The sequence below is a fragment of the Streptomyces sp. NPDC033270 genome (genome assembly GCF_055576575.1).
Genome location: NZ_JBVIRA010000024.1, coordinates 1 through 56,879, shown reverse-complemented (window position 1 = coordinate 56,879; position 56,879 = coordinate 1). Strand labels below are relative to the sequence as shown.

Genomic DNA, 56,879 nt, shown 5'->3' with positions numbered 1-56,879 from the left:
CTGCTGGCCGAGGGCGAACCTTCCTGGGTTCTGCGCGAGCAGGGCGAGCGAGCGGCGATGATCGTGCTCGGCACTCGTTTCCTCTCGGCCCGGCAGGAACTCTTCACCTCCACGTCCGTGGCGCTTCCCGTGATGGCCCATGCGCGGTGCCCCGTGGTGGTGGTACGGGAATGGGAGCACGCCCTTGAGGAGAACCCGTTCCTCGTCGTCGGTGTCGACGGCAGCACGGCTTCGCAAGCCGCCGTGGACTTCGCGTTTGAAGAGGCCGCGCTGCGACGCGCCCGGCTGCGCGCCGTGTCGATGTGGCAGCGTCCGCTGCTCGGCGTTCTCGACGAAGACGCGGCGCTGGGGGAGTGCCGGTCGGTGCTCTACGAAGCGGTCGCGGGGCGACAGCAAAGCCATCCGGACGTCGACCTGCACCATGAGGTGGCGACAGGTCACCCTGTGGAAGTCCTGGTCCGGGAATCGCGGCACGCCCTCGCACTGGTGACGGGCACTCGGGGGCTGGGTGGCTTCGCCGGGATGCTTCTGGGCTCGGTGAGTCAGGGGGTTCTGCACCACGCACAGTGCCCGATCGTCACCGTCCCGCGCCCGGCTGGGCATCCCTGATCGCCGTGACGGCGGAACTCAGATTCGTGGCACGACCGCGACCGGGCACGAGGAATGATGCAGAACGGCGAATATGACGGGACCGAGAAGCATCGGTATGCGCTCCATTCGACGCCCGACCACCAGTAGACCCGCTTGCGAGCAGGCCCCCAGTAGTACCGGTGCGACTCTGCCCCGCTGCACATGCTCGATGACGTGGACGGCGGGGAACTTGGCCCGCCACGGCGCCAGGACGTCAGCGAGCTTCCTCTCTTCACCGGCCGCGGCCTCGTCGTCCTCCGGCGAAGGAATGGGGGCGGTGGGGACGACGTCCATGACCGGGGGTTCCCAAGCCCGTACGGCGCGCACGCTCGCATGATGGGCCTCAGCGGCCGCGAACGCGAATTCCAACACTGCCTCACCGTGGGTCCCGGCCTCCTGGGTGCCGACCACGATCTCGGGCTTCCCGTAGGCAGCGGCTTCGCCGTCGCGCACGGTGACGACCGGGCACTGTGCGTGGCCCAGAACCTGCAGGCTGATCGAGCCGAGCAGGAAGCCGGCGATGGCGCCGTGCCCGCGTGAACCGAGCACCAGTAGCGCGGCCTGCCCACTGCGGTCCACCAACACATCCACCGCGTGCTCGGCGACCTGTTCGGTCGTCACCGATATGCCCGGATGGAGTTCCAGCGCCGTGGCCTCGGCGGCGTCGAGCACCTCGGCTCCGTAACGCCTCTTGCTCGCGGCTTCCTGAGCGACGGGGATGTTCCGGGGCTGGGAGACCCAGGAATGCAGGAGGTGAAGCGAGAGGCCTCGGGCTGCTGCTTCCTCGGCGCCCCAGCGCACTGCTGGGACACTGCTCCCGGTCCCGTCCAGTCCTACGACAACAGAGCCGCCCATGACGCACCTCCGCGCAGTCAGGGCTGAGGGTGCAACCTTCGTCGTTACCAGCATCGGGGCAGCACTGGAGCGGTCCCATGGGCCGATCGGGCACACCAAGGGACATGTGGCTCGCCGGGATACCGGCGACGCGGCTGTACTCGTCTCGGGCAGGTGCGACAGGCCGGCCTGTTTCGGGGACCTTCGGCCCATCGTTTTCCCGCCCCGCATCAGGTGAGCCTGGAGGAGCAGGAACGTCCGCAGCGAGGAGGTGCCATGACGCGGCAAGCACGCAGACCGGCCGTCTCGTCGGCCGGAGACCTGAGCCGGCTCTCGCCGTCATGGAGCACCTCGTCCCGTGGGCAAGGCGCACCGCGTGGCACGCATGCCGGATGCAAGCCGAGGCCGTAGGCGGGCGGTCATGCCGGTTCGCATCCGTGCGCGCGCTCCCCGTGAGAAGGACACTGCACCGGGGGCGCCCACCACCGGACCGGCCGAGGTCCAGCAGCTGTCGTCCGCCGGTCTCTGGGAGGCGTTGAAGACCTCACCAGGAGGTCTCACCGTCGAGGAGGCGACACGGCGACGCGCACGATGGGGGCGGAACGAATTCCCGCATTCCCCCGCCGGGGCGCGTGGCGCCAGATCGCCGCCCAGTTCACCGACCTCTTCGCCTTGCTGCTGCTCCTTGCGTCCGCAACCACCTTCCTCATCTACCTGGTGGGTCGCCCCCAGGACACCGGCACCTTGCAACTCGCCGTCGCGATTCTGTGCGTCGTGGTGCTGAACGCCTCCATCGGTTTCGCCCAGGAGTACTCCGCCGAACGCACCTCTCAGTCCCTGCAGGCGATGGTCCCGCACAGATGCCGCGTACTACGGGCAGGGGAGCCAAGTGACGTCGCGGTTGTCGAGATGGTTCCCGGGGACGTGGTGCTCCTGGAATCCGGGGACGCGGTGCCTGCGGACTGCCGCCTGGTAGAGGCCCATGACCTCACCGTGAACAACGCGGCACTGACGGGCGAGAGTGCCCCCGTGATCCGTAGCGCGGAACCGGCTGTCGCGGGCCCGCCGCTCCGGGCCCGCAACTGTGTCTTCATGGGCACCGACGTCATTTCGGGAACTGCCCGGGCCGTGACGTTCGCTACCGGACCCGCCACCGAGTTCGGACGCATTTTCAAACTGGCCGCGGCTGCCCCACGGCAGAAGACCCCGCTCCAGCACCAGGTCGCCGCCATGGCTCGCCGCGTAGCCGGCACGGCCCTGGCGATCGGTGGGCTGCTGTTCGCCGTGCGCCTGCCTGCGGGGGAGAGCGTGGCAGGGTCCTTCGTCTTCGCACTCGGAGTGATGGTCGCCCTCGTACCGGAAGGGCTGCCGGCCACCCTGTCGGTGTCCCTGGCGATCGGGGTGCGACGCATGGCACGCTGTCATGCCCTGGTGAAGAAGTTGCTGGCAGTCGAGGCACTCGGGTCCACCACCGTGGTGTGCACGGACAAGACCGGCACCCTCACCCAGGCGGAAATGACCGTCGCGCGGATCTGGGCCGGTGGCAGGTTCCACCTCGTATCAGGGGTGGGGTATGCGCCCGTAGGAGAGGTCCAGGAGCCCGCAGGCGTCCAGCAGTTGCTGCTCAGCGCCGTGCGATGCAGCAACGCCCGGCTTCTCCGACCGCAGGGAGGCGAGCGCTGGCGGGTCCTGGGGGACACCACCGAAGGTGCCCTGCTGGTCGCTGCCGTCAAGGCGGGGGTGGATCTGGCGATGGACGAAGCCGAGGCACCCCGGACCGCGGAGTACCCATTCGACGCCACCCGGAAGCTGATGAGCACAGTGACAGTGAACGGGACCTCGTCAGGCGGCTACGAGGTCCACGTCAAAGGGGCCTCCCGAGCGGTCCTCGCGTGCTGTAGCGACATCGCGTGGCAGGGCCGCATCAGGCCGCTCGACGAGCCCTGCCGCAAGGTGGTCGACAGGGCGGATGACGAACTTGCTTCCCAAGGCCTGCGGGTCCTGGCAGTGGCGCGGCGCTCGGTGTCCGCGCCGCAGCCAGGACGTCAGGAGGCGGAGTCACGGCTGACCTTTCTGGGTTTGGCCGGCATGCTCGATCCGCCCAGGCCCGAGGTCAGTTCGGCGGTCTCCTCCTGTCGCCGGGCAGGCATCCGCATCATCATGCTCACAGGCGACCACCCACTGACCGCCGAAGCGGTCGCCCGCCGTGTCGGCATCGTGCGACACCCGCACCCGATCGTGGTGACCGGGACCGAACTGGACGGACTGGATGCCGCCGGCCTGGAGGCCCTGCTCGCCCGCTCCGGCGAGCTTCTGCTCTGCCGAGTGAGCCCCGAACACAAAATGCGGGTGGTCACCGCCTTGCAGCGGCGCGGCGAGGTGGTCGCGGTCACCGGTGACGGTGCGAACGACGCGCCCGCACTCAAACACGCGGACATCGGCGTGGCCATGGGCGCCTCCGGCACCGACGTGGCGCGGGAAGCCGCGGTGATGGTCCTGCTGGACGATTCATTCGCCTCCATCGCCACCGCCGTTCGCCTCGGCCGAGCGGTCTACCGGAACATCCGGAAGTTTCTCATCTACCTCTTCAGTCACAACATCGCCGAACTCGTCCCCATCCTCGCCGCCACGTTCGTGGGCTTCCCCCTCGTCCCCATCACGGCGGTGCAGATCCTCGCGATCGACCTGGGATCCGATGTGCTGCCCGCTTTGGCGCTCGGAGCCGAACCACCCGAACGCGACGTGATGGACCGCCCGCCAAGGCCACCGCGCGAACCGCTCTTCTCCCCCGCTGTGCTGGGCCGCATTCTGTTCCTCGGCGGCATCCAGGCCGCAGGAGTGTGCGCGGTGTTCTTCTGGCACATCAACGCCGCCGGCGTGCCGTACGCCGACTTCACGTCCGACGACCCCACCTACCGCAAAGCCATCACGCTGGTGCAGGCAGGGATCGTGGTGAGCCAGTTCTTCAACGCGCTCGCGGTGCGCACCGAACGCGAGGGCATTGCCCGAGCCGGACTGCTCAGCAACCCTTGGTTGCTGGCCGCAGGTGCCTTCGGCATCGCCATGATGGCGGTGATCAGCTATCTCCCGCCCTTGCAGGAGGTCTTCCACACCGCACCGTTGAACGCCGCCGACTGGGCGGTGCTGACCGCATTCGGCGCGCTTCTGCTGGCTGCCGACGAAGGGCGCAAGGCGTGGCTGCGCCGACGCACCGCCACAGCCCAAGGAGGACCGCCATGAAAGTGCTCATCGCCGGGTGCGGTCGGACAGGCGCCGCGCTCGCCGTACGGCTGTCGGCAGAGAAGCACGACGTACGGCTCATTGATCACGACTCGCGGGCACAGAGCCAGCTGCCTCCAGGCTTCCCCGGTCGCTTCCGTACCGGCAATGCCTTCAGCCGGCCGACCCTGGAAGCGTCGGGCATCGAGGAGGCCGACGCTTTTGTCGCCGTCACGTCCAGCGACAACACCAACATCGTCAGTGCACGGACCGCCAAGGAGACCTACCGCGTACCCTCGGTCATGGCTCGCATCTACGATCCCCGACGCGCCGACATCTACCGAGAACTCGGCATCCCGACCGTCGCCACCGTGCGGTGGACGGTCTCGCGGATCCACCAGATGCTGCTGCACCGCGAACTGTCGCCCGAATTCGCCTTCGGCAACGGGGAGACCCTCCTCGTGCGCTCCCCGCTTCCGCCGTATCTCAACGGACGGCGGCTGTCAGAATTCGACGTCGACGGCGAGATCCGCGTCGTCGAAGTGACCCGAGCGGGACGCTCGTTCCTTCCCGTGCACAGCACACCGGCCGAGCCCGACGACCTGGTCACCTTCGCCGTGGACGCGACCGCCCTGAGCCGGCTCCGTGGCTTCCTGAACAAGGAGTGGGGAACATGAGAGCGCTCATCGCCGGCGCGGGCCGCCTGGGCACGCAGATCGCGCAGGTCCTGGCCGCCGCCCACAACGACGTCACCCTCATCGACATCGACCCCGACCGGGTCGCCGAAATCAGCGGCAGCATTCCCGTGCCCATGAGGGTGGGAGACGCCTGCGCTCCCGACTTCCTGGAGGCCGCGGGCGTCCGCGGTGCCGATCTGATCATTGCCGCGACGGGGCGGGACGACGACAACCTCGTCATCAGCCTTCTGGCAAAGCGACAGTTCGCCGTGCCCCGGGTCGCGGCCAGGGTCAACGATGGAGAAAACGCCTGGATGTTCACTTCCCACTGGGGCGTGGACATCGCTGTCCCCGCCGCCACTCCTCTCATCTCCCTGATCGAGGAGGCCACCGGAGCGACCGACACCGTCGCGCTGCTGCGCCTGAGCAAGGCAGGCGTCGAGGTGATAGAGACCGTGATCACCTCGCGGTCGCGCACGGCGGGCGCCACGCTCTCGGGCATCGGACTGCCCAACGGGACCGTCATCGCAACCGTGATACGCGACGGTCGGCCGACCGCTCCCGATCCGGACATGCGATTGCGCCCGGGCGACGAGGTTCTGCTGGTGTCCCACCACGCGACGGAGCAGGACGTCCAAGCAGCCTTCCAGTGAGCGGCACGGGGGCGGCGGGATGGTCCGCGGCTGAAAATGGGGCCGGTCGGCCCCTAGCCGGAGCCCGATCGGTTCTCCTCTGCAGTGTCGGTGTGAGCTTTACTGAAGGTGACGAGGAGGACATGGAGACGCGGAGCAGCGGAGCGAAACCGTGCACCGCGCAATCAGGGCCCGCGAGAAGTGGGCAGTCCTCCTCGCCTCTGTGCGCCCGGAGGGCAGGCGCCGTGGACCGCCTCCTCATGCGCGAGGCACCGGTGCGTCGGAAGCTGGTGGGAGAGCACGAGCGCGCACGGCGGTGCCGGGAGCGCCGGCCGGATGTCGCATCGCGGAGGTAGCCATGAGCAGCCAACCGACGGAGAGCGGTCGCATCGTCGTCGGGGTCGATGGATCGGAATCCTCCAAAGAGGCCCTGCGCTGGGCAGTACGTCAGGCGGAGCTGACCCACTGCGGCGTCAACGCGGTGATCGCCTGGGAGTACCCGCCGCTGTACGGCTCGATCGGCTGGCTCGATGCGCCGCAGTCCATCGCGGGGGACATGAAGGTGTGGGCGGGCCAAGCACTCGACGACGCCATCAGGGAGGTCGTGAAGACGGGCGACGCTTCGCGGGTCAAGGCAACCGTGGCGTACGGAACGGCCGCTGCGGTGCTGCTGGACGCTGCGCGGGACGCCTCTCTTCTGGTCGTCGGCAGCCGCGGGCATGGTGGCTTCAGCGGGGCGCTGCTGGGATCGGTCAGCCAGCACTGCACCCAGCACGCTCCGTGTCCGGTCGTCGTTGTCCGGGGGCGGGACCGGTGAGAACCGGCGGGTGAGCAGGGAGTCCGACGGTTCCTCTTGCGCACCGTGGCGCTGCAGAACCGGTCCTTCCTTGTGTTCTCCGAAAATCGCGGTGGCTGTCCGGCCCGTTGCATCCCCTGTCCTGGGGCCTTTCGGCCCACCACATTGCTCCGAACAGCCCCTGCCCCGGTCATCGTCCGCGTGGGCAGGCTGGTGATGGCCGCCAAGGCAAGGCCGGCGGCCGCACGTCGCCGGCCGGGACCCGGGAGAGACAGCCATGACCACTACGCCATTGCTCCACGTGCTTCCTCCCGACGGACGCGAACGTCTGATGGGCTTCGCCAGCGAGGTGTCGTTCCCGGAGGGGACGCGGATCTTCGAAGAAGGCCAGCCCGCCGACAGGTTCTGGATCGTCCGCACGGGTTCGGTCTATCTCGACATTCAGGTGGCAGGCCGGCGGCCGGCGGTCGTCGAGTCGCTGGGGCACGGCGACCTGCTGGGATGGTCATGGTTGCTGCCCCCGTACGCCTGGCGGATGGGCGCGGAGGCATTCACCCCCGTGCGGGCATACGAATTCGATGCGACGGGGGTACGCGCGCTGTGCGAAGCGGACCCGGTCCTCGGCCTGGCCGTGACCCGCCGGGTCCTCGACGTGGTCGCCCGTCGGCTTCAGGCCACGCGGCTTCGTCTGCTCGACATGTGCGCCCCTGGGGCGAGCACCATGCCGGCCCCGCAGTGAAGAGGCCCGTGCCCCGCGATGACGGCGTGCCCCGACGACCGCTTCATGAGAGCCGAGCGGCCCCACCGCGCGGTTCCTTCCGGCCCTGCTGTCCGACGGCTCACCGTGCGACGTTGACGGAGAAGGCACTTCTGCAGTGATCTGAGAGGCGGTGGGGATGATGGTGGGCCCCCTGGTCGTCGGCGTGGACGGTTCGGACGGGAGTTTCCGCGCGCTCGACTGGGCGGCGGACGAGGCCGCGCTCCACGACCTGCCGCTGCGTCTGGTGTACGCCTCCCGCTGGGAGCGTTACGAGGGGACGGCGCTCGTGCTGAACCTCGAACGTCCTGCCGGACAGGTGCTCGCCGACAACATCGTCGGTGCCGCGGCTGAACGTGCCGCACTGCGGCACGCGGACCTCGACGTCGCCACGCAGGTTCTGGGCGACGACCCGGAGACCATGCTGCTGCGGGAGGGACAGAGCGCGTCCGCGGTGATCGTGGGGTCGCGTGGACGCGGAGCGTTCACCGGTCTGTTGCTGGGCTCGGTGGGTCTCGCTGTGGCAGCCCGAGCCCACTGCCCGGTGATCGTCGTGCGCGGTGACAAGGCGGGACTGGAAGGCACACACGAGCGCATACTGTTTGGCGTCGGTGACTCCGCCAAAGGCTCGGAAGCAGTGCGGTTCGCCTTCCGGGAGGCCGAGGCTCGTGGCTGCGCACTCGATGCCATACGTGCCTGGCGCTGCCCCGCGCACGAGACCGCCGACCATCCGCTGCTCGCTGGAGATCCGGAGCGATACCACGCGGAGCGCGCGTCGGCCGCACTGAGCGAGGGGATCGATGAGGAATCCGGCGAGCATCCGGCGGTGCGGGTACGCCGTGCCGCGGTCGAGGGGCCGGCGCACAAGGTGCTGGTGCACCGCTCCGCCGCCGCGGATCTGCTGGTGATCGGAGCGCAACGCCGGCAGGGCCATCTTGGGCTGCAGCTGGGGCGGGTGGCGCACGCCGCTCTGCATCATGCGGCGTGTCCTGTGGCGGTCGTGCCGCAGTCGGTGTGAAGGACCCGTCGGCGCGGCATCCGGGGGCGGAGCGGGCACCTTTGCCGTGGTGTCCCAGGCTCCTCCTCGCGGTGTCCTCGCCATGCCTTAGAGGGAGGACACCCATGCGAGTCCGTGACGTGATGCGGACACCGGCGGTGACGGTCTCATCCGCCGCCACGCTGGCAGAGACGGCGCAGCGGATGCGGGAGCGCACCGTGGGGTGCGTGGTCGTGGTGTCCGGCGAGACGGCCATCGGGGTCGTCACCGACCGGGACCTGACCGTGCGGGGGCTCGCTGTGGGGATGCGCACGACCGCACCCGTCGCCGATGTGATGACGGCCCCGGCCATCACCGTCCAGGCGGGCGACGACGTCGACGAGGCATACCACACCATGCGCCGGGCGGGCGTCCGCAGGCTCCCCGTGGTGGAGAGGGGCCGGGTCACGGGCCTGGTGGCGCTGGACGACCTGCTGATGGACGTGTCGCGGCGCATCGGCGAGCTGCTGGAGCCCCTCTCGTGGTGCGCGCTGGCCGAGCCGCCCGGGCCACCCGGGCGGCCTCCCCCAGCAGACGAAGTGTCCCGGCGCACCCCTGCGCCGGGACAATCAATCCCCACCATCACGACGAACCCTCACCGCACGGAATCCTCACCATGACGACGTCGCTTTCGATGACGCGTGGGTACCCATGACCCGGATCCAACGGCCGGTGATCCGAGTCGGATGAATCGCGATCCACTGGTGGCGGCCGTCTCCGACCCAGGGGGCGGTGTGCGCGTGCTCCTCCAATCGACGGGACTCGTAGGAGTTGGTGACCACGTGGGCGCGCCCCACCACCAGGACGCTCCACCCCTGACTGAAGGCGTCATCTATGTGATCGACCTCCAGAGCCACCTCTTGGCCGGCTGCCGCGGCCGGCCCGGCTTCCGGAGCGGTGCGGTAGGCGATCAACTCATCTGCGACGGTGTAGTTCACCGGAAAGATGGCCGGTGCATCTTCGAGGGTCACCGCTATTCGGCCGACACCATGAGAGGACAGCCGCTCGCGGCACTCCGCGGGGCTGAGAACCAGAACCTCGGGATGAGCCGCGGCCTTTCCGAATCCCGCCGGCAGGGCCATCGTTCCTCCCACCAGCTCGGACACCGTGGTATCCAGCGCACCGGCGAGCCGCAGCAGGAATCCGACGTCTGGTTCGGCAGCACTCTCCTCCACGTACTGGAGGTACCCCGGCGAGGCAGCGGCCCGGGTGGCGACCTCCTCACGGGTCAGTCCCAGCTCCTGCCTGCGGAACGTGACCCGCCGCCCCAGGTCACTGCCCGTCCAGGCGGTTTCCGAGCCGGAGCCGGTCTCGTGGTTCGTCATCGTGTCCACATCCCTTTGTGATCCCGGAGGGGGCGGGACCTCGTCCCGAGAGGACCGCTCCGGGCTCGCGACGGACGCATGCGTTCAAGGTCGCCCTCGCCGTGCACGAAGCGGACGAGGTGCCGTCATGCCCCAGCCTCCGGCCGCGCGCGGGGCTGGAACATGGGCCGGTCGGCCCCTACGTAAGGTGCACCGGCCCCATCTGCACGGACACCGAAGATGGGACGGTTGAAGACGACGTACCGTGCCCTCAGCGGCAGGAGGTATCGCCATGACCCTCTCGGCCCTGTCGTCCGCTGCTCCTGCCGCTCGGCTGCGACCGGCTCTGCTGACATTTCTCGGTGGCGTGGGCACGGTCACCGGCAGCAAGTTCCTGGTCGAGAGCGATCACGCCCGGGTCATGGTGGACTGCGGACTGTTCCAAGGAATCGCCGAACTGCGGCGTCGGAACTGGCGCCGGCTGCCGTGCGACGCGGACGCCGTCCACGCGGTGGTGCTGACCCATGCGCACCTCGACCATTGCGGTTATCTGCCGAGGCTGGTCCGCCATGGCTTCCGCGGGCCCGTCTTCGCAACGGCCAACACGGCGCGGCTCGCCGGGATCGTGCTGCGCGACAGCGCCCGTCTGCAGGAAGAGCAGGCCGCTCACGCCAACGAGCACGGCTGGTCCAAGCACCGTCCGGCCCGGCCCCTCTACACCAGCGACGACGCCGAACGCACGATGAGCCTCTTCGTCTCCGTGCCCTTCCACGAGCAGATCGACATTGCGTCCGGGACACGGCTCACCCTGCACCCGGCCGGACACATCCTCGGCGCCTCCTGGGCGCGCCTCACGCTGGAGGACGGCCATACGCTGGCCGTCAGCGGCGACCTCGGGCGCCCGGGGCACCCGCTGCTACGGCCGCCAGAGCCGTTCTCCGGCGCAGACGTCCTCCTGCTCGAGTCCACCTACGGCAACCGCCGTCATCAAGGGGAGGAAGGCCGCGAGATTTTTGCCGAGGTTCTGGCACGCACCCTCCGGCGGGGTGGATCGGTGGTCATCCCGGCGTTCGCGGTCGACCGTACCGAGGTGGTCCTCCACGAACTCGCCGAACTGCGTGCGAGCGGCAAACTGCCCGCCGCGGTACCGGTCTACGTGGACAGCCCGATGGCACTGGCCGCATTGGATGTCTATACGGAGGCGATCCGGCAGCAAGCCCCGGAGCTGCGGCCCGAAATCCGTTCCGCAGGCGGCGCGGCGCTGGCCCCCGAGCCCTTTCTCGCCGCCCGATCGGTGCAGGAATCGATCGACATCAATCACACCCACGGACCCGCTGTCATCGTCTCCGCATCCGGCATGGCCACGGGTGGCCGGGTCCTCCACCACCTGCGCAAACGTCTTCCCGACCCGCGGAACACCGTGGTGATCGTCGGGTTCGCCGCAGTGGGCACCCGGTCGCGGGACCTGGTCGACGGGGCACGCGCGCTGAAGATGTTCGGCGAGTACGTACCGGTGCGGGCCGAGGTCGCCGATGTGCCGCATTTCTCTGCGCACGCTGACCAAAAGCAGCTTCTGGAATGGCTGCGCGGTGCCTCACCGCCGCATGTCACCTACCTCGTGCACGGCGAGCCGGAAGGATCAGCCGCACTCCGGGACCGGATCGACCACGCCTTGGGATGGAACGCGGTGGTTCCCCGTTCAGGAGAGCACATACTCGTGCGTGGATGAGGCGATGAGTCGCGCCCCCTCCGCAACAAGCGGGAGTGCGCTGCGACGGCCGGTTTCAGTCGTGTGGAACGATGGCTACCGGACACGGGGCATGGTGGACGGCTGCTTGGACGACGTGGCCGATACGTGAAGGCAGTACGCGCCCCTTGTGTCGACGGCCGACGACCAGGAGCTCGGTGTTCGCGCTGCTGTGCAGCAGGGCGGACGCCGGACTCTCCATCACCACCTCCTCGTCCACACGAACGTCGGGGAACTTCTCCCGCCATGGACGCAACGCCGCAGCCAGCTCGTAGCGTGCGTCTTGTGCCGCCTGTTCCGCGGCACTGCGCTCCACACCGCCACCGCGGTTGTAGGCGTATGAGGGGAAGTGCCTTCCGTGTACAGCATGAAGCGGGATCGCCCGCCGTGCTGCGGTCTCGAAGGCGAACGCGAGCAACCCTTCGCAAGCGGCGTGCAGACCCACACCGACGGTCACCCTCCGGCTCGCGCCACCGCCAGGAACGTCCTGCCGGGCACGGACCAGAACCGTAGGGACAGCAATGCGGGTCACCAGCTCCAGGCCTACTTCCCCCAGAGTGAAGCGGGCAGCGGCACCCAGGCCCCGTGATCCGAGAACCAGCAGATCTGATTGCTCAGCGAACTCGACAAGGGCGTCCAAGGGGTCGTTGCGCACCAGGCTCACGTCCACGGGAAGACCCGGGTGGGACGACCGGACCGCCGCACGGGCCTCGTCGATGATTCGGTACGGCCAGTAGTTCTGCTCCGCCTCCTCTGCGGGGGCGCCGGTCGGTTCCAGAGCGAGCAGGATCCAGGCGTGCAGCAGTCGAAGCCGAGCCTGACGAAGCTCCGCCTCCCGCGCCGCCCACACGGCCGCGGACAGCGACTGCAGGGTGCCGTCCAGACCGACGGTGACGAGGTCCTTCATGACCGTGCTCGGCCCCCTTCGACAGGGCTGACAGGGCTGACAGTCCTGGCCGGCTTCAGGTCCTCGGCGACCGAGACGACGCCGTCGACGCTGGCGCACATCCGCACCAGAACCGGAATCAGCAGGGGATCCTCCACCGAACCGTGCAGTGCCACCTGCCCCTGCACGACCTCGGCGGTCACACCAGCGGCCCCGATACGCGCAGTGCGCCCGATGACCTCCCGCGCGATCTCCTCCTGGATTGCTTTGTCCTTGCGCAGAAAGACACGCAGCAGGTCGCTGCGGCTGACGATGCCCAGCAGGGCATCCGTCTCATCGACCACGGGGAGGCGCTTCACGTTCTGCACCTCCATCAGGCGCGCCGCCTCCACAACGGTCCACTCCGGATGCGCGCACACCGCAGGAGCCGACATGAGCTCGCCGGCGGTGCGACCCTCGGCCCGGGCCCGTTCCCATGCCTCAAGATGCGGCAACGGCATCCTGCCGGAGAGATCGGACTGGTCGGCCGCCTTCCGCAGCAGATCGGCCTCCGAGACGATTCCGGCCGGTCTGCCGAGGCTGTCGAGCACCGGTACGGCGCTCACCGCGTTGTCGGCGAGAATCTGCGCGATGTCCTTGAACGGCGTATCGAGTTGAACGCTCACGACCTTCTTGGTCATGAGCTCGCTTATCGTGCGGTGCTCCATCTCCGGCTCCTTTCAGCACGGCGGTCGGCGCGTTGCCCCACAGCTCAAGGGTGATCTGAGCGGCGGCTGTCCCGGCATGAGCCACTCGGCCCCTTCAGATGGCCGGCAGGCCCGAAAGGACCGGTTGGCCTGCGTCGGGGGACCTATGGCCCCTGATGCGGGAAGAAACCTCCCACCACGCTGAAGGCGTCCATCGATCGGCTTTCTGGCCCGGACGGGAGGCTCCTGGTGCTCATCCAGACCCTCGATGACACGTTGGTCAAAGGCCTGGTGGCCGATGCTGTCACCGCGCCGTCCATGCACAACGCCCAGCCTTGGCACTTCAGCTACGCCCGCCACAGCCGCACCTTCACGCTCTCCGCAGACCTCGAACGCGCCATGCCGCAGGCCGACCCCACGACCCGCGGTCTGCACCTGGGCTGCGGCGCCGCACTGCTGAACCTGCGCGTCGGCGCCGCGCATGCCGGGCATCGCACGTCGACGACCCTCCTGCCCGACCCGAGTGCCCCGGCGCTCCTGGCCACCATGCGGCTGGACGATCCCCACGAGCACGTGGACGAACCCCTCCCCAACCTCTATCCCGCGATCCGCGACCGGCACACCAGCAGGTTCCCGTTCTCGGAACGCCAGATACCGGAGAACGTCCGCGCCGCCCTGACCGCGGCCGCCGCCGGAGAAGGAGCACGGCTGACCTTTCTCACCACCCCGCACCGCGAGACCGTGCTCGATCTGATCGTGCATGCCGAGGGGTACAACCGCATGGACGCCGCCCGCGAGAGCGAACAGCGCCGATGGACCCACGACACATCTCCAGAGGAGCCCGCCGACGGCGTTCCTGACTACGCCTTCGGCCCCGTGAAACGTGGCGGCTCGGCCCCTACCCGGGATTTCGCCGGCCGGCGCCCGGTGCCGGGCCGCGCGTACGCGGACTTCGAGCGCTGCCCCCAGCTGGCGTCACTCAGCACCGCGAGTGATGGTCCGGCCGATTGGCTCCGCGCGGGCCAGGCCTTGGAGCGCCTCCTGCTCGTAGCCACACTCCAAGGACTCGTCAGCTCCTTTGCTGCTCAGGTCGTCGAATGGCCGGACCTGCGCTGGATCCTGCGCGAGCCGGTCTCCGGAACCGGCCATGTGCACATGATCCTGCGCCTGGGGTACGGCCCGCAGGGGCCGCGCACTCCGCGCCGGCCCGTGGACCAGGTACTGACGATCAAGCCGTGAAGGGACGTCAGCCGAGCGCGACGCCATGGCGGACCTGCGGAGAGGTGCACGATCGGCACACCCTGCAACGAACGGCTCGCCAGGTGTCCCGCGGCGTCATTGGCGTGTTCACTGCGGGGCGCGGACCACGGTGACGGGGCAGTGTGCGTGATGCAGGACGGCCTGACTGACGGAGCCCAGCAGAAGGCCGGCGAAGCCGCCGCGGCCACGCGCTCCCACCACCAGCAGTTGGGCGCTGCGGCTCGCTTCGATCAGGGCCGGACGAATGCGCGACCGTACCGAGCGCTGGTGCACGGTGACCTCCGGATACCTGGCCCGATGGCCCGACAATGCCTCGGCGAGAATCCGCTCCTCCTCGTCGCGGAGCCGGTCGATGTCCACCACCATGTTCAATGGATCGCCTGGCCCCTCGTAGGCACGGTCGGTCCAGGTGTTCCACACGTGCAGTGCGAGCAGCCCCGCCTCCCGCAGTGAAGCCTCGGCAAACGCGAAGGAGACGGCCTCCTCGCCCTCTGGAGAGCCGTCGACCGCCAAGAGGACCGGGCCTTCGGGCTCCGGCCGGCCCCGGACCACCATTGCGGGGCACCGGCTGTGAGCCGCGAGGTGCACGGCCGTCGACCCCACCAGTAGCCCGGCGAAACTACCGAGGCCACGGCTGCCGACCACGATCAGCTCCGCGCCGTGTGACTGGGCTTCCAGCACCGTGAGCGGATCGTCGATGACGATGGTGTGGGCAACCTCTACCTCCGGTTCCACGTGCTGCGCGTATTCCACCGCCTCGGCCACGATGTGTTCGGCCAAGTCGTGCAGCCCGGCTTCGGCCGGTCCCAGCCTCGATCGGCCGAGCGGCGTCTGCCGGGACGGCCAGGTGAACGCGTGCACCACTCGCAGCCCCACCCCGCGCAGCTGCGCCTCGTGCGCTGCTGTCTCCACTGCGGCGAAGCTCGATGCCGAGCTATCGAACCCCACCACTACCGGGCCACTCATCATCGACTCCCATCCCGCCGTGTACCGCGTGCGACCACCCGTCACACCAGGCGCCAACGGTGGTGGCGTGACTCCACCTGCCAGGTTCCCCCCAGCCGTACACCGCCGCCACATGGCCGGGGAACCGTTCCGGCCGTAGCCCGGACGGACCAGCGGGCAGAGCATGAGTCCACCACCGGATGTGTACTGACGCACAACGATGTCATCGGCCACCGAACGAGGGGAGCGGTCCGTGTCGCTTTCGGACGCCGCTGCTCACCCGGCCAAGCCTGACCGGATATTCGACCGGGAGTCCGAGTGGGCGCAGCTTGTGGAGTTCGCGTGCGATCCGCATCCAGGAGCCACACTCGGCTTGGTCTCGGGACAGCGCCGGCACGGCAAGACCTTCCTCCTGGAGGCCCTGATCCGGGCTACCGGTGGCTTTTACTTCGATGGTCAGGCAGCGGCTGAAGCCGAGTCGTTGCGCCGCCTCGCGGACCGCCTCGCCGAGTACACCGGAGCCGCGCATCCGCCGTGTTGGCACCGGTGGGAGGAGGCTGTGGAAGCGCTGCTCGCGCTGGGGGACCGGCAGCCAGTCCCCGTCGTCATCGACGACTTCCCCGACGTTGTCGGACACAGCCCAGCGCTCCCCTCTGTCCTTTACGGGGCCTACCGCCGTCTGCACCGGGCGCACCAGAACAGCCGGCCGCGGTTGATCCTCAGCGGAGGCAGTCCAGCCGTTATGGGGAGGCTCTTCTCCGGGCCCTCGCCTTTGCACGGCCTCGCCTCCTTGAAACTCGTGGTGCAGCCCTTCGACTTCCGGAAGGCGGCGAGTTTCTGGGGGATACAGGACCCCAGACTTGCCGTGCAGGTGCACGCGATTGTGGGGGGCACTCCCGCCTACCGGGGCGACCTCGTGTGTGACGACGTCCCGGCTGGTCCCGAGGACTTCGACGCCTGGGTGTGCAGAACTGTCCTCAACCCACGGGTACCCCTGTTCTGGGAGGCTCGTCACCTGCTGGAAGGCGAGCTGGACCATGCCGACCGGGCCCTGTTCCACTCCGTGCTGGTAGCGGTCGTCGGCCGCTGCTCCACCGCCGGCGGGATCGCCGAGCACCTCGGAGCCTCACTGAACGACGTGTCCCACGTCCTTGCGGTGATGCAGAGTCACGGGCTGCTGCACGGCGAGCCCGACGCGTTCCGGCAGGGGCTGACGCGATACCGCATCGCGGAGCCGCTCCTGGCCTTCGAGCATGCGGTTGCCTGGCCACACCGTGTCTCGTTCGAGCAGGAGGACGCTGCCGGCGTGTGGCGGCGGGTGCGCACCACGTTCGACTCCGCGGTGGCCGCACCGCATTTTGCCCAGCTGTGCCGCGAGTGGGCCGCGCAGTACGCTCCCTCGACAGCCTTCGGAGGAGAATCCCGCACCGCGGCACGCGGCACCGTCCCCGATCCTGCGCGGCACACCCGGCTCGATGCCGAGGTGGTGGTCAGGGGGGCGGTCGGTGGCTGGCCGGGGGTCCTGCTCTCGGTGGGCTCGCCCGCTGGAACGAAACCATGGACATCCACCACTTGGAACAGCTGCGCCATCTGCTGTCCCTCCTCGCTGCCTCGGGCGAGGACACCAGCCAGGCCGTCCCGGCCTGCTACAGCGCGAGCGGATTCGGCCCGGAACTGCGGGCGGCGGAGACCAGAGGCGAGGTGTACCTGGTAGACGTCGACAGGCTGTATCACGATGAGTGACGAAGTGCCCCACCTTCCCTTCAGGGAGGTCTCCGCCTGTCGCACGGTGGCGAGGCCCTCGGGGGGGTGGGGCCGGCCGGACGCCAGGACAGCGAGGCGGCCGAGGTGCTGGCTGCGCTGACAGTGGCCAGCATGGAAGTAGCGGGACCACAACGCCGTCCATTCGCGGAGGTGAACCGCGATGAATCTGCCCATACGACACCGCCACGGCGGTCTGCTGGAGCGAGGTTTCCCCTGGCAGGAGCCGACAGCTGAGTTCGAGGACCTGTTCGAGAGAATGAACCGGTTCATGGAGTCGCTTTCGCTCACGCCGTCTTCGATCGAGAGGATGACCTGGGCTCCACTGGCAGACATGCACGAGACCGACGACACGTACAAGGTCGAATGCGAACTGCCGGGCATGAAGCGTGAGGACATCGACGTCGAGATCACCGAGCACGACCTGCGCATCTCGGGAGAGCTCAAGGAACGCGAACGGGAAGGCGTGCTGCGGCGTCGGGGACGCCCCACTGGGCGCTTCGAGTACCGGGCCTTGCTGCCCGCCGACGTGAAGGCGGAAGAGGTCCAAGCGGCCCTCTCCGACGGAGTCCTCACGGTGACCATCCCCAAGGCCCAGGCAGCCAAGCCGCGCCACATCGAGATCAAGGGCTGAGCTCATCGGGTGTTGGCCTCTGCCTGGACAGGCTCAAAGGCCGCCGTTCCTTCGCGCAACTGGTGCGGCCGGCATTTCTGGTCGCGCCGAGCGGCTTGTGGGCGGCGGCAACGCCCCTCTGGTCCGTTCGGCCCTCGTAACTGGGCTTCTGGGCCCCATGCCGTCGACGCGCCACTGTGACACGTTGGAGGAGAGCGCAGAACCGGCAAGCGGTGATGCGGAGAGCGGTGATGACCATGCGCGCCCACATCGGAGATCAACTCGTTGTCGAAAGTCCGGCCACCGGCGCGACCAGGCGGGACGGCGAAATCGTCGGACTGCATCACGACGACGGAACGCCTCCCTACGAGGTGCGCTGGTCGGATACGAATGACGTGACGCTTGTGTACCCCGGACCCGACGCGCACATCCACCATCTCGAACACCCGGCAGAAGGCAAGCAGCCCGCACCGGCTGAGCCGGCGTCCGAAACCGCGGAGCCGTCCCACCGGCCGCTCGACCCCGGCGACATTGGCCGTCGCGTCGCCCACGAACGCAGGCGGCAGCGGCTCACCCGCGCGGAGCTGGCCGAGCGCGCCGGCATGGCCACGACCTACCTCGCGTACGTCGAGGAGCGGCCGGCAAACCCGAATCTCGCCTCGCTCACAAGCCTGGCCGGCGCGCTGGGGACCACAGTGGCTCGCCTGCGCGGCGGCGGGGTCGATCTCCCGCCCGGACAGGGCCAGGCCGCGTACCACCCCGAGCTGCGGGAGCTCAGTGCCGACGAGTGCCGGGACCGGCTCGCCACGCACGGCGTGGGACGCATCGCCGTATCGACACCGGACGGGCTGGCGGTGGTCCCGGTCAATTACGAGGTCGTCGACGGAGCGATCGTCTTCCGGACGGCGCCCGGCGCCGTTGCGGCAGCGGCCGTGGGAACTGATGTCGCGTTCGAGGTCGATCATGTGGACGAGGCCATGAGCGGGGGGTGGAGCGTACTCGCCCTCGGCCGGGCCCAGGCCGTCACCGAGTCCGACGCGGTGCGACGACTGGCCGATCGGGCCTACTCCAGGCCCTGGGCGGGAGGTGAGCGCCCACTGTGGGTGCTGATCGAGCCCACGCGCCTGACGGGGCGGCGCATTCGTACCGACTGATCGACAGGGCAGCCGCCGGCGGTCGGCTGCCTCACTCCCGGGCGGTCCCGTTCTCTCCGGCCTGCTGCCTCGCTGCCCACCGACGACGTACCGCGTCCTCGTGCTCGCTCTGCTCCAGGGCGAGACCGACGCGGGCGAGGGACTGTTCCAGACGGGGGATCCAGTGGCGTCGCAGGGCGCGAACCCGCTGCCGGGTGCTCAGCAGTTCGCCGCCGACGATCCGGGTGGCCGCCCGCGAGGCGGCGTACTCGGCGGCCGCCCGCACCGCGTCACGGTAGGCGGCTTCGGCTCGCACCAAGGCCGTGTTCCCGGGCGCGGCCGAGGTAGGGGGCCGGTCCGGGATCACACACCTGGTCCCGGCCGGATACCGCACTCCCATGGTTGAAGCCTCCTCGACCACGACGGTCGCAGAGCCGACGCCCGCTGCTGCCGCTGCGAGGGCCTGCTCACCGCCCAAGAGAAGGCCCCTCAGCAACCACGTCTCCGCCTCCCTGAGCTGCTGGTGCCACCGCTCGGCACTGCTCTGTTCGGCCTGGAGGAGGAGCTGGTGGCGCCTACGCAGGATGCGCAGCTTCTGTTCGAGGAGGTCGGCTCCGCGGAGGGCGACGTCCAGACTGTGCCGAAGCCGCAGACGGGCGGCGCGGGAGGGCGCGGTACGGGGCGCGGCGGTCACTGTGCCACCCCCTCGCCGTCCTCTGCTGAAGCGTCCACGGATGCTTCATCGGGGCTTTCCATCGCGCCGTGTGTGTCGAGAAGTTCGGCCGGGAGCATGGACAGCTGGCTGCGGGGGAGGGTGAGCAGCACCCGCCAGGCGCACTCCAACGTCTCGTCCAGCGGCCGCAGTTCGTCGCTTCGCTGGTTCACGAAGTGCCGCAGAAAAGCCTCGTCGAAATCGAGGTACCGGCTGTCGGTCCGGCTGAGCCCCGACTGCCCCACCAGGTCTGCGAGTTCTCGGATCTTCCGCGCCCGGGCGAGGGCGGCGAGGAGCTGTGCCGCGACATCCAGATGGTCGGGGCGGGTCCGGCCCGGGCCCGCGCCCTTGCGCATCAGGCGGGACAACGAGGACAGGGCGTCCACGGGCGGATACACATCCCGGGCATGCGCCTCGTGGGAGAGCACGATCTGGCCCTCGGTGATGTAGCCCGTCAGGTCCGGGACAGGATGGGTGATATCGCCCGCGGGCATCGTCAGCACCGGCAGGACGGTGACGGATCCGGGCCGCCCACGGATCTTCCCGCAGCGTTCGTAGAGCGAGGCGAGGTCGCTGTAGAGGTAGCCGGGGTAGGCGCGGCGGGCAGGGATCTCGCCCCGGGCGGCGGAGACCTCGCGCAGCGCCTCGGCGTAGCTGGTCATGTCGCTCAGCACGACGAGCACATGGCGCCCGCCGGTGAACGCGAGGTGCTCGGCGACGGTCAGGGCGACGCGCGGGGTGAGGATCCGTTCGATCACCGGGTCGTCGGCGGTGTTGAGCAGCAGTACGAGCTCGCGTGCGGCGGCCCGCTCCTCCAGGGCGTCCCGTACGAAGGTGGCGTCCGGATGGGTCAGGCCCATGCCGGCGAAGACGACACTGAACGCCTCGCCTCCGGCGGTGGCCTGGGCGGCGATCTGGGCGGCCAGCTCAAGATGGGGCAGCCCGGCCATGGAGAACACCGGCAACTTCTGCCCGCGCACCAGAGTGGTCAGCGCGTCTATGGCACCGACACCGGTCAGCACCGGTTCGGACGGTGGTTCTCGCCGCACCGGGTTGATCGGGTTGCCGCTCACCGCGGCGTCGGCCTCCCCGAAGACCGGCGGCCCGCCGTCGATGGGCTTGCCGCGGCCGTTGCAGACCCGGCCCAGCCAGCCGGGGCCGACCGGGATGCTTAGCGGCGCTCCGGCAAATGCCACCCGGATACCGGTCGGGTCCATGCCGGTCGTGCCCTCCAGCACCTGCACGGTGGCGAGGTCCCGGTCCACTTCCAGGACGAGACCGTGCCGCTGCTCGCCCGACTCCATGGTGATCCGGACGAACTCGTCCCAGCCGACGCCCGACACTCCCTCGACGACCGCGAGCGGACCCCGCAGCGCGCGCACCGCCGTGTACTCGACCTCGCCCCAGGCCGTCACCGTGGCTCTCCTTCCGCATCGCCGACCACCGAAATGCCGTAACACCCCCGCACGTGACCCTTGTTCACCGCACCTCCCGGAGCCTGGCGAGCATGGCGTGCCGCCGTGCCGCCACCCCAGCGGCGTCATACGGGCCGACCTCCTCACGTGCACGGAGCACCGGTCCGAAGTCCACCTCCTCGACGGACGCCGCCGGCACGCCCGAGTCGACCAGTTCCCGGCAGCGGCCGACGACCGCGAGCACGGCGTCGACCAGCGCCGCGGTCTTGTCCGCAGCGCAGAACGCGTCGTGGGCGGAGAGCGCGCTCTGCTGGAGCACCGCCTCACGCACCAGCCGTCCGGAGAGCACACTGATCCGCTCCTGGTCGGGCAGCGCGGTGATGCCGATCAGATCGACGAGATCGGCCAGCCGGTCCGCCTCGCCTAGCAGCGCCGCGACACGGTCGCGGCGCGCGCTCCAGTCAGCGGCGCCCGCAGCGGCCTGCCGGGCACCGAGCGCCGCCGCGTCCCGGGAGAACGACCCCGACCAGGAGACGGCCGGGTAGTGGCGGGCGTAGGCGAGGTCGCGGTCCAGCGACCACAGGCAGCGTACGAACCGTTCGGTGTGCGCGGTGACCGGCTCGGTCAGGTCGCCTCCGGGCGGCGAGACCGCGCCGATCACCGTGACCGACCCCCGCTCGCCACCCAGCGTGGTGACCGCCCCCGCCCGCTCGTAGAACGCGGCGATCGCCGAGGCGAGACCGGCCGGATACCCCTCCTCGGCCGGCAGCGCGCCGGTACGCGAGGCGAACTCGCGTAGCGCCTCTGCCCACCGCGATGTCGAGTCGGCGATCACGACGACATCGAGTCCCATGTCCCGGAAGTACTCGGCGACCGTGGCACCCGTGTAGACGCTGGCCTCGCGCGCCATCATCGGCATGTTGGAGGTATTGGCGACGGTCACCGTGCGGTCTGCCAGCCGTCCGCCGGTGCGGGGGTCCTCCAGCGCGGCGAGTTCGGCGATGACATCGGCCATCTCGTTGCCGCGCTCCCCGCAACCGATGTACACGATCACGTCGGCGTCGCACCACTTGGCGATCTGCTGCAACAGCACGGTCTTGCCCGTGCCGAAACCGCCTGGCACGGCGACCGTGCTGCCCCGGGCGACCGGAAAGAGCAGGTCGATCACGCGCTGCCCGGTGGTGAGCGGCGTCGGCTCGCCGCCGCGCTCGCGCACCGGACGCGGCCGCCGTACGGGCCATGAGTCGCCGATTCGTACCTCGATGCCGCCCACGACGGCCACCACCGCGTCCTGCGGAAAGTCGCCTTCGGGAGAGATCCGCTCCACCACCCCACCGGCGCCCGGAGGTACGAGGACCCGCACCCGCACCGGTCCCACTCCCCGGACCTCGCCCAACGTCTCGCCTTGCGAAACCCGGGCCCCTGTGTCCGCATACGGAACGAACGACCACGTCCGGCCGGCCTCCCCGGCTCGCACCGCACCGGGGAGCAGCCATTCCCCGGCGCCGGACAGCGGGCGCAGCAGGCCGTCGAAGACCCCGCCGAGGAGCTGGGGCCCGAGCTGTGCGGAGAGCGGTCTCCCGTGAGCACGCGCAGTATCTCCGGGAGCGAGTCCGCCGGTGTATTCGTAGGACTGGACGGTGGCGACGCCGCCGCTGATCGCCACCACCTCGCCGGGCAGCCCGGCCTCGCCCAGCGAGACGACGTCGTACATCGCGATCCCGTCGGCGTACTCCATCTCGACGAGAGGACCGGCGACGCGCACGATGCGGCAGCAGCGCCCCGATTCCTCCTTTGGTGGAGGTGCCTCGGGCGACCCGGCCCGGTCAGCGGTTCCGGGAACGGGGGAGGAGGCTCCTACGGTGCCCATAGCGTCTCCGCCTCGGCACCGATCCGGTCCACTGCGTGCGCGGCCAGCGCGTCCAGCGTGTAGTCGACGCGCCGCCCCGCGACGTGTGCGATGACGCCTCCCGCGGGGTGCTCGGTGACCTCCGCGTCCGGCCCGAGGAGCTGGCGGGCGCGTTCGTTCAGACGGTCCACCAAGGCGGCGTAACCGGCCGTCTGCCGCAGAGCTCTGACGCGCTCGGTGGCCCGCAGCCGCAGCTCTTCGTACACCTCCCGGCGCACGTTCAGCTCGCGCGCCCTGGCCGTACGGCGTGCCCGCGCGAGGAGGGCGCAGCCGACGGCTGTGCCCTCCGCCTCGCCCTGCCGATGTGCCTCGTCCACGATTTCCCGCGCTGCGGCGCGGGCGTCGTCCAGCAGAGCCGCGGCCTCGTCATCCGCTCCGGCGAGCAGGGCCCCGGCCTCTGCGCGGGCAGCCCGGAGCAGCTCGGTGCGCACCGGTTCGAGCGCCGCCGCCGTTTGATCGGGCGCCGGTGTCCTCATGGCGGCATCACCAGGGTGAGCGGCGGGATGTGTGAGAGCAGCGCCGGGCCCAGGACATCGGCCGCTGCCGGAGTGAGGATCACCAGCTCCGCCTCCTCCCGCACGTCCCGCCATGCCTCGTGGACCGCGTCCGGCTCCTCGGCGACGACGACGCTGACCCCGGCCAGCGCCAGTCCCGCCACCCGCACTTGTTCGCCGATCGCGGCCACGTGTCCCACGGTCAGGCCTTGCCGATGAGGATGATCGCGACGACCAGGCCGTAGATGGCGATGCCCTCGGCGAGGCCGACGATGACCATCGCCCGGCCGAAGAGCTCGGGTCGTTCGCTGAGCGCCGCCAGCGCCGCGGCCCCCGTGTAGGCGACGGCGATCGACGCCCCGATCGATGCCCCAGCCACCGCGATCGCGGCACCGATCAGTGCCGCGGAGGCCGAACCGGAGTCCTTCGCGGCCGCAGCGGTGGTGGCGGCCTGCGCCGGTCCGTCACCGAGCGCCACGATCAGCAGCGCGGCCGCCCCCAGGAGCAGCAGCACATTGGCGGCGATCACCCAGCGCAGAGCCGTCCGGCCGGACCGGCGCAGCAGCAGCCGGGTGACGACGAAGGCCACCACGACGAGAGGGAGAGCGATGAGCCAGGTGATCACTGCGCCACCTCCGTGTGCTGTACGGGCAGGTGCCAGGGGCGGAACGGACGGCCCTGGTTTTCGAAGACGCGCGAGAACAGTTCGTAGAACTCAAGGCGCAGCGCCTGCACTCCGGCGATCAGCGCCTCCAGTGCGAACGCGAGGGCGTTGCCGACGACGAAGACGACAACAGCCGCGATGAGCGCCCCCGCCCCCATTCTGGCCAGCCCCGTGCTCCCGTCCCACACGATCGAGCCGAGCGCGGCATGTGTGAGTCCGAAGGCCGCCAGCCGTGTGAAGGAGAGGACGTTCGATCCGATGCGCACCACCACGTCGAAGAGCTGGACGCCGGTCTGGGCGATACCCCCCGCACCGCCGCCAGTGGTCGCATAGAGACCGGACCCGGCCAGAAAGAGACCCATGAGAGCAATCGCGGTCCCGGCGAAGGCGAATCCGGGGCGGCCCAGATAGATCGCGCACAGGGCCAGGCCGAGCCCGAGGAAGAGTGCTGCCCCTGCGACGCCGGAGGCCGCGCACAGTGCGCTCGCTGCCCCGTTCTCCCGCCAGCGGTTGACGATTCCGGCAGCGTAGGCCAGCGCGAGCAGCACGGCGCCGAGCCCGACGGCGCCGACGAGCAGCCGTACGGGCTCGTCCAGCGGGTTCAGCCAGAGCACCGGCAGCACACCGGTCGGGCCGAAGAACTCGCCGTAGGCGACACCCGCCAGCGCGCTGGCCAGCCCGGCCCCGGCCACGAACGGCCACAGCCGGTGGAGCGAACCCAGGCGGCGGGGGCACCCGAAGCGCAGCAGCAGCCCGGCGAACAGCAGCAGCGCACCGTGCCCGGCGTCGCCGAACATCACACCGAACATCACCACGTAGACGATGCCGGCGGGCAGGGTGGGATCGAGATCGGCATAGGGCACGGTCCCGTACGTCCGGACCAGAGGTGTGAACGAGCGACGCACCACACCCGTGCTGCGCAGCAGGGTCGGTGGATCGATGCCGCGCGGTGTCCGCAGGGGCACCAGCGCACCCCCGGCACCGGCCACGCGCTCGGCGGTCGCGGGGAGTTCGGCGGCGGGGCACCACCCGGCGAGGGCCGCGACGGCCCCGCGCCGGACCGTGCCCGCCAGGTGGTTCTCCAGCTGTGCCTCGCCCGCCAGCAGATCGGTGCGACCCGCCCGCTCCAGCGCGTCGAGGTCGGGCGGGCGGGCGCTGAGGACCGCGCTCTTCGCCTCGGTGCGCACACGCCGCAGTCGGCGGGTGGCCGAATCCGGTGCTCCCGGCCCGACGCCGTCGATCCGATCGATCTCGACACACCCTGCTTCGGCTATCCGGACGAGGGTGTCCCGCAGGACCTCGCGAGGGGCGACGATCGCCACCCGCTGCATGCGGACGGGAGCCACGGCCTCAGCCCGGAACATCGAACACCTCCGTCGGCCTGCCGCCCCGCGCGGCCAGTTCCAGGGCACCCCGCACCTTCCACGCGTCCGCGGACAGCACCGCAACGGCGCCGATCAACGGTTCGGCGCTCATACGGGATCCGCGCAGCAGCTCGGCGCCGTCCCCTTCCAGCCGCTCCCACCACCGCGCCTCGGCTCGCCACAGGTCCGCCGGGCTGTCGGTGCTGACGAGTGCCCAGCGCGACGTGGCCGGCAGGCACTGTCGGAAATCGGCGAACGAGGTGGCACGCAGGGCCTCGGAGCCGAGCAGCCGGCCCGCGCGCCGGGCGGACGGTTCCGCCAACCGACGTCCGACGACGAACACTTCACGGCCGACCAACAGTGCGAGCCGGCCCGCCGCCCAGCGCACGGCCTCCGGCAGAGCGGCCGCGGTACGCACGGCTGCGGCGATCCGCATACCGGTGGCCACTGCAGCCGGTGACTCGGCGCCCGGCTCACCCCAGACGGAAGAGGCCAGCACGGCCCGCAACTCGGACGGCGATCCGGTCCGGGACAGCCGGGGCCAGGCGGTCGCCAGCGCGCCAAGCCAGTAGGGCGGTGTCGGCCGGGGGAGTTGCGTACCCGACACCGTACGAAGGTGCTCCTCCACATTGGCGATCTCGAACCCGGCTGCCAGCAACCGGACGGCGTTCGCCCCGCTACGGGGCTGCCAGCCTGCCAGGACCCGTAGATGCCACAACAGGGTTGCTCCGACCGCGCGTTGCGCGTCGGCCAGTGATGCTTCGGGGCCGATGCCGTGCCGGTAGGCCGTGGTACCCAGGTACCTCAGGGCATCGTCGAGCGTGGGCGCCGCGGCCACTTCCCGGACGCCCGCGGCGCCGAGGCAGCGGGACAGCATCGCTCTGGTCCGGGTCACACCAGCCACCCATCCGGCGCCCATCACGGACTCCTCGCTTCTGGTTCCCTGCGCGGGACGGGTGCCCTTGGGGCGGCAATCTCCGCATCGTCGAGTTCCTTGGTCACGAGCGCCGACACGCGGTCGACCAGGCCGGGCATGCGGGCGTCCGCCCGTTGGCGCAAAGCAGCCACCGCACGCTCCGACGAGACGTGCAGCTCCGCCGCCTCCGCCTCGGCGGCGCGCCGGATCCGCTCGGTGCTCTCCGCCCGTACGCCGGGAGCGCGAGCGCGCGCTCCCGCCACGATCGCTTCGGCCGCGCACTCGGCCTTGCGTCGTCTTTCTGCCGCCGTGCGCGCGGCAGACTCCCGTATGGCTCGTGCCTCTGCCTCGGCCTGCTCCAGCACTGCGAGCGGTGGCTCCAATTCGGCCGAGAGCTCGGCGGAGCGGTCCGCGGGTACGCCTCCGGGCGCCGCCCGGCCGGGCGATCCGGCCGGGCGGAACCGCATCAGGAAATCCCGGAATCCCGCCACAAGTTCTCCTCACGGGGCAGTCCCTGATCCAAGTCTCCACGTGGGGAACGCCCCTGTCGCGCCGGGCCGGGACGCCTCCTTTGCACCCGGTGGCCGGCAACGGCGACCTGCGGCATCCCTCTCGGATCGGTGCGAAAATGGCCTGGTAGGTGGCCGGCCGGTCCCCTCGGGAGGTTGCTGTGAGCGACTTCGAACGCCATGCGGCTGGCAGGGAAGCCCGCCGCACCATGCCGGGGCGAACCTCTGCCACGTGGGAAGAGCACCGCCAGAACATGCTGCGGCGCTATCTCGGTGCGGTGGCCTCCGCCGCATCGTCGACGACCGGTGCACAGGCAGCCGACCCGGGAGAGGCCGTATCACCCCGTTCCGAGGAGGGGCACCCGCCACAAGGACCAGCCGTACCACGGGTGCGCGACGTCATGAGCGTGCCCGCCGTGTCGGTCCGCGGGGACATGCCGTTCCTGGACATAGCCCACACGCTCGCCCATGAGCACTTGAGTGCCGTGCCCGTGACCGATGCCGACGATCATGTGCTGGGGGTGGTGTCCGAGTCTGATCTCCTGGCCAAGGCCGCCGCGATGGCCGCCCCGCACCCGGTCGGCCCGATCAGCAGGCTCCGGGAGCACCACCTCTACGAGAAGAGCCGGGGAGAGACCGCAGCCACCCTCATGACGTTCCCGGCGATCAGTGTCCATCCCGGAGATCTGGTGACCGACGCGGCTTGGACCGCTGCCCGCTCGCGTGTCAAGCGGCTGCCGGTCACCGATCACCGCGGGCGGCTGGTCGGAGTCGTGAGCCGGATCGATCTGCTGCAGGCTCTGGTACGCAACGACCTTGAGATCCGCGAGGAGATCGAGTCCCGGATCCTCCGGCATGAGTTCCTCCTCGCCCCCGGCACCGTCGAAGTAACGGTCGAAAACGGTGTGGTCACTGTCGCGGGAAGGCTGGACGCGGCCCTCGTTCCGAAGCTGCTGGAGTCGATCCGGGGAATCGAGGACGTCGTCGAGGTGATCGATCACCTCACGGGGACGACCTGACCGGGCTCAGCGGAACCACTCGTCGGAAAGGACGGGGCACGCCGCCGGCGGTCCTCTCTTGCAGGGTTCCGAGGGCCCACCCGAGGTGGCCGCTTTGGGCACAGTCGCGGCCTTGATCTCGCAGAGGTGTTTCGGCTTGCGCCCCTGATAGGCGCGATCGCAGGGCCCGGTTTGCGTTTCCTGGGTGTCGCAGGTCAGTGCGGTTGGGGGGTGGGAGGAGGCGGGACGGGCGTGGGCCGCTCGTGTGGGCTGGTGCCGGTGGCGGCGATCAGGGCCAGCAGCTCGGCCACGGTGACGGGGTCGGTCACTTTCGGCCTCGCTGTTCGGCCTGGGTGGCCTGGAAGCGGTAGGACTCAGTGCCGGTCTGGATGAGGTGGTAGCGGAAGGCGATGCGGTCGGCGAGAGCCGCGCAGAGCCGGGGGTCGGTGAAGATCTTGTCCCACTCGGCGAACGGTGAGTTGGTCGCGACCGCGGTGGCCTTGTACTCCTTGTGTTCGGTGAAGATCTGGAACAGCGGCTTGGCGCCCTTCTTGTCCAGGTCCAGATGCCCGGACTCGCCCAGACACAGCAGGTCGACTTTGCTGTAGCGGGTGATCACAGAGGAGAGGCGACGGGGCGCGTCTGCCTCGGAGATCACCTTCGCCCCCGCGTCCGCAATGCCGCACGGTCCTCTTCGGCCTCGGCGTCGACGACTGGGGATCCGGTCGATGGTGTGCCACTGCTTCCGCTTCGCCGGCACCGGACATATCAGTGCCTCGGCCACCGTGTTCCGCGACACCTTGTGCCGCTGAACCAGCGTCCGCCCCGACACCGTCGGATCGTCGCACCGGTCCAAGCCGATCCTCTCAAAGATCCACTCACGTGACCTGTACACACGGGTCTCCTGACATGACCGTGATCAACACGCACAGAGTGAGGGGGTAAACAGCCCAAAACCCGCATTGCTCCATAGGCAGCATGTCACCCACCCGACACCAGGATGGCTTCCCATCTCACCGCCCAGCTCTCAAACCCACCGCCCCACTGGCTCTTCTACGCCCCGCCAGAAACACGCGTCTGCAGGCGCATGACGACGTGTCCGAGACCGGACACCCCGCACACGACCACGAGGTCGGTGAGCGGCAGCGGCTCCGTACCCAGCAGAGCCTGCAAGGGCGGCAGATAGACGCCCGCCAGCTGAAGGCCCAATGCCGCTGCTACGGCGACCAGCAGGAAAGGATTGGCGAGGCTTCGGGGCCGCGCCCGGGAGCCCAGCGCCACGCCCAGCTGGGCCGCCCCAAGGACCAGGAAGACCATGGACTGCCACGGACGGCCGGTCTCCCGCGCCCAGTCACCGGTCACCAGCGTGACCGTGGCGACGAATGCCCCCATGGCCAGGATTCGGGGCCATAGGCCGGCGCCCAGCACGCTCTGCTCAGGTGGTCGCGGAGGGTGACGCATCACGCCAGGGGCGACGGGTTCCGCTCCGAGGGCGACACCGGGCAGACCGTGGGTGAGCAGATTGATCCACAGGATCTGGGCGGGAAGCAGCGGCAGCGGCATCCCCAGAAAGGGGCCGACAAGCATGACCAGGATCTCCGCAGTGCCTCCGGCGAGGGCATAGAGCAGGAACCGCCGCACGTTGGCGTAGACGCGGCGCCCTTCTTCGACAGCGGAAACGACGGTGGAAAGGTCATCGTCGGCGAGCACGAGATCGGCGGCCTGACGTGCGACTTCGGTACCGCGCCGCCCCATGGCAACGCCGATATCGGCGCTGCGCAGGGCCGGCCCGTCATTGACGCCGTCCCCGGTCATCGCCACCACATGACCGGCCCGGCGCCACGCCTGAATGATGTCGAGTTTCTGCTCGGGAGTGGTCCGTGCGAAGACGCGCGCATGGGTCAGCGCGCCGGCCGTGCCGTGCCGTAGCTGCTCGCCGGTGGCGACGTCGTCGCCCGCAGCCGCGATGCCCAGGCGCTCGGCCACGACACGGGCGGTGAGCGGGTGGTCGCCGGTGATGAGTACGGGGGCGATGCCAGCCTGCCGGCAGGCGGTCACGGTGGCTGCCGACGCGCTCCGGGGCGGGTCCAGGATGCCGATCAGCCCGAGCAGCGAGAGCCCGGATTCCCACGCTCCTGAGCACTCCCGATCTTCCTTGGGATCGCCATCGGCGACGGCGAGCACCCGATAGCCGGCGCGCGCCAGCTCCTCGGCGCGCGCGGCTGCCTCGGCGAGCATTTGCGGGCCATCGGCCAGGACATCGGGCCGGAGCACGGATTCCGGAGCTCCCTTGCATGCGACGTGCAGCCCACCGTCCGTCGACCGGTGCACCGTCGTCATGCGCTTGCGGCCGCTGTCGAAGGGAACTTCCTCCACTCGTGGCAGCTCGCGGTCCAGAGCCGCCGGGTCCAGCCCGATCCTGGTTCCCGCCGCTAGGAGGGCGGCCTCCGTGGGATCGCCCAGGGCACGCCACTCCGCGCTGTCGTCCGACGGGGCCTCCAACGCCGCGTCATTGCACAGCACCGCGGCACGCAGCAGCGCGGCTAGGTCGGGCGCGTCACTCGCGGTGACCGTCCGGCCGCCGCGCAGAACGCGGCCATCTGGCGCGTAGCCAGTCCCGGTGACGGTAGCTTCTCCGCTCGGTGTCCACAGCGCCTCGGCGGCCATCAGGCCCTCCGTCAGCGTGCCGGTCTTGTCGGTGGCGAGCACGGTGACGGATCCCAGGGTCTCCACGGCGGGCAGCCGACGGACGATGGCGTGCCGCTCCGCCATCCTCCGCGCCCCCAGGGCAAGGGCGAGCGTGACGACAGCGGGCAGCGACTCCGGCACGGCCGCGACGGCGAGACTGATGGCCGCAACGATCATCAACTCCACAGGTTGCCCACGCACCAGCCCGAGGGCGAGAACCAGCGCGCACAGCGCAACGATGACGGCGGCCAGAATCCTGCCGAACCCCACCAGCCGGCGCTGCAGCGGAGTCAGGCCGGGTGAAGTACCCAGCAGCGCCGCGATCCGGCCGAGCGCGCTCCGAGCTCCGGTCGCGGTGACCACCGCACGACCATGTCCCCGTACGACAACCGTGCCCGCCGACACTGCGGCGCGCGACCGATCCTCGCCGGGTTTCTTCTCGACCGGAAGGGACTCGCCGGTCAGCGAGGACTCATCGAGCAGTAGCAACGCCGCATCCAGTACGTCCCCGTCCGCCGGTACGATGTCGCCCTCGGCCAGCAGAACCAGGTCGCCGGGGACCACCTCGGCCGCCGCCACGGCCCGCTCCTCGCCGTCCCGCACCACCCGGGCGGCGGGCGCGCTCATCGCCGCCAACGCCGCCACCGCCCGCTCCGCCCGCACTTCCTGGACGACGCCGACCACGGTGTTCACCGTAATGACGAGCAGGATGACCGCGGCGTCCGCCAGGTCCTTGGTGGCGATGGTCAATGCAGCGGCCACGAGGAGTACCAGGATCAGCGGGTCCCGCAACTGCTGCAGCACACGCCGCCATGTAGGGGTACGAGGTTGCGCGGGAATAGCGTTGGGTCCGTACGAGATCAGCCGCCGCGCCGCCGCGTCCTGCGACAGGCCCGCGGCGGCTGTGCTCCTGAAGTCATCGACGCCCACTGCGCCCTCCACCGGCCACGTTGCACCAGCACTCTCTCCGACACTACGCAGAGATCCCGTCGGCCGGGAGGGCCGACCAGCCCCCTCCGGGGACTATCACTGGCACCTGCCCACCACCCACTACTGAGGTTTTCGTTAGTTCTGTGGGTGTGGTGGGCTCGGCTGGTGGCAGCATCTTGCTGTGCCCTTCGAGTCTCAGTCTGTTCCTTCCGAGGTGTCCGTTCCGCCTTTGACGCGGCCGCAGTTGGCCGAGGCCCGACGTATGCGGGCAGTCGAGTTGTTCGAGCTGGGACAACCTCATGCCGAGATCGCGCGGATGCTGGGGATCCATCCCGAGAGCGTGCGGCGGTGGAAGCGTGTGTGGGAGGGCGGCGGGGCCGAGGCGTTACGGAGGCGTCCGGCCGGTGGGCGGCCACCGAAACTTGTTGACGCCCAGGTCGAGCAGGTTCGGATCGCGTTGGAGCAAGGTGCTCAGGCGCATGGGTTCGAGGCCAATCTGTGGACGCTGGAGCGGGTCGGGCTGGTGGTCGAGCGGGTGACCGGGGTGAAGCTGGCGCGAGCGTCGGTCTGGCGATTGCTGACAGGGCGACTGGGGTGGAGTCTGCAGCGGCCCCAGCGGCGGGCGGTCGAGCGGGACGAGTCCGAGATCGCCCGCTGGTTCGCCCATGAGTGGCCGCGCATCAAAAAGGGGCGGTGAACAAGCGTGCCTGGATCGTGTTCCTCGACGAATCGGGCGTGTCGCTGCTGCCCCAGGTCCGCCGCACCTACGCGCCCCGCGGACGCACCCCCACACTGCGGCACCGGCTGAACTGGAAACGTGCCTCGATGGCTGCCGCCCTCGGTTACCACGCCGCCGACCCCGGCCGTGGTCCGCGACTGTGTTTCCACCTCAAACCGGGCAGCTACGACACCACCGCCCTGATCGAGATGCTTGAGCAGGTCAAAGTGTTCTACGCAGGAGAGCCGGTGGCACTGGTCTGGGACGGGCTGTCCGCCCACTGGAGCCGGAGCATGCGTGCTTGGGTCGCCGAACAGGACTGGCTGACACTGGAACGACTGCCCGCCTACGCGCCCGAACTCAACCCGGTGGAACTGCTGTGGTCGGCACTGAAGGCGCGTGAGCTCGCCAACCTCGCCGACGACCATCTCGCGGACGTCGCCGACGCCGCCGAACGCGGCATTCACCGCATCAGCCAGAACGACCAACTCCCCTGGTCCTTCCTCATCCACACAGGACTGACCATCCACCCACCACACCCACAGAACTAACGAAAAGCTCAGTAGTACTCCAGTTGCACTTTGCTATCACTCCTGGTCAGGGCCGTGTTTCTGAGCATACTCGGCTGGTATCCCGTCAGGTAGCGGGGCTTCGTGACCTCGGACGAGTCGGGCCGTTGTGCTTGTCGTGCAAGATGACGTGCAGCCCGATGTCTGGTCCGCGGAACTGGACGAAGTACTCGTGCGGATAGGACACCGATTCGGCCGGGTGGATCTGCGGCGGAGAATGCGCGCCTACGTGAAGGGCCTGATCGGCCCGGTGGGCCGGAAGAACAGCTGGCAGCTGGCTGAGCACGCCGGCCACCGCACTCCTGCGGGCCTGCAGCACCTCCTGGGCCGAGCCTGCTGGGATCCCGACGAGGTACGCGATGACCTGCAGGAATACGTGGCCGAGACACTCGGGGATCCCGATGGAGTACTGATCATCGACGACACGGGTTTCCTCAAGAAGGGCACGGTCTCGGCCGGAGTGCAGCGCCAGTACTCCGGCACCGCCGGCCGCACCGAGAACTGCCAGATCGGCGTCTTCGCTGCCTACGCCTCATCCAACGGCCGGGCCCTGGTGGACCGGGATCTGTATCTGCCCAAGTCCTGGATGTCTGACCGGGATCGCCGCCGGGCGGCGAGGATCCCCGACGAGCGGGAGTTCGCCACCAAGGGCGACCTGGCCAAAGCCATGATGATGCGGGCACTGGCCTCACCGCTGCCCATCGCCTGGGTGACCGCAGACTCCGCCTACGGCCAGGAATGGCGGCTGCGCCGCATGCTGGAGGAGGCCGGCGTCGGCTATGTCCTGGCTGTGGCGAAGTCCCAGCATGTCCACGCCTTGGGCCGCATCGACTTCGCCATAGCCCAGGCACCCGACGACGCCTGGGAGCGCCACTCCTGCGGCAACGGCGCGAAAGGCCCGCGCGTCTATGACTGGGCCGCGGCTCAACTGCCCACCATCGACGACTTCGATGGCGATCAGCCCACCCACCAACGCTGGGTCCTGGCCCGCCGCAGCCTGGCCCGCCCGGACGAGATTGCCTACTACCTCGCCTACGCGCCCAACGGCACCGCCGTCGTCGAGCTCGTGCGCATCGCCGGGACCCGCTGGGCGATCGAGGAAGCCTTCCAGGCGGCGAAGAACGAATGCGGCCTCGGCCAGTACGAAGTCCGCCGGTATCCCGGCTGGTACCGGCACATCACCCTGGCCATGCTCGCCCACGCCTTCCTCGCCGCCATGGCATCAGCGGCAGCCGAAAAGGGGGCGGCAGAAACGGTTCCGGCGCTCTTGCACCGCTCACCGTGGCAGAAATCCGGCGACTCCTGGCAGTTGACCGCCCCTCGCTGACCCACCTTCGGCGCACCGGCCACGCGCTGAGCTGGTCCCGCTGGCGCAGGCATCACCAGGCCATCGCCCGACGCTGCCACTACCGCCGACGCGTCCGAGGTCACGAAGCCCCGCCACCTGACGGGATATCAGCCGAGTATGCTCAGAAACACGGCCCTGACCAGCAGTGATAGCAAAGTGCAACTGGAGTACTAGGTGCTGAAGATCCCGCCGACGCACCCGGTCTATCCGTGGAGCTGCACGGTCGTCGACTGCGCGCGGCCCCGCTGGCGGCGCTACGCGATGTGCTCGGTGCACGCCGAGCAGTGGCAGGAGGCGGAGGCGAGCGGCATGAGCCGGGCTCAGTTCCTGCGGACCGCGGAGCCGCTGCCGGCCACGGAGATGCCGGAGGCGATGATGTGCCGGATCTGCCCGCAGCGGCCGGCGTTCAGCCTGCAGCTGGGGCTGTGCTTCCGGCACCGCAACCGGTGGTTGAGCCACCTGAAGCGGCACCCCGGCGGGGGCAAGGCGGAGTTCGAGCGGTGGCTGGCCGACCAGCCGTCGCTCCCGGGCTACGGTGAGTGCTGCGCGGACGTGTGTGACGAACTGGCCGCCTCGCCGCTGGGGTTGTGCGGCGCGCACGAGCGCGGCTACATCCGAGCCGGGCGCCTGGGCGGGGCAAAGCCGCCGAAGAACTTCTTCGCCACCTACGAGCGCCATGATCGCCCTGTGCCAGTGACCTGCGAGGACCAGGCCGCCTTCCGTGCCTGGTGCCGCGCACAGCTGCCGGTGCACCGCACCGGAACGGTCAGCCTGCGCGGGCTGCGGCCCCTGCTGAGGGCCGAGTTCCAGTGGGGCATGCATGTCCACGGCCTGCAACCCGTCGCCGTGTGGCATCTGACGTGGGTGCAGTCGCTCGCGGACGAATGCCAACGCGACGACGTGGCGTCCCTGGCCGGCCTGGATGCATCCGTCTTCCGCCGCGCCTACCACCAGCGCATGGTCCAGGAGATGCAACAGGCCCTGCGGAAGATCTACTTCACCCCCTCCGACACCCGGGACGCCGGCTACATCGAGACCGAACACTTCGGGGTGCGCTTCCCGCACCGCTCCAGCTACGCCGACCTGACCTGCATCTCCCAGCGGTGGCTGCGCGACCTCTTGTGGGACCACATCGCCGACGTGCTGCGCTCGCCCACCTGCCCGCGCAGCGCGCAGCCGGTGGACTTCGTGCGCCGCGCCGCGGCCGAACTGTCCGCGTTTTTGGAGGCGGAGGCGCCGGGCGGCGGCCACGATCCCACGGTGCTGCGCGGCGAGCACGTCCACCGCTTCGTCGCGGACCTGCGCAACCGCGAACGCCTCGGCCTGGCCTTCCGCGGCCATGCCCGCCTGGATGGCAAAAGGTCGAAGGTCACTGAGAGCTCGCGCCGGCTGGTGTTCAACTACGGCCGGTCCCTGCTGCGCGGCGCGCTGGACAGCGGCAACGCGGAGCAGATCGGCCTGGACCGCGCCTTCATCGCCACCATGCCGGTCGGCGGCCCGGGCACGCCCCGCAACCGCAACCCCTTCCCCGACGAGGTCGCCCGCGCGCTTGCGGAGGAGGCCAACCTGCAGCAGCTCGCCGACGGCCACGACCCACACGACCGCGGCCTGCGGGATGTGTGGGAGACCATCATCGTCACCGGCCGGCGCGCCAGAGAGGTCCTCCAGCTCTGCCTGGATTGCGTCGGCCGCTACGGCGGGCTGCCCCTGCTCTGGCACGACCAGACCAAGGTCGGCAACCTGAACGCGGCCGTCCGCATCCCCGATCATCTCCTGGACCGGCTCGAAGAACGCCGCCGCAAGACCCTGACCCATTACGCCGACCGGCACGCCGGCCGCCCACCCACTCCTGCCGAGCGGGGTCACCTGGCCCTGTTCCCCACTGACATCCTCAACCCCGACGGCCGCCGCGCTTCGTCCTACACCTGGTTCCACACCGGATTCCGCAGCTGGCTCGCCGATCTTGACCTCGGCGGTCACTACGTCGCCCACCAGGCCCGGCACACCCTGGCCACCCGGCTGCTGCGGCACGGCGCGACCCTGACGCACATCCGCCGCTACCTCGGCCAGGTCTCCGACCGCATGGCCGAGCACTACGTTCACCTGACCCAGTCGGACATGGAGAACGTCCTCCAGCACGTGTGGGTCGCCGGACCCGGCACCACGAATCCCGGAGAACTCCTCAGCAGCGACACCACCCCGCTCACCCGCGCGCAGGCCCAGGTCCTGGGCATCGACCTCTCTCACCGCAGTACTCCCGCCGAGGGCGGGTTCTGTACCTTCCAGCCTGTTGTGAACGGCGGCGCCTGCCCCTGGAACCTCGACTGCCACAACTGTGACAAGTTCGTCCTCTTGGGCGCTGACCTGCTCTACTGGCGGCGCAAGCGCGAGCAGTGGCGGCTGCTGGCCGAAGGCGCCCCGGATGACGCCACAGCCGACTACCTCCACCGCCACTTCGAGCCCACTGCCCGCGCCATCGACGGCCTGGAGAAGGCGCTGGCCGGCCTCGGCCTCCTCGACGACGCCCTCGCCCTGGACCTGCGCAAACCCCAGGACTACTTCCACCGGGTGTGGTCCACCGCTTTCCGCGCCGTCGATCTCGCCGACGCGCGCAGCGACGAGCCAGACGAGTACAGCGATACGTGCACAGCCGACGGCGACGACCCCGAACAGGACGCTGCATGAACACCGCCACCGTTCCCGAACCTCGCACCGCGGCGGCCCTGGCCGCACGCCGCCGCAAGACCGAAGCCGCCCTTGAACGCGTCCACCAGGCCATCGCCCGGCTCCGACGCGAGAAAGCCCAGGTCAGCGTCGCCGCCGTCGCCCGTCGAGCGGACGTCTCACGCACCTTCCTCTACGACAACGTCGAGGCCAGAGCCGCGGTCGCCGCAGCGATGACCGGGGTTGGCGAACGCCGCACCCAGGTGCTCGCCGACCAGGACAACGAGCGCGAGGCGTCCTGGCGCGAACGCGCCCTGAACGCCGAGGACGTCCTCAAAGCCGCCCACACCGAGATCCTCGCCCAGCGCACGCAGATCGGCGAACTCATCGGCCAGATACGCGACTTGCAAGCTGAGTGGACCGAGGGCGCCATCCAGCGGATCACCACCGAGAACACCACCCTCAAACAGCGCGTCCGCCAGCTCACCACCGACAACCGCACCCTCGACGAGCGACTCAAGGCCGCCCGCTCGAACCTGCGCTTCCAGGACCGGCGCATCGCCGACCTCGAAGCCCAGATCGCGGACGTCTGACCGCTCAGGATAAGACCACGGCATCGGGAACAGTGGCCACGTGACACCTGTGGCCACCGTTCCCAACATCGCAGCCGTGGGCACGCCTTCACCATTACGGCTAGAAATCTTTAAGAGTGCGGGTTATGCGAGGTCGTGACGGCGGTCGTGGTCTGCACTATGCCGGAGGGATGAGGTATCCCGATGGCGGCGGGCTGATGGCTGAGGAGTGGCTGGTGGGCGGCTCCGCTGATTCGGCATGCGTGAGGGTGAAAGGTGGCGCATCCTGGGAACGAGGGCCCTCGCCTAGGTGGTAACCGGCGAACGGCGGTTGGACTGCGTCCGCTGGTACGTGCTCCATGCAGCCGGTTTTTGCGTAAAGGCTTGGTACTTCGCGCAGCGAGGCAGCCATGTTTGGTCTTCTGGCATCGAGCGCACGGCCCATCGCCATGGCACTGTTCACGGGCGCCCTGGGCGTGGGCCTGGCCGTCGGCCCCTCTGCCGGATTTGCTGGCGCCGATGCCGGCACGTCGACGGGGCAGGCTAAGGAGTATTTCCACCATAGAAACCCGCAGTTGGCCGCCATCGCGGGGCAGGCGGTGGAGGACTCCGCCGCCACGAAGAAGCCAACTCAGCAGAAGGCCGTGGACTGGAACAACCGCTCCTACAGTCTCACCTGTGACGATATCGTCAAGAAGCCGGTGCGGGTCCCTGTGCAGAACGGCAAGGCAACTGTTGAAGGTGGCGCCCTCGGCGGGTACGACCGGTGGGAGGTGAAAATCCAGCGCGTAGCGAAGGGCACGCTACCGCGTGTGGGAAACGTGACAGCTGTATTGTTCGCCTGCTCCCCACAACCCAGCAATTACGTCACTCAGGAGTTGCATGTCTACCATTCCGCAGACGGGGTCGAGATGGGACGCATACCGAGCTTCGAAGAAGACACAGAAGGGGGATTCCCTCCCGAATATCAGCCGCAGTCCGTATCGATCAGCGGCGGTCGGGTAGCTGCCGATCTCAAGTTCTACTCTCCCCAGGACCCGCACTTCCGGCCTTCACTCCGCCGTCATCTCACCTGGACCTGGAACGGCCATAAATTTGCGAAACGGTCGGAGAGTAGTACTCAGCACAAACCGCTGAATCTGAGTCGGGAACGCGTTACGGTCAATGGGATGGGCCCCGTGAAGATCGGCATGAGCCGAGCGGAAGTAGCGAAGGCCGTCGGTGCCCCCATTGAGGCCGAGGGCCCCGGACCGTGTTCCGATGTGGCTGCACCAAGCGGACCCCAGGGGCTGCGTCTCCGGTTCGCCGAGGGCCGCCTCGTCGCGATTGCCGTGGACCCGCCAGCCACCTCAGTCCAGACGGCGTCGGGTCTCCATATCGGCAGTTCCCGAGACGAAGTGTTGCGTACTTATGGAAATGAGGTATCCCCCACGACCTTGGACGGGCTGGTGTTTGCTCCCACCGCGCCGCAGTTCAAAGGCAGAGTCATCCTCTTCGCCCTGAACAACGACGCAGTGGAAACATTTGTCGCCGGAGAGCGGGACTGGGCCAACTTCTTGACCTGCTCGGACTAGGCTAGTACCAAAATGCGCAGCACGTGTCCTAGGTGCCTCCTGGAACGGAGGCTGTATCAGCATTAACGCAGCGGCACTTTCGAATACCGTCAGGTAAATTGGCATGGAAGGTTCCGCCATGACCCTTCACCTAGCCCGAAGGCTCTTTCCGACGCTTGGCGCAAGCCTCTTTTTGATCATTGCCCAGGTACTCCTATCTGTGCCGTCTGCCGCAGCAGTCGCTAGCAACCCGGTCATCAAAGCGGACGCCACTGCAGATCAGGGCTGGCAATCGACCGGCATTCATGTCGCGGCCGGTCAACGCTATGGAGTGTGGCAGACCGGTGGCGAATGGACTGTAGACTATCGCAACTTTCCGAATGTTGACGGGGCGGGGTACTCGCCGGAGGCTGACGCTGAGATCTACCAGGGCTGCAAGTACGATGACTCATGGCCCTATGGATTGTTGCTGGCCCGTGTAAACAACGGGGACGTAATGCCCATCGGACGCGGTCAAAGCTTCAAGGCGGATCACGATGGAACTCTGGAACTGCGAATAAACGATCAAGACGACTGCCTCGGTGACAACTCAGGTTCTCTGCACGTGAACGTGCAAAAGTCGCTAGCCCCTAAGGCGGTGTTGAAGAAGCTTGTTCCTGAACTATTTGATCCTTTGTATGTTCGAGAGGACACCGAGTTTATAGTCAATCAGCTCATAAATTTGACGCCAGAGGAGAGCCGAAAGCTGGGCGACCTCTCGCAACATATTGGTCAGTGCGCCGCTTCGAACATTCTAAACAAGGCGATCTGCCTACGGCTGGTCCTGGATCTCATGTCCTTCATTGTGTCGCCCCAAGAGGTCGAGTAGCGCTCGTCGGCTTCGCCCCATGTCGCACACTTTACGTGCCGGGCGTGGAAGTAGCTGCGGACGACATGGTGTTGGCGCTGTTGGCGAGTGTCAACGCTGACGCGGCGAGCCTTGCCTCCAGTCGGGTGCGAGCCTTGCCTCCAGTCGGGTGAAGGACTTGCTCCTGGCCTTGCCCCCTCCTTCCCACCACTCAGGGGCCTGCCCGCCGTCCCGTGGGCAGACCGGCCCCACGAGACCATCCAGACGAGCTACAGCAACGCTTCCAACCCTCCGTCGCGGACATGTAGTCTATGAATCGTCGCAGTTCAGAGCCAGTATCCGAGCTCCTGCGGTCGGTAATGTGGAGTACAAGCGCGGCACCGACGCCGGGGTGATCCACCAGGGCCTCTTCTATATGGCTTGGTTGGTGGACCACAAGGATGCCTTCCGGCGCCTGGTCCGTGGCCGGTACGGTGCGGCGATCGCGTCTTGTGTGCTGTGGAGCGCGCCACGGCTAATTTGCGTTGCCGGCGACTTCACCCGCTATGACATTCATGCCGTACGCGAGCACCGGCGCAGCATCGACCTGGTTCGCTACCGTTTCTTCGGCGACGAGCACATCGGCCTGGAGACCGTGGCCTCTGTGACCGGCTTTTCGGTCTCCCCTTGGGCGAAGCGTCAGCGCACGGCCGAGGAGCCACATCATCGGGGCGCTGACGGGGCCATCGCAGAGCTGGCCGCGGCGGTCGACGAGGCCCTGCTCGGGCTCGGTGAGGACATCACCACGGTCCATCGCAAGCAGTACCGCGCCTACCAGCGACTGCGGAACTTCGCATGTGTGTGCCCGCCGCGGAGGACCAAGCTGCTCGCCTATCTCAAGGCCAATCCCAAGCATGTTGACCTCGTCCCCGGGTTCACCCGGGACGTGACGGGGCTCGGTCACCATGGCACGGGTGACTTGGAGGTACAGCTACGCACCGACCGGGACCTGGAGCGTGCCCAAGACCTGTTCCGCCTCAGTTACGGCGCGACGTAGAGGGCGAGCGGTCATCGTGGCTGCACGGCCGGGTGTGAAGTTGTGGGCTTTAGTCGTGTTGCTGCTTCTCGACGTAGCGGTCAGGGAATGGCGGTGGATCTATAGGGATGCGCAGGATCCCCGTTTTGGTAACCGGAGATCCTGCGCTATGTAGCGCCGAGCCCCTATTCGCCGACACTCCGGAACGTGAAATGCGCTCAGCGATCCGCACTGCACCCGCGAGGCGTTGCAGAGCGTCGGGCAGCATGTACCGGGAGCTGCAACGGGCTATCGGGGAACAGCGCGTCTTCAAATTGAGTCAACTGAGTCTCGTGTCCTTGCGATGGTGCTCACCAGGTACGCCAGCATCCGCCGGTGCAGCTGCAGTCGGGTCTCGCGCCTTCCTTTCTGCCGGCACTGAGGCGGCCGACGACCCAGGCCAGGGTCCTGAGGTCAACGAAGGCCAGCCGGTGTTGCGGGCTGGCTCCAACGGCCCGCTGTCGTGACCGCGACACGAACCCGGTCTGGTGACGCTCATGCCATAACCGGCCTACTTCGGTGACGAGTTCAGCGATCACTTCAGCTGACAGGCCCGTGATCCTTCGATCGCTGGTGATCGCTGCTCGAGTCATGTTCCCCACCACACGAACCGTGATCAAGGATCAGGGGCGACACTCGACTCCCTACCGTGCACGAGTTCGTCAGGATCAAGGGCCGGTCGGTTTACGGGAGCGTACGACGGCCGCGACGACCTCATGGACGGTCTTCGCGGGGTGGCCGATGGCGGTCTCCAGAGTGGGGCCGGTGGCGTTGAACTCGCCTTTGCGTGATGCGGCGAACATCGTCAAGGCGAACTCGGCGGCCGGCCGCGACATCCCGCCAGCGACTGCTGCGGTTGTCCACTCGTTGTCGTCCACGACGACTCGGGTGATGGTTCGTCCGGTGATGCGGCTGAGGATTTCGGCGACGCCGGCGAAGTCCAGCGTGTGGAGGGCTGTCAGTGGCGGCGTGATCCCGTCGAGTGCTCCGTCTTCGGCCAGGGCGCGGGCCGCGACTTCTGCCAGGTCGTCGTGGGCTGTCCAGGACACCATGCCGTCCTGTGGCGCGGCGAGCGTGCCGGTCTCCAGCGCTGCGCCGAGGTAGTCGCCCAAGGTGGAGGCGTAGAACCCGTTGCGAAGGGCGGTGTAGGGGATTCCTTGCTGCTTGAGGTGCTCCTCGGTGGCCGCGTGGACCTGCTGCGGCGGGAAGAGCGATGCGGGAGAAGCAGCCTGGTGGCTGGTGTACAGGATACGTTGGGCGCCCGCTTCCCGTGCTGCGTCGATGGCGACGCGGTTGGCGGTCAACGCGCCGCCGCCTCGGATGGCCGCGGAGACGACCAGGACGCGCTCGGCACCTTCGAAGGCGCGCTTCAGGCTGCCGGGTTCGGTGAAGTCGCCCGCTCGGACTCGGACGCCGCGCTCGGCGAGGCCGGCGGCCTTGCTGACGTCGCGGACACTGACGCCGACCCTGTCGGCCGGTACCCGTTCCAGCAGGCGGTTGACGATCAGCGTCCCGAGGTGGCCGGTGGCTCCCGTGACGATCAGCATTGGTGCTCCCGTCTGACTCGTTCTCGTGGTGTTTCCGATGGAACGCAAGTTACGGTATCGCTGATAATTCCAGTGGTTTGCCGCGCGGTTCGTCAGGAGGTTCGACAACAGTCTTGGGGCACGTCGTCCGCGGAGGGTTGGCGATATCGGCGATAACATCGGCTGTCACGCATGGGCGATACCATCGTGTCCATGGCACCGAACACGCAGCGGCGAGACACTGCGCGGGACCGCATCGTGACGACTGCGGCCGGCTTGCTGCGCGACCAAGGGCCGGCAGCGGTGACCACGCGCCGCGTGGCTCATGACGCCGGGCTGCAGCCTCCTGCTCTCTACCGCTTCTTCCAGGGCAAGGACGACCTGCTGGATGCCGCCGCAGAGCATGTCTTCGCCGAGCACGTGGCGAGCAAGCAGACCACCGCGCCCACGGACGACCCTGTAGAAGACCTCCGCGCCGGATGGAACACGCAGATCAGCTTCGGCCTGACCCACCCGTACGTCTACGGCCTGTTGCTCGACCCGGCCCGTGCACGCGACACCCCGGCACAGGTCCAGGGTGTGCAGGTCCTTGCCGAGCGAGTGCACAGAATCGCCGCCGCCGGGCGGCTTCGGGTGAGCGAGGAACGCGCCGTCAACCTCATCCGCTCGGCGGGTGTCGGAACCGTCCACACCCTGCTGTCCCTGCCGCCAGAGCAAAACGACCCGCACCTGGCCGATGCCGCCTTCGACGCGATCGCTCGCGCCATTCTGGTCGATGAGCCCGTTCTTCCCACCAGGGACCCGGCGGCCGTCGTTGCGGCCTTCCGCACCCTCCTGCCCGAACTGCCCAGTCTCAGCAAAGCTGAAGCGGCGCTTCTCGACGAGTGGCTGCAACGCTGATCCGGCTCCGCGCTACGGCCCTGGGCACGATTGCAACGTAGTGACCACCACGGTGCTATCCCAGTGCACGCTCTGCGGCAGCTTCCGCCCCTCCCGATGGGTCAGCTCGTGCACACACGGGCAGGCTCAGCCATCACAGCCCCAGTGGTCGTCAACGGACGTAGCCGCACATCCCCGACCGACGCGTCCGCGGCGGCGAGCACTTTGCCGGCGTAGTTGGGACGGGCACCGACCGGGTCGATCAGCGATCGCGCCTCGGAGAGCTGGTCGGCAGTGAGAATGCACACCGAGGCGCCGCATCGCCCGCTCGGCGCCAGGAGGCGGGCGGCTTGCCACCCGGTCGGGCGGCGCGGCCTTGCCGCACCGCGCGCGGGCTGAAGTTGTAGAAGGCCGTGAGCGTGACCTGCCACGGGACCGCATGCCGCGCCGTGCGGGGTAAGTTCCGTCGAGCGTTCCTCGGGCAGTCGGCAGTACCGGTGCCTCAACAGTGGCGGCGACCGGTCTGCCAACGCCGCCCGGCGCACAGGCTGGGATGTCCCCGCCTACGCCTTGGGGCTTGCGGAGGCGGGGACAACGCACCGGAGAAGGATGCGCGTACGAGCCATCCTGGCAGTCGGTCATGCCGGGCGCTTCGTCTGTGAGCCGTTTGGACGCGGCGGCCGGAGTGTATGGTCCGTCGCATCGAGCTGGCGGAGGCGACGTATCGGGGGTGGGCGCGCCCGGTGCGGTGATCCGGATGGCGATCGGGGCGTGACGGAGGGACGTGCCCGCGCGGATGCTGTACCAGGCCCGCCGCACATGGTCCAGCAGCGTACGGCGCTTGTACACCGCCTTGTCGGAGCCGGTGTGGGGCGTCCGCCTGCGCTGCCTTGGCGCTGGCGATTGGCCCGCTTGGGTTTGCGTTCGGGGATGGAGTGTCTGACCTGGCGACGAGGCGGGCAGCGTCGGTCGCGATGGGAACGGTACGCGCTGTCGCCGCTGACGTGCGCCGCGCTCACCCATCAGGATGCGCGGCCGCTCCCACGGGCTGAGACCAGCTCAGCACCTGGGAGGCTGCCGCCCCTGGGGGGAATGGCCAAGACATGACGTGGTTCGTGACGCTCCTTGGTTCCGCCCTCGTGATGGTCATCCTCCGGGACATGTTCCACACCATCTGGCACCCGACCCGTCACGGCGGCCTGAGCAGGCTGGTGATGACGGGGATGTGGCGCCTCTCCTTGCGCCTGACTACCCGGCAGCGCGCAGCCGGGCTCGCCGGCCCCCTGGGCATGGTCTGCGTCGTCGCGGTGTGGGCGCTGACCGTGGCCGTGGGGTGGGCCCTGGTCTACTGGCCGCACATGCCGCAGAGCTTCTCGTACTCTTCCGGACTCGTCCCTGCCGAGCACGCGGGGCCGGTGGACGCGCTGTACGTTTCCCTGGTCACGCTTGCCACTCTCGGCCTCGGGGACATCGCACCGGCCGCGGGCTGGCTGCGCGTCGTCGGCCCGCTGGAGGCGCTCGTCGGCTTCGCCCTGCTGTCGGCGACCGTGGCGTGGATCCTCGGCATCTATCCCGCTCTGGCCCGCCGCCGCACCCTTGCGCTGCGCCTCTCCCACGTGCGCGGCGGGGTGACTTCCCAGGAACTCGACTCAGACGGGGGCGCTGCCCTGCTGGACAGCCTGGCTTCGGCCGTCTCGGTCATCACGGTCGACTTCCTCCAGTACGCCGAGTCGTACTACTTCTACGACGGCGACGAGAACACCTCGCTGCCCCGACAGATCGGTCACGCCGTCGACCTCGCGGAGCGGGCGGTGAGCGCCCGCCATCCCGACGTCCGGCTCTCGGCAACCGTGCTGCGCAGGGCGCTGGAAGACCTGGCCGACATCCTGGACGAGCGCTTCCTGCACACAGGGGCGCCCATGGCCAGCGTCTTCGCATCGTATGCTTCCGACCATGGCGGCCGCACGGGGTCCCGGCTCGCCCTCCGGCGGGGGTCGGACACAACTTCCCCGGGCGGTGAACGGCGGCGTCACTGAAAGAGACCAGCCACCCGCACTTGACCACTTGGCCGTTTGAGGGATTGCCTCTGACAGCCCTCACATCCTCAGCCGGGCACTATGCCGGCGGCGTTCCGTGTCCGGTGTGCTGCCGGTGGGGAACTTGTGGATGAACCCCGGAGCGGACGCGCGCTGTCGTGGCTCGAGCGGTAGTGGGCTCTCAACCTGTTGCTCGGGGTGAGGGCGTCGTCGCCACCGTCGTGTTGCGGCTGCTCGCCATTGCGGGCCTCGTTACCCGTTCTGTTCTTGGCAGCGGCTCAGAACTCCTCGCACTGTGGTCGGCTGGATTCGTATGAAGGGGAGCCTGGGTGATGGTAGTTGCGCCCCGCACACCCAGGACCTGCCTGGCTACCGTGCCCGTCAGCGGTGGCTGCACCGCCCTGGAGTTCACCGCGATGGGGCCGACGAGGCCGGGCGGCACGGAGGGGACTGTTCTGTTCGGTGTCAGGGCACGGCGGTGAATCCGATCCGCCGTCCGACGGGGTGCGGCCGACCGTCGGCCTCGGCGTAAGGGGCGGCGAAGAACAGGCTGCGTCCAGCGCGCTGTGGCGGGGACAGCAGCACGTCGCGCCCGGTGGACCAGGCGACGTGGTTGGCTTCCAGGGCAGTGAACAGGCCGTGGGTGCCGTACTTCGTGGCGCACGAGGCGTCAGCGGGAAGCCAGCCGAGCCCGGCGATGAAGAACTCCGCCCAGCTGTGGTAGCCGCACACCTCACAGTCCTCCACGCCGGGTTCGGGGGTCTGAAGGGCCTGGCCGAGGATGAAGCGGGCGGGAATTCCGGCCGAGCGGCACAGGGACACGAACAGTGCGTGGATGTCGTTGCAGTTGCCGGCGGAGCAGGTCAGCGCGTGGTCGGTGGAGCCTAGATACGACTGCTGTCGCGCGTCGTAGGTCATCGTGCTGGTGACGTGGTCGTAGAAGCGCCGCGCCTGCTCAAGCGGGTTGGTCTCCTCAGCTGCCAGCGCGGCCGCGAGCTCGCGGGTGCGTTCGTCGACATCGATGTACTCCGAGGGCGCGAGGGCGCGGGCGAACAGAGCGGGCGTGGCCAGCGGCCGGGCCCGGGTGGCGTCGGCCACTGGGACGACGGGAGCGCTGCGTTCGACGAGGTACCGGATCTCGTACGTGGCGCCGCCCGGTGGGTCGGTGGGACGGGAGTGCAGCATGGTGTTGCCGAACTCGCCTTCGCGGTTGAGATCGAAGCGCTGAGCCGTACGTACGCTGATGTCGAGGAGGCGCTGGTGCGGTGTGTCGGTGATGACCGGGCACCACACGTCCAGCGTCCGTACCGTCGCATCCGTGGGCGCCACGGTGAGGCGCTCGGTGATTGCGAAACGGCTGGTGCCCGTAGCGGGCCGATCCACGGTTTCTTGCTGAAGGAAGGTCATGGAGTGGAGCGCGTCTTTCTACGTGAGCAATGAGGGGCAAGTGGCGGGCGAGAGGGGGCGAACGACGGGAAGGCCGGCGGCGCGCCGTTCGGAGAACCAACCGCGCAGACGACGGGCCGCGATACTCGGGATCTGAGGACTCCGACGGCCTCGTAGGCGTAGAGGCAGTACGAGCCTGGCCAGCACGTCACAGTGTCCGCGTCCGGTGGGAGTTCGCCCAGACGAGTGGTCAACTCGTCCAGCGGGATGCTCACCGCGCCGGACAGGTGCCCCGCCGCATGTTCCTCGCGGGGGCGTACGTCGAGCACGGCGCCCTGCCCTTCCAGGGCACGCGTCAGCCACTCGTGGCCGCCGACCGGCTGCAGTTCGTGACGGTCGGCACAGCGGCTCCTCCAGCCCCTCGACCTCATCGAGATGCTCCTCCGCCATGCTGCGCAAGACTCGCATCAGCGCCCACACCCCGGGGAGGCGAGCTCGTAGAACATGCGCTTGCCGGCCCGGCGGCTGGTGACTACGCCCGTGCGGAGCGGCTGCCGCAGATGCTGTGAGGTGTTGGCGACGCTTGGCCCGGCCGCCCGCGCGAGCACGTCCACGCTTCGTTCCCCTGTACCAGGACGTCCAGCAGCTCCAGTCGGTGACCGTTGGCCAGTGCCAGCCCGACCATGGCGAACTGCTCGAAGATCAGCTGCTTTGGGACGCCGTAGAACCTTCATGCTCTGCTCTCCGCTCAGGCGGCCACAGCCACTCATTCAAGGAATCCATGGAAGGTAACCAGGTCGCCACGCACAGTCAGTGACATGCGGTCGGCGTCCGGGTGACACCGGCCCGAGGAGATTCGTGGGGCGGTAGTAACCGACGGTCTGCCAGTTGCAGGAAAACCTGATTTTGCGTTGTGCCAATTTTGCTCAGTGCAATACTGTCCCTAAGGGTAGAGGTCGATCCCGCCTTCGAGGAGGTCGCACATGCTGATCGAGACCGGCGTGGAGCTCGTCGAGTTCACCTGCCCACAGTGCGCCCATCGCTGGACAGGGGCGTACGAGCTGTTGCACTGCGAGCTATCGGACGGTGAGGTGCGCGACTACTTCACCGTCAGTGGGATCAAGGTGTTGTCGCCCTACGCTCCGGATGGTGCCCCGTCGTGTCTCCATTGCGGTTCGCCGACGGTGGCCAGGCTCGTCGAGCGTCGGGCCCTCGGCGCGCCCTCAGATCAGGCGGGTGTGAGACTGCCGCCTGAGGGCGAAGGGCCGAGTCGTCGCTGCGTACCGACCCCCTCGACAGGCGCAGCAGGCGGTCAAGTTTCCGCGTCGGATCGCCATGTGCGCCGGTCAGGGACCGTACAGCCACAAAGGCGGGTGAATCGCGTATGAGGGCGGTGATCTGTGGTGCGGGCATAGCAGGTCTGGCCCTCGCGCAGCGCCTTGACGCCTTCGGTTGGGATGTTGTCGTCCTGGAGAAGGCGCCAGTCCCGAGGGCGCAGGGCTACATGGTCGACTTCTTCGGGGCCGGTTACGACGCCGCTGAGATCATGGGCATCCTGCCCAGGTTGCGCGACCTCGGCTACGGGATCGAGGAAGCATCGTTCATGGACGAGGACGGACGTCGTCGAGGTGGACTGAAATACGCGCACTTCGCCAAGTCGACACGAGGGCGCCTGCTGAGCATCATGCGGCCGGACCTTGAAGGGGCGCTACGCGAGTCGCTGTCGAACCGCGTCGTCATCCGCTTCGGCATGTCCCTCACTCACATCGCTGACCGAGGCGACGCTGTCAGCATCACACTGACCGACGGAAGCGTCCTGGACTCGGATCTCCTCGTCGGCGCCGACGGCATCCACTCGACGGTCCGCGGCCTGGTCTTCGGCCCAGAGCGGCAGTACCTGCGCCACCTCGGATTCCACACCGCCGCGTTCACCTTCGACGATCCGGAGATCCACACTCAAGTACGGGAACGGTTCTGCCTCACCGACACCGTCGACAGGCAGATGGGCTTCTACGGATTGCGCGACGGCCGGGTCGCCGTCTTCGCCGTGCACCGAACGCCCGACAGCACCCTGCCGACCGATGTCCGGTCCGCGGTCCGAGCGGAGTACGGCACGCTCGGCTGGCTGGTCCCCCGCGCACTGGCCCAATGTCCCCCCTCCGCCCAGATGTACTACGACCAGGTCGCCCAGATCGCGATGCCGCGATGGAGCCGGGGCCGGGTCGTACTCATCGGAGACGCCTGCCAAGCAGTGTCACTGCTCGCAGGTCAAGGAGCCTCACTAGGGATCGCCGGCGCCTATGTCCTCGCCGAACAGCTGACACGGGCCGGCTCATTGGAGGGCGGGGTGGCCCGGTACGAACGAATATGGCGCCCGGTCGTGGAGGAGAAGCAACAGACCGGACGCAAGAGCGCCCGCTGGTTCCTACCCCAGTCACAACTCCAGCTCCGGGCGCGGCGGGTGCTCATGAAAGCCCTGGGTCTGCCCGGCGGTGACCGATACCTCGCGACAACACTGGCGGGAAAGCCGACAACCGTCGTGAAGGATCTCCACACGACCCCCCACATCGCCTCGCCTCGCAGGTGAGGCGTCGCCGCAGGCCGCGCACCGTTCGCCGGGCCGTCGCATTCTGCCGCTGTGTCGCCGCACCATTCCAACCACCCCGAATACCAGGAGTCATGGACCGTGCCACGTAAGCTCACAGATGTTGCTACACCCACCGGGCTGCGCCGTCTCGCGGCACGCGCCCCCATCCACCTCTACCGGTGGCACCTGGGACCTCTCCTCGGCGCGCGCTTCGTCCTGCTCACCCACACCGGCCGCCTCAGTGGAGAGCCGCGGCAGGTCGTACTGGAGGTTGTGACGCATGACGTCCAAGACGACACGTACCTGATCGCGTCCGGCTTCGGCGCCAGCGCCCAGTGGTACCGCAATATCCGGCACACGCCCGACGTGACAGCCCAGGTCGGCGGTCGCCGCTTCGCGGCGATCGCTCACCCGCTTCCCCCCGAAGAGGCCGGACGTGCGATGGCAACGTACGCCAGCCGGTATCCGCGCCTCGCCCGAAAGCTCATGCGCGTCTGCGGGCTCGAGGTCGACGGCACCGCGGAAGACTTCTACCTCGTGGGACGCGACCACATCCCCTTCGTCAGGCTCACACCGGTCGCTGCCGGCGGCAGGACCCACGACAAGGGCACGGGTCGTTCACGCGCCTCCACGTGATCGGCGCGAAGACCCGGCCATGAGGGCGGCTCCGTTCGCGAAGGACCCGTCATCAATGCCGTGAGGGCATGGCACACCCGGGGGCACGGCGCCGACGTTTCCGTTCGCTGCCGGAGTCGCTGCCCCCCCGAGGACCGTCGCGTACGCAGTCGGGCGCTGCGATCGCCCCTGGGGCGTTGCGCGAGGGGCTTCGAGACGGGGCCGATGGCCGCACCGCGACGGGCTGGTCACCAGCCCACACTTGTGCGGGGTCCGTGCGCGAGAGGCTCGCCGCCGGCCTCGGTGAACGCCTGAAGGGCCTCCACGAGGCCGACACGCTGGGTCGCGGGCATGGCGGCGACGATGCGGGCGATCTCGGCTCGCCGCCGCTCGGTCGCCTCGTTCACCACGCGGCGACCGGCCTCGGTGAGGCTGATGAAGATCTCGCGCCGGTTGGCGGGGTTCGGCTCGCGCTCCAGCATGCCCGCGGCCACCAGCCGGTCGACCATGCGCATGGCGGTGGACGGGATGACGTCCAGGTGTTCGCCGAGCCGGGAGATGTTCATCGAGCCTCGGCTCTCAAGGACCACCAGCATGCGGAACTGGGGAAGAGTGAGGGCCTCCTCGACCGATGCCAGCGAACGGGCGGAGACCGCCACCAGCAACCGGGAGGCCGTCAGAACCGCGGTGACGACCTCGTCGGCCGCGCCATCGGTCGCGTCGATCTGCGAGTCGTCAAGGGGGAGTGAGGGGGCCGCTATGGGCGCACGCTTGGGCATGTGCACCTTTCTACCTCCTCTGCACCGATCCAACGCGTCCACCGTCTCAAGGATCGAGCATCGCTTGCACAAAGCAAAATATAGTCTTGCATAATGCAAATATGGTGAGCAGCCCAGAACGCACCTCCACAGGTCCTGTCCCCAGCCGTCCCATAGTCGTACGCCGCGGCATACCCGCCGCCCTCCTCGCTCTCCGCGAAACCAAGATCGGCCTGCTGATCCTGGCACTGGCTGTCGGAGCCGGCGCCGGCGTCGGAGCAATCGCCTTCCGCTGGCTGATCGAGACGTTCACCGCACTGCTGTCCGGCCACGCCGACTACTCCGACGCAGGCCACGCCGCCAACCCGCATGTGCCGTGGCTCGGCCCCTGGTTCGTCGTCCTTGCCCCCGCCGTCGCGGGACTGGCCTACGGGCCGCTGGTCCAACGCTATGCACGCGAGGCCCGCGGCCACGGCGTGCCCGAAGTGATGTACGCCGTTGCCCGGCGCGGCGGCCGCATCGCACCCCGTGTCGCAGTGGTGAAATCACTGGCCTCCGCGCTGTGCATCGGCGGTGGAGGATCGGTCGGCCGTGAGGGCCCGATCGTGCAGATCGGCTCAGCCCTCGGCTCGACCTTCGGCCGGATGGTGAAGGTGGCTGAGGACCGCATGCGGGTGCTGGTCGCCTGCGGCGCGGCCGGCGGTATCGCCGCCACCTTCAACGCGCCGCTGGCCGGGGTCTTCTTCGCCATGGAGCTGATACTGCGGGACTTCACCGCCGAGTCCTTCGGCATGGTCGTCCTCGCCTCGGTCACCTCAAGCGTCATCGGGCGCGCCGCATTCGGCGATACGCCCTTCCTCCAGCTGCCCCCGTTCACCGTGCAGCACCTGTCCGAGTACCTGCTCTTCGCCTTGCTCGGCGTGATCGCGGGTGCGGTCGGGGTGGTTTTCACCCGCATCCTCTACAAGATCGAGGACGCCTGCGACTTCCTCTGGCGCGGCCCTGAATGGGCCCGTCCCGCCGTCGGCGGCCTGCTCCTAGGTGCCCTGCTGCTGGTGCTGCCGCAGATGTACGGGGTCGGCTACCCCGTCCTGGAGAGCGCTGTCACCGGCAAGTACGCCATTGGGTTCCTGATCCTCCTGCTCGTCGGCAAGATCACAGCCACCAGCCTCACCATCGGCATCGGCGGCTCCGGCGGCGTCTTCGCCCCCTCCCTGTTCATCGGCGCGATGCTCGGGGCTGCCTTCGGCGCCACCGCCCACCACCTCACCCCGGGCATCGCCGGCCCGGTCGGCGCCTACGGCCTGATAGGCATGGGCGCTGTCTTCGCCGGAGCCGCCCGCGCCCCCATCACCGCAGTGATCATCCTGTTCGAGCTCACCGGCCAGTACACGATCATCCTGCCCCTGATGGCCGCCATCGTCCTGGCTACGGGCGTGAGCCGCGCCCTGTCCCGCGACACCATCTACTCCCTCAAACTGCGCCGCCGCGGCATCGACCTCGACCACACCCCGCCCACCGCTCCGCTGACCGGACTCACCGCCGCCGCCGTGATGGAGCCCGCCCCCGAGCCCCTGTCGGGCCCCACGCCGCTCGCCCAAGCCGCCGACGCCCTCGCCCACTCGCCCCACGGCGTCCTGCCGGTCCTCGACCCCTCCGGTGTCTATGTGGGCACCGCAACGGCCCGCGCCGTCGCCGAAACCCTGGCAGACGGCGCTCACAACACCACCCCCGTCGCCTCCGTCGCTTTCCTGCCGCAACCCGTCACCGCCGGCACCGAACTCGCGGAGGCCCTCGACACCCTCGTCACCGCAGAGGGCGGGGGCCTTCCCGTCCTCGACGACAGCCGCACCCGCCTGCTCGGCTGGATCACCCACCAGGCTGTCCTCGCAGCCCTACATCGGGGCGCCCGCACAGTGAATGCACAACCTGTAGCGCAGTGAACGGCGCCGGTTGTCCGCACCACGTGCGGACAACCGGCAACAAGGACGGACGTAGGGACGGATGCAATCGTCGATACCTGGCCCAGCGTCAGAGCCGACGCAGGCTCGTCCCCCCTCGGTGAGTTGAGGCGCGTTTCACGCCTGCAGCCGGGTTACTCCTTGGGGATACGCGATGAGCACACGAACGAAGCGATGGCCACCAGCGGCCCAATCAGTGGTCCCCATAGCTTGGCCGCCAGCGGGTGGTCGTCGAAGAAGAATGCGCGCCAGAACGACTCGGGCACCCAGGCGGCGATCGCCCCGGCGATCCGCAGGCCCATGACCAAGTCGCGCAGGATGGCCGCCCACTCCCTCCCGACCCCGGAATCTGAGACTCCCACCACTGACCGCCGGGACAGGCACACACCCGCAAACACAACGACGCGAGGACTTCGGCACGTTCAGGCGGCTTCTCGGTCGAGCGGGGTGAGGACGAGCTGACGAGTTCCGCCGCCCCGCAGCTCAGTTGCCTCGCAGGCAGGACGAGTGGGGCAGGGTGAAACGAAGCCCCGCCTCGTCAGCAGACTCATGGCGGTCGGCAGGGAGCGCAGGGGGGAAGCGGGGATTTTAGGCGACGGTAGCTGTATGCCGTGCGCATTTGAGCGCCTTCGCTGAATCGGTTCGATTGCCCAGTGCAAAGGTTAGCGTGGCGCACGCCCCGGCACTACGAGGGGCAGCAGCATCCGACCGCTGAACCGTCGCGCACTTCAGGAGGCATGGTGAAATCTCATGCGCGAAATTCGAGGCCCGCATCCCGTCGTGGCCGCCTGATAACCGTTGTCGTCGCGCTGGTGGCAGTCATCAGCACCGTATCCGTATGGCTCGCGCAGAGAAACAGCTCCGCGGACGAGTCGGTCTCCGCGAACCTCCCGGCATCGGGAGTCGGCCAAGCTGCTCCTCTGGGCGGAATGTCGGGTGGCGTCACCGAGTTGGACAAGACGTTCCTCACCAAGGTCCGACAAGCCGGCCTGTGGGAGATGCCGGCGGGCCGGCTCGCCCAAACGCATGCCTCCAGTGAGGCCATCAAACGCGCTGGCATGCATGTGCTCGACGGGCACAGCAAGCTCGATCAACTGGTCCGCGAGGATTCCGATGCGCTGAATGTGCCGATCCCCGACCAGGCCACTGCCGAACAACAAGGCTGGATCGACCAGTTGAAGAACGCCCGGGGTCGCGCCTTCGACCAGCTCTTCGTGGACCTCCTGCGGGCGTCCCATGGCAAGGTGTTCATCACCATCGGCGAAGTCCGCGCGACCACCAAGAACCCCTTGGTGCGGCGACTGGCAACACAGGCCAACAACACCGTCCAGGACCACATGGACGTCCTGGAGGACACCGGTCTCGTCACCGACGCCACCCTCGAAGATGTCGCCTCCACTATCCCCAAGTGACCCCCGCTTCCATCGGCCGGTGCATCGAACTCGGTCCCGGAGCCCGGCACCGGGGCGGGACGCGACAGCGACAGCGGGGGTGGGCGATCTGCGTCGTACCTTGCCGGCGCCGCTGCCAGAGGCAGCCAGGAGTGTTAGCGCTCGTGTGGCGGGGCGGCTGAGCCCGGCTGGGGTTCGCGCTCTGTCCGGGGGGCGGGCAGGCTCTGGGGGTGACTCGTGTCGGCCGCCTGTCCGGACAGGCGGCGGGCGAGCGGGGTGACAGCAACGGTGGTCAGGAGTGCGATGAGGACGAGCATCGTGAACAGCTTGTCGCCGATCAGTCCGGCCTCGCGGCCCATGGCGAGAACCACGAGTTCCGTCACGCCACGGCAGTTGAGCAGGACACCGACCGTTGCCGCCTCCCGCCAGTCGGCTCCGCAGGCCCGGTGGGCCAGGGCGGCACCGGCGAACTTGCCCACCCAGGCGGCGACCAGCAGAAGTACGGCGCTGAGAATGCCCAGGCCACTGAGGGTGGTCAGGTCGGCAGACAGGCCGGTGACCACGAAGAACGCGGCGAGCAGGAGAGAGCCCATCTGCTGGAGAGGCGCGGAGATGGCCCCCCGGGTGGCGGAGTCCAAATGGCGGGGCATGGCGACGCCGAAGGCGAAGGCGCCCAGGGCTGCGTGAACACCGATCCAGGCGGTGGCGCCGGCGGAGAGGAAGAGCCCGGCACTGACGACGGCAAGCGCGAGTGAGTGATGCTGCGCGAGGTCCATACGGTTGGCGAGCCGATGCAGCACGGGGCGGACCAGAAAGGCCACGATCAGGCCGTAGCAGGCGAGTTCGATGGAGGTGCGGACGATCTGGCCCGTTCCGTGCCCGCCGGCAAAGGCGATGACCGTGGTGACACCGCACCAGGCGAACACCTCGCCCACACCTGCCGCGGCCGTAGCCACGGTGCCGACAGGTGAGTTGTGCAACCGGTTCTCGTGCAGGACACGGGCGAGGACGGAGAAGGCAGTGATGGACAGGGCGGTGCCGACGAACAGGGAGAAGGTGAGTGGGTGGACGTCGTGGGCGGGAATGGCGGGGTGAATGGCCTGGACGGCGAAGGCGGTCGCGGCGACACACAGCAACGGAAGAGCCATGGAAGAGGCGGAGACGGTGACGACGGCTCGACCGCGTCCGCGCAGGGACCCGAGATCGAGTTCCCAGCCCGCGGCGAACAGGAAGAAGACGATCCCGATATCGGCGATCACACCTAAGGACGGGCGGACTTCATCGGGGAAGAGCAGATGGGGCAGGTCGCCGGGAAGCTGGCCGAGCACGCTGGGCCCGAGCAGGAGGCCGACGGCGATCTCGCCGACGATCACGGGTTGACGCATCCGTCTGCACAGGGGGGATAGTGCGATCCCGCACAGCAGGATGACGGCGAGGGCGGTGAGGGCGGCGACGGGAGTGGGGCCGTGGGCGTGGTGCATGGGCGTGGTGATCCTCTTCATGTGGTGCCTCGGACGGCACGTGGCGATCGCTCGCGCGGTAGCGCGGACGTGTGGAACGGCGTCGCCGCGCGCGTCCGATGCCGATCTAGAGAGAATCACTAAGATTCGCCACATGCGTCACATTCACCCAATTGCCGGCAAATACCCGGATCATTTCCTTCTGCGGGGTAGCTCACGCCCGTACGGGCATCCTCCGACCGCTGATCCGTTCGCCGATACCGCCGATTCCGCTCGACCGGTTTGCCGGTCTTAGCGATCGCCGTGCACCGCTCCGTATATGCCATCCGCACCATCGGCGGGGCGCTCGCCTGGCACCGCAGGCCCGGCCTCGGGTCTACGCCTCGAGGATCTGATCGTAGAAGTGATCATGCCGTCCGGCGGCCTGTGCGTGTGGAGGCTACCTGCCGCCACTGGTCAGAGCGATAATGGTATGGAGGCGTACTCGATCGAGCGTCGGTGCGTCGTCGCCGACAGTGCATCACGGTCGTGCAGGCAGCTGGCTGGGCTCAGCCGAGTCAGCCGAAGGCGAAGTGGCACAGCCATACGTAGCCGAGGGGCAGGGCCACCGTCGCCGCGGTGCAGGCAGAGGAAGAAGGTGGACAACACGGTACGTGCCGCCAGTCCCGACAACAGCACCGTCACCAGCAGTGCACAGATCGCTAACGGGCATCGTTAGGGTCGGAAGGTTGCCGGACTCCGGCAACTGACGGTGGACGAACAGCAGTGCCTGACCTGCCCAGCCTCGCCGCGTGGCTCCGTTCGGCCTACTCCCGCCCCGCCTCGAACGGCGGGGCGGTGGGAGCTGAGCATAGGCTGACGGTCAGGTGCGCCGGGAAGTCTGGTCGGCAGTCAGCCGTCCCTGCCCTGGAGGCCGGATGCCGAACGAGTTCCCTTCCGGAGAGCACCACGGCCGCCACGACCCGCAGCAGCCGGACAGTCGTCGCCGGCGTCCATTTCGCCGTCAAGTGAGCGGGACCGACCCCGCTCCGGATCACGTCACTGCGGCTGCCCAGCGAAGTCACCATCGACAATGTGGACCGCATCAAAGAAGAGCTCCGGGAGGCCCTCAGTTCTGGACCGCCTGTCCTCGAAGTGGATCTCGCCTGGGTCACCCGCCTCGGCCGTGACGGCGGCGCGGTGTTCTTGACGGCGCTCCAGGCGGCGAAGCCGCACGGTACGCGGCTGATCGCCACGCACGTTGGACCCCAGCCGCTCAGAGCCCTGAAACAGCTGGGCCTGCGACGCCTCGTCGACATGTACGAGGGAGACGCGCCAGGCAGCGCGCGGCCTCCCCCGTCAGGGAGCGGCGAGGAGTAGTCGTTCCAGCAGGTGGGGGGCGGTGATCACGCCGAGCAGGCGTGGTGCGCCGGTCCTGTCCTTGTCCGTGACCGCTACCAG

At 68.8% G+C, this 56,879-nt stretch carries 49 protein-coding genes and 3 pseudogenes (1 of these 52 running past the window's edge); 30 read left to right on the top strand and 22 right to left on the bottom strand.

The genetic code is table 11. The features are described 5' to 3' along the window. Positions 1-609 carry the 3' portion of a universal stress protein gene (locus tag ACZ5XZ_RS28965; protein ID WP_468983140.1) on the top strand. Its footprint begins 279 nt before the window's first position, so 609 of the gene's 888 nt are visible here — the last part of the coding sequence; its start codon lies off the left edge, out of view; the stop codon is at positions 607-609. A gap of 18 nt (positions 610-627) precedes the next feature. On the opposite strand, the gene ACZ5XZ_RS28960 is transcribed toward ACZ5XZ_RS28965, so the two are convergent. Next, positions 628-1,485: a universal stress protein gene (locus ACZ5XZ_RS28960; protein WP_468983138.1), complete on the bottom strand. Its 858-nt coding sequence runs from the start codon at positions 1,483-1,485 to the stop codon at positions 628-630. Between the two features lie 364 nt (positions 1,486-1,849). Here ACZ5XZ_RS28960 and ACZ5XZ_RS28955 point away from each other — a divergent pair. The 8 genes and pseudogenes from ACZ5XZ_RS28955 to ACZ5XZ_RS28920 all read left to right on the top strand — a co-directional run. Then, positions 1,850-2,032: pseudogene (locus ACZ5XZ_RS28955) on the top strand (hypothetical protein); the annotation flags it as partial. A 23-nt stretch (positions 2,033-2,055) separates the two neighbouring features. Then, the gene (locus tag ACZ5XZ_RS28950) at positions 2,056-4,704 is read left to right on the top strand and encodes a cation-translocating P-type ATPase (protein ID WP_468983135.1); all 2,649 of its coding nucleotides are present in this window, start codon (positions 2,056-2,058) and stop codon (positions 4,702-4,704) included. Continuing rightward, on the top strand, positions 4,701-5,360 hold the full coding sequence (locus ACZ5XZ_RS28945; protein WP_468983132.1) for a potassium channel family protein: 660 nt from the start codon (positions 4,701-4,703) through the stop codon (positions 5,358-5,360). Before ACZ5XZ_RS28950 ends, ACZ5XZ_RS28945 begins: the two co-directional genes overlap by 4 nt. Further along, on the top strand, positions 5,357-6,013 hold the full coding sequence (locus ACZ5XZ_RS28940; protein WP_468983129.1) for a potassium channel family protein: 657 nt from the start codon (positions 5,357-5,359) through the stop codon (positions 6,011-6,013). Before ACZ5XZ_RS28945 ends, ACZ5XZ_RS28940 begins: the two co-directional genes overlap by 4 nt. Before the next feature lie 337 nt (positions 6,014-6,350). After that, positions 6,351-6,809 (top strand): universal stress protein, encoded by a 459-nt coding sequence (locus ACZ5XZ_RS28935; RefSeq protein ID WP_468983127.1) that lies wholly within the window; start codon positions 6,351-6,353, stop codon positions 6,807-6,809. A gap of 256 nt (positions 6,810-7,065) precedes the next feature. Further along, on the top strand, positions 7,066-7,527 hold the full coding sequence (locus ACZ5XZ_RS28930) for a Crp/Fnr family transcriptional regulator (RefSeq protein ID WP_468983125.1): 462 nt from the start codon (positions 7,066-7,068) through the stop codon (positions 7,525-7,527). 157 nt (positions 7,528-7,684) lie between these two features. Then, complete coding sequence (locus tag ACZ5XZ_RS28925; protein ID WP_468983123.1) at positions 7,685-8,563, top strand: universal stress protein; 879 nt, start codon at positions 7,685-7,687, stop codon at positions 8,561-8,563. Positions 8,564-8,667: 104 nt separating this feature from the next. Continuing rightward, the gene (locus tag ACZ5XZ_RS28920) at positions 8,668-9,201 is read left to right on the top strand and encodes a CBS domain-containing protein (protein WP_468983122.1); all 534 of its coding nucleotides are present in this window, start codon (positions 8,668-8,670) and stop codon (positions 9,199-9,201) included. Here the strand turns inward: ACZ5XZ_RS28920 and ACZ5XZ_RS28915 are convergent. Continuing rightward, positions 9,193-9,906, bottom strand: a complete 714-nt coding sequence (locus tag ACZ5XZ_RS28915) for a helix-turn-helix domain-containing protein (RefSeq protein ID WP_468983120.1) — start codon at positions 9,904-9,906, stop codon at positions 9,193-9,195. The two genes, ACZ5XZ_RS28920 and ACZ5XZ_RS28915, sit on opposite strands and share 9 nt — an antisense overlap. A 271-nt stretch (positions 9,907-10,177) precedes the next feature. On the opposite strand from ACZ5XZ_RS28915, the gene ACZ5XZ_RS28910 reads away from it, so the two are divergent. Beyond that, positions 10,178-11,614, top strand: coding sequence for an MBL fold metallo-hydrolase RNA specificity domain-containing protein (locus tag ACZ5XZ_RS28910; RefSeq protein ID WP_468983117.1), 1,437 nt, complete (start codon positions 10,178-10,180; stop codon positions 11,612-11,614). A 55-nt stretch (positions 11,615-11,669) separates the two neighbouring features. On the opposite strand, the gene ACZ5XZ_RS28905 is transcribed toward ACZ5XZ_RS28910, so the two are convergent. Together ACZ5XZ_RS28905 and ACZ5XZ_RS28900 are read right to left on the bottom strand one after the other, a co-directional pair. Next, positions 11,670-12,539 (bottom strand): universal stress protein, encoded by an 870-nt coding sequence (locus ACZ5XZ_RS28905; protein ID WP_468983115.1) that lies wholly within the window; start codon positions 12,537-12,539, stop codon positions 11,670-11,672. Continuing rightward, positions 12,536-13,225, bottom strand: coding sequence for a CBS domain-containing protein (locus ACZ5XZ_RS28900; RefSeq protein ID WP_468983112.1), 690 nt, complete (start codon positions 13,223-13,225; stop codon positions 12,536-12,538). The genes ACZ5XZ_RS28905 and ACZ5XZ_RS28900 overlap by 4 nt, the downstream gene beginning before the upstream one ends. A gap of 228 nt (positions 13,226-13,453) precedes the next feature. Between ACZ5XZ_RS28900 and ACZ5XZ_RS28895 the strand changes: the two genes are divergently transcribed. Beyond that, positions 13,454-14,443: an Acg family FMN-binding oxidoreductase gene (locus tag ACZ5XZ_RS28895; protein ID WP_468983110.1), complete on the top strand. Its 990-nt coding sequence runs from the start codon at positions 13,454-13,456 to the stop codon at positions 14,441-14,443. 108 nt (positions 14,444-14,551) lie between these two features. On the opposite strand, the gene ACZ5XZ_RS28890 is transcribed toward ACZ5XZ_RS28895, so the two are convergent. Continuing rightward, on the bottom strand, positions 14,552-15,430 hold the full coding sequence (locus ACZ5XZ_RS28890) for a universal stress protein (RefSeq protein WP_468983315.1): 879 nt from the start codon (positions 15,428-15,430) through the stop codon (positions 14,552-14,554). 232 nt (positions 15,431-15,662) lie between these two features. On the opposite strand from ACZ5XZ_RS28890, the gene ACZ5XZ_RS28885 reads away from it, so the two are divergent. The 3 genes from ACZ5XZ_RS28885 to ACZ5XZ_RS28875 all read left to right on the top strand — a co-directional run bounded on the left by ACZ5XZ_RS28885 (position 15,663) and on the right by ACZ5XZ_RS28875 (position 18,937). Continuing rightward, the gene (locus ACZ5XZ_RS28885; RefSeq protein ID WP_468983107.1) at positions 15,663-17,123 is read left to right on the top strand and encodes an AAA family ATPase; all 1,461 of its coding nucleotides are present in this window, start codon (positions 15,663-15,665) and stop codon (positions 17,121-17,123) included. 210 nt (positions 17,124-17,333) lie between these two features. Beyond that, a complete protein-coding gene (locus ACZ5XZ_RS28880) occupies positions 17,334-17,804 on the top strand; it encodes an Hsp20/alpha crystallin family protein (protein WP_468983104.1) in 471 nt (156 codons plus the stop codon). A 236-nt stretch (positions 17,805-18,040) separates the two neighbouring features. Continuing rightward, entirely contained in the window at positions 18,041-18,937 is an 897-nt protein-coding gene (locus ACZ5XZ_RS28875; protein ID WP_430980227.1) for a DUF1918 domain-containing protein, read from the top strand. 31 nt (positions 18,938-18,968) lie between these two features. Here ACZ5XZ_RS28875 and ACZ5XZ_RS28870 read toward each other — a convergent pair whose 3' ends face one another. The 9 genes from ACZ5XZ_RS28870 to ACZ5XZ_RS28830 form a co-directional block, all read right to left on the bottom strand. Beyond that, the gene (locus ACZ5XZ_RS28870) at positions 18,969-19,610 is read right to left on the bottom strand and encodes a V-type ATP synthase subunit D (protein ID WP_468983102.1); all 642 of its coding nucleotides are present in this window, start codon (positions 19,608-19,610) and stop codon (positions 18,969-18,971) included. Further along, positions 19,607-21,043, bottom strand: a complete 1,437-nt coding sequence (locus tag ACZ5XZ_RS28865) for a V-type ATP synthase subunit B (protein ID WP_468983099.1) — start codon at positions 21,041-21,043, stop codon at positions 19,607-19,609. Before ACZ5XZ_RS28865 ends, ACZ5XZ_RS28870 begins: the two co-directional genes overlap by 4 nt. Before the next feature lie 64 nt (positions 21,044-21,107). Then, positions 21,108-22,913 carry a V-type ATP synthase subunit A gene (locus tag ACZ5XZ_RS28860; protein ID WP_468983097.1) on the bottom strand — a complete coding sequence of 602 codons (1,806 nt, stop codon included), beginning with the start codon at positions 22,911-22,913 and terminating at the stop codon, positions 21,108-21,110. Then, entirely contained in the window at positions 22,901-23,428 is a 528-nt protein-coding gene (locus ACZ5XZ_RS28855; protein ID WP_468983095.1) for a hypothetical protein, read from the bottom strand. Before ACZ5XZ_RS28855 ends, ACZ5XZ_RS28860 begins: the two co-directional genes overlap by 13 nt. Then, positions 23,425-23,637 carry a V-type ATP synthase subunit F gene (locus ACZ5XZ_RS28850; RefSeq protein WP_468983093.1) on the bottom strand — a complete coding sequence of 71 codons (213 nt, stop codon included), beginning with the start codon at positions 23,635-23,637 and terminating at the stop codon, positions 23,425-23,427. Before ACZ5XZ_RS28850 ends, ACZ5XZ_RS28855 begins: the two co-directional genes overlap by 4 nt. Positions 23,638-23,648: 11 nt before the next feature. Next, positions 23,649-24,071, bottom strand: a complete 423-nt coding sequence (locus ACZ5XZ_RS28845) for an ATP synthase subunit C (RefSeq protein ID WP_430975311.1) — start codon at positions 24,069-24,071, stop codon at positions 23,649-23,651. After that, a complete protein-coding gene (locus ACZ5XZ_RS28840) occupies positions 24,068-25,474 on the bottom strand; it encodes a V-type ATPase 116kDa subunit family protein (RefSeq protein ID WP_468983090.1) in 1,407 nt (468 codons plus the stop codon). Before ACZ5XZ_RS28840 ends, ACZ5XZ_RS28845 begins: the two co-directional genes overlap by 4 nt. Continuing rightward, entirely contained in the window at positions 25,461-26,369 is a 909-nt protein-coding gene (locus ACZ5XZ_RS28835) for a hypothetical protein (RefSeq protein WP_468983089.1), read from the bottom strand. Before ACZ5XZ_RS28835 ends, ACZ5XZ_RS28840 begins: the two co-directional genes overlap by 14 nt. Before the next feature lie 23 nt (positions 26,370-26,392). Further along, positions 26,393-26,881: a hypothetical protein gene (locus ACZ5XZ_RS28830; protein ID WP_468983087.1), complete on the bottom strand. Its 489-nt coding sequence runs from the start codon at positions 26,879-26,881 to the stop codon at positions 26,393-26,395. A 419-nt stretch (positions 26,882-27,300) separates the two neighbouring features. Here ACZ5XZ_RS28830 and ACZ5XZ_RS28825 point away from each other — a divergent pair, with 419 nt between their 5' ends. After that, the gene (locus ACZ5XZ_RS28825) at positions 27,301-27,918 is read left to right on the top strand and encodes a CBS domain-containing protein (protein WP_468983084.1); all 618 of its coding nucleotides are present in this window, start codon (positions 27,301-27,303) and stop codon (positions 27,916-27,918) included. A gap of 304 nt (positions 27,919-28,222) precedes the next feature. On the opposite strand, the gene ACZ5XZ_RS28820 is transcribed toward ACZ5XZ_RS28825, so the two are convergent. Together ACZ5XZ_RS28820 and ACZ5XZ_RS28815 are read right to left on the bottom strand one after the other, a co-directional pair. After that, a complete protein-coding gene (locus ACZ5XZ_RS28820; protein ID WP_430975306.1) occupies positions 28,223-28,555 on the bottom strand; it encodes an ATP-binding protein in 333 nt (110 codons plus the stop codon). Positions 28,556-28,950: 395 nt separating this feature from the next. Beyond that, entirely contained in the window at positions 28,951-31,515 is a 2,565-nt protein-coding gene (locus ACZ5XZ_RS28815) for a cation-translocating P-type ATPase (RefSeq protein WP_468983082.1), read from the bottom strand. A 262-nt stretch (positions 31,516-31,777) separates the two neighbouring features. Between ACZ5XZ_RS28815 and ACZ5XZ_RS28810 the strand changes: the two genes are divergently transcribed. The 8 genes and pseudogenes from ACZ5XZ_RS28810 to ACZ5XZ_RS28775 all read left to right on the top strand — a co-directional run. Next, the gene (locus tag ACZ5XZ_RS28810; protein ID WP_468983080.1) at positions 31,778-32,212 is read left to right on the top strand and encodes a winged helix-turn-helix domain-containing protein; all 435 of its coding nucleotides are present in this window, start codon (positions 31,778-31,780) and stop codon (positions 32,210-32,212) included. Beyond that, positions 32,209-32,784, top strand: coding sequence for an IS630 family transposase (locus ACZ5XZ_RS28805; protein ID WP_468983077.1), 576 nt, complete (start codon positions 32,209-32,211; stop codon positions 32,782-32,784). The genes ACZ5XZ_RS28810 and ACZ5XZ_RS28805 overlap by 4 nt, the downstream gene beginning before the upstream one ends. 148 nt (positions 32,785-32,932) lie before the next feature. Continuing rightward, positions 32,933-34,129, top strand: coding sequence for an IS701 family transposase (locus ACZ5XZ_RS28800; RefSeq protein ID WP_468983312.1), 1,197 nt, complete (start codon positions 32,933-32,935; stop codon positions 34,127-34,129). 195 nt (positions 34,130-34,324) lie between these two features. After that, on the top strand, positions 34,325-36,835 hold the full coding sequence (locus ACZ5XZ_RS28795; RefSeq protein ID WP_468983075.1) for a tyrosine-type recombinase/integrase: 2,511 nt from the start codon (positions 34,325-34,327) through the stop codon (positions 36,833-36,835). After that, the gene (locus ACZ5XZ_RS28790) at positions 36,832-37,407 is read left to right on the top strand and encodes a DUF6262 family protein (protein WP_468983073.1); all 576 of its coding nucleotides are present in this window, start codon (positions 36,832-36,834) and stop codon (positions 37,405-37,407) included. The genes ACZ5XZ_RS28795 and ACZ5XZ_RS28790 overlap by 4 nt, the downstream gene beginning before the upstream one ends. A 389-nt stretch (positions 37,408-37,796) precedes the next feature. Further along, entirely contained in the window at positions 37,797-38,960 is a 1,164-nt protein-coding gene (locus tag ACZ5XZ_RS28785; protein WP_468983071.1) for a hypothetical protein, read from the top strand. A 103-nt stretch (positions 38,961-39,063) separates the two neighbouring features. Further along, positions 39,064-39,807, top strand: a complete 744-nt coding sequence (locus ACZ5XZ_RS28780; protein WP_468983069.1) for a hypothetical protein — start codon at positions 39,064-39,066, stop codon at positions 39,805-39,807. 322 nt (positions 39,808-40,129) lie between these two features. Beyond that, positions 40,130-40,822 (top strand): annotated as a pseudogene (locus ACZ5XZ_RS28775) (DUF5655 domain-containing protein); the annotation flags it as partial. Between the two features lie 686 nt (positions 40,823-41,508). Here ACZ5XZ_RS28775 and ACZ5XZ_RS28770 read toward each other — a convergent pair. Beyond that, a complete protein-coding gene (locus ACZ5XZ_RS28770; RefSeq protein WP_468983066.1) occupies positions 41,509-42,387 on the bottom strand; it encodes an NmrA family NAD(P)-binding protein in 879 nt (292 codons plus the stop codon). 192 nt (positions 42,388-42,579) lie between these two features. On the opposite strand from ACZ5XZ_RS28770, the gene ACZ5XZ_RS28765 reads away from it, so the two are divergent. Both ACZ5XZ_RS28765 and ACZ5XZ_RS28760 read left to right on the top strand, forming a co-directional pair. Then, on the top strand, positions 42,580-43,266 hold the full coding sequence (locus ACZ5XZ_RS28765) for a TetR/AcrR family transcriptional regulator (protein WP_468983063.1): 687 nt from the start codon (positions 42,580-42,582) through the stop codon (positions 43,264-43,266). A gap of 1,082 nt (positions 43,267-44,348) precedes the next feature. Then, positions 44,349-45,281: a potassium channel family protein gene (locus tag ACZ5XZ_RS28760; protein WP_468983061.1), complete on the top strand. Its 933-nt coding sequence runs from the start codon at positions 44,349-44,351 to the stop codon at positions 45,279-45,281. Between the two features lie 465 nt (positions 45,282-45,746). Here ACZ5XZ_RS28760 and ACZ5XZ_RS28755 read toward each other — a convergent pair whose 3' ends face one another. Further along, positions 45,747-46,688, bottom strand: coding sequence for a transglutaminase-like domain-containing protein (locus ACZ5XZ_RS28755; RefSeq protein ID WP_468983059.1), 942 nt, complete (start codon positions 46,686-46,688; stop codon positions 45,747-45,749). Further along, positions 46,685-47,098, bottom strand: a complete 414-nt coding sequence (locus tag ACZ5XZ_RS28750; protein WP_468983058.1) for a rhodanese-like domain-containing protein — start codon at positions 47,096-47,098, stop codon at positions 46,685-46,687. The genes ACZ5XZ_RS28755 and ACZ5XZ_RS28750 overlap by 4 nt, the downstream gene beginning before the upstream one ends. A gap of 953 nt (positions 47,099-48,051) precedes the next feature. Here ACZ5XZ_RS28750 and ACZ5XZ_RS28745 point away from each other — a divergent pair. Then, complete coding sequence (locus ACZ5XZ_RS28745; protein ID WP_468983055.1) at positions 48,052-49,254, top strand: FAD-dependent monooxygenase; 1,203 nt, start codon at positions 48,052-48,054, stop codon at positions 49,252-49,254. Positions 49,255-49,353: 99 nt separating this feature from the next. After that, the gene (locus ACZ5XZ_RS28740) at positions 49,354-49,890 is read left to right on the top strand and encodes a nitroreductase family deazaflavin-dependent oxidoreductase (protein WP_468983054.1); all 537 of its coding nucleotides are present in this window, start codon (positions 49,354-49,356) and stop codon (positions 49,888-49,890) included. Between the two features lie 227 nt (positions 49,891-50,117). Here the strand turns inward: ACZ5XZ_RS28740 and ACZ5XZ_RS28735 are convergent, their stop codons facing one another. Next, complete coding sequence (locus tag ACZ5XZ_RS28735; protein ID WP_468983051.1) at positions 50,118-50,648, bottom strand: MarR family winged helix-turn-helix transcriptional regulator; 531 nt, start codon at positions 50,646-50,648, stop codon at positions 50,118-50,120. Positions 50,649-50,863: 215 nt separating this feature from the next. Between ACZ5XZ_RS28735 and ACZ5XZ_RS28730 the strand changes: the two genes are divergently transcribed. Continuing rightward, complete coding sequence (locus ACZ5XZ_RS28730) at positions 50,864-52,570, top strand: chloride channel protein (protein WP_468983310.1); 1,707 nt, start codon at positions 50,864-50,866, stop codon at positions 52,568-52,570. Between the two features lie 173 nt (positions 52,571-52,743). On the opposite strand, the pseudogene ACZ5XZ_RS28725 reads toward ACZ5XZ_RS28730, so the two are convergent. After that, positions 52,744-52,920, bottom strand: a pseudogene (locus tag ACZ5XZ_RS28725) (permease); the annotation flags it as partial. A 480-nt stretch (positions 52,921-53,400) separates the two neighbouring features. Here ACZ5XZ_RS28725 and ACZ5XZ_RS28720 point away from each other — a divergent pair. After that, positions 53,401-54,000, top strand: a complete 600-nt coding sequence (locus ACZ5XZ_RS28720) for a DUF4142 domain-containing protein (RefSeq protein WP_430975297.1) — start codon at positions 53,401-53,403, stop codon at positions 53,998-54,000. 134 nt (positions 54,001-54,134) lie between these two features. On the opposite strand, the gene ACZ5XZ_RS28715 is transcribed toward ACZ5XZ_RS28720, so the two are convergent. Continuing rightward, entirely contained in the window at positions 54,135-55,460 is a 1,326-nt protein-coding gene (locus ACZ5XZ_RS28715; RefSeq protein WP_468983048.1) for a cation:proton antiporter, read from the bottom strand. Between the two features lie 1,053 nt (positions 55,461-56,513). Between ACZ5XZ_RS28715 and ACZ5XZ_RS28710 the strand changes: the two genes are divergently transcribed. Next, positions 56,514-56,798: an STAS domain-containing protein gene (locus ACZ5XZ_RS28710; RefSeq protein ID WP_468983045.1), complete on the top strand. Its 285-nt coding sequence runs from the start codon at positions 56,514-56,516 to the stop codon at positions 56,796-56,798. Positions 56,799-56,879 lie beyond the last annotated feature (81 nt).

What these genes read in the sequence shown, in the direction of transcription:
- ACZ5XZ_RS28960 (WP_468983138.1), bottom strand. Translation starts at nt 1,485, where the DNA reads ATGGGCGGCTCTGTTGTCGTAGGACTGGACGGGACCGGGAGCAGTGTC.
- ACZ5XZ_RS28860 (WP_468983097.1), bottom strand. Translation starts at nt 22,913, where the DNA reads ATGGGCACCGTAGGAGCCTCCTCCCCCGTTCCCGGAACCGCTGACCGG.
- ACZ5XZ_RS28735 (WP_468983051.1), bottom strand. Translation starts at nt 50,648, where the DNA reads ATGCCCAAGCGTGCGCCCATAGCGGCCCCCTCACTCCCCCTTGACGAC.
- ACZ5XZ_RS28890 (WP_468983315.1), bottom strand. Translation starts at nt 15,430, where the DNA reads ATGAGTGGCCCGGTAGTGGTGGGGTTCGATAGCTCGGCATCGAGCTTC.
- ACZ5XZ_RS28950 (WP_468983135.1), top strand. Translation starts at nt 2,056, where the DNA reads ATGGGGGCGGAACGAATTCCCGCATTCCCCCGCCGGGGCGCGTGGCGC.
- ACZ5XZ_RS28760 (WP_468983061.1), top strand. Translation starts at nt 44,349, where the DNA reads ATGACGTGGTTCGTGACGCTCCTTGGTTCCGCCCTCGTGATGGTCATC.
- ACZ5XZ_RS28910 (WP_468983117.1), top strand. Translation starts at nt 10,178, where the DNA reads ATGACCCTCTCGGCCCTGTCGTCCGCTGCTCCTGCCGCTCGGCTGCGA.
- ACZ5XZ_RS28770 (WP_468983066.1), bottom strand. Translation starts at nt 42,387, where the DNA reads ATGCTGATCGTCACGGGAGCCACCGGCCACCTCGGGACGCTGATCGTC.
- ACZ5XZ_RS28745 (WP_468983055.1), top strand. Translation starts at nt 48,052, where the DNA reads ATGAGGGCGGTGATCTGTGGTGCGGGCATAGCAGGTCTGGCCCTCGCG.
- ACZ5XZ_RS28945 (WP_468983132.1), top strand. Translation starts at nt 4,701, where the DNA reads ATGAAAGTGCTCATCGCCGGGTGCGGTCGGACAGGCGCCGCGCTCGCC.
- ACZ5XZ_RS28875 (WP_430980227.1), top strand. Translation starts at nt 18,041, where the DNA reads ATGCGCGCCCACATCGGAGATCAACTCGTTGTCGAAAGTCCGGCCACC.
- ACZ5XZ_RS28940 (WP_468983129.1), top strand. Translation starts at nt 5,357, where the DNA reads ATGAGAGCGCTCATCGCCGGCGCGGGCCGCCTGGGCACGCAGATCGCG.
- ACZ5XZ_RS28810 (WP_468983080.1), top strand. Translation starts at nt 31,778, where the DNA reads ATGCGGGCAGTCGAGTTGTTCGAGCTGGGACAACCTCATGCCGAGATC.
- ACZ5XZ_RS28755 (WP_468983059.1), bottom strand. Translation starts at nt 46,688, where the DNA reads ATGACCTTCCTTCAGCAAGAAACCGTGGATCGGCCCGCTACGGGCACC.
- ACZ5XZ_RS28825 (WP_468983084.1), top strand. Translation starts at nt 27,301, where the DNA reads ATGAGCGTGCCCGCCGTGTCGGTCCGCGGGGACATGCCGTTCCTGGAC.
- ACZ5XZ_RS28765 (WP_468983063.1), top strand. Translation starts at nt 42,580, where the DNA reads ATGGCACCGAACACGCAGCGGCGAGACACTGCGCGGGACCGCATCGTG.
- ACZ5XZ_RS28785 (WP_468983071.1), top strand. Translation starts at nt 37,797, where the DNA reads ATGTTTGGTCTTCTGGCATCGAGCGCACGGCCCATCGCCATGGCACTG.
- ACZ5XZ_RS28935 (WP_468983127.1), top strand. Translation starts at nt 6,351, where the DNA reads ATGAGCAGCCAACCGACGGAGAGCGGTCGCATCGTCGTCGGGGTCGAT.
- ACZ5XZ_RS28930 (WP_468983125.1), top strand. Translation starts at nt 7,066, where the DNA reads ATGACCACTACGCCATTGCTCCACGTGCTTCCTCCCGACGGACGCGAA.
- ACZ5XZ_RS28915 (WP_468983120.1), bottom strand. Translation starts at nt 9,906, where the DNA reads ATGACGAACCACGAGACCGGCTCCGGCTCGGAAACCGCCTGGACGGGC.
- ACZ5XZ_RS28780 (WP_468983069.1), top strand. Translation starts at nt 39,064, where the DNA reads ATGGAAGGTTCCGCCATGACCCTTCACCTAGCCCGAAGGCTCTTTCCG.
- ACZ5XZ_RS28900 (WP_468983112.1), bottom strand. Translation starts at nt 13,225, where the DNA reads ATGGAGCACCGCACGATAAGCGAGCTCATGACCAAGAAGGTCGTGAGC.
- ACZ5XZ_RS28920 (WP_468983122.1), top strand. Translation starts at nt 8,668, where the DNA reads ATGCGAGTCCGTGACGTGATGCGGACACCGGCGGTGACGGTCTCATCC.
- ACZ5XZ_RS28855 (WP_468983095.1), bottom strand. Translation starts at nt 23,428, where the DNA reads ATGAGGACACCGGCGCCCGATCAAACGGCGGCGGCGCTCGAACCGGTG.
- ACZ5XZ_RS28880 (WP_468983104.1), top strand. Translation starts at nt 17,334, where the DNA reads ATGAATCTGCCCATACGACACCGCCACGGCGGTCTGCTGGAGCGAGGT.
- ACZ5XZ_RS28715 (WP_468983048.1), bottom strand. Translation starts at nt 55,460, where the DNA reads ATGCACCACGCCCACGGCCCCACTCCCGTCGCCGCCCTCACCGCCCTC.
- ACZ5XZ_RS28750 (WP_468983058.1), bottom strand. Translation starts at nt 47,098, where the DNA reads ATGAGGTCGAGGGGCTGGAGGAGCCGCTGTGCCGACCGTCACGAACTG.
- ACZ5XZ_RS28905 (WP_468983115.1), bottom strand. Translation starts at nt 12,539, where the DNA reads ATGAAGGACCTCGTCACCGTCGGTCTGGACGGCACCCTGCAGTCGCTG.
- ACZ5XZ_RS28840 (WP_468983090.1), bottom strand. Translation starts at nt 25,474, where the DNA reads ATGTTCCGGGCTGAGGCCGTGGCTCCCGTCCGCATGCAGCGGGTGGCG.
- ACZ5XZ_RS28790 (WP_468983073.1), top strand. Translation starts at nt 36,832, where the DNA reads ATGAACACCGCCACCGTTCCCGAACCTCGCACCGCGGCGGCCCTGGCC.
- ACZ5XZ_RS28925 (WP_468983123.1), top strand. Translation starts at nt 7,685, where the DNA reads ATGATGGTGGGCCCCCTGGTCGTCGGCGTGGACGGTTCGGACGGGAGT.